66 protein-coding genes are annotated in these 47,455 nt (G+C 69.7%); 12 read left to right on the forward strand and 54 right to left on the reverse strand.

Going from position 1 to position 47,455, the window contains the following annotated elements; genetic code table 11:
• Window positions 1-290: 290 nt before the first annotated feature.
• Entirely contained in the window at window positions 291-527 is a 237-nt protein-coding gene (locus ACZ6KY_RS14280; RefSeq protein WP_469310562.1) for a helix-turn-helix domain-containing protein, read from the forward strand.
• A gap of 505 nt (window positions 528-1,032) precedes the next feature.
• Here ACZ6KY_RS14280 and ACZ6KY_RS14285 read toward each other — a convergent pair.
• The gene (locus tag ACZ6KY_RS14285) at window positions 1,033-1,200 is read right to left on the reverse strand and encodes a hypothetical protein (RefSeq protein ID WP_469310563.1); all 168 of its coding nucleotides are present in this window, start codon (window positions 1,198-1,200) and stop codon (window positions 1,033-1,035) included.
• A gap of 254 nt (window positions 1,201-1,454) precedes the next feature.
• Between ACZ6KY_RS14285 and ACZ6KY_RS14290 the strand changes: the two genes are divergently transcribed.
• From ACZ6KY_RS14290 to ACZ6KY_RS14300, 3 genes are read left to right on the forward strand one after another with little or no spacing between them, the layout of a single operon-like run.
• Complete coding sequence (locus ACZ6KY_RS14290) at window positions 1,455-1,712, forward strand: hypothetical protein (RefSeq protein ID WP_469310564.1); 258 nt, start codon at window positions 1,455-1,457, stop codon at window positions 1,710-1,712.
• The gene (locus tag ACZ6KY_RS14295) at window positions 1,687-2,220 is read left to right on the forward strand and encodes a DUF6879 family protein (protein WP_469310565.1); all 534 of its coding nucleotides are present in this window, start codon (window positions 1,687-1,689) and stop codon (window positions 2,218-2,220) included. The genes ACZ6KY_RS14290 and ACZ6KY_RS14295 overlap by 26 nt, the downstream gene beginning before the upstream one ends.
• A 24-nt stretch (window positions 2,221-2,244) precedes the next feature.
• Window positions 2,245-3,096: a helix-turn-helix domain-containing protein gene (locus ACZ6KY_RS14300; RefSeq protein WP_469310566.1), complete on the forward strand. Its 852-nt coding sequence runs from the start codon at window positions 2,245-2,247 to the stop codon at window positions 3,094-3,096.
• Between the two features lie 51 nt (window positions 3,097-3,147).
• On the opposite strand, the gene ACZ6KY_RS14305 is transcribed toward ACZ6KY_RS14300, so the two are convergent.
• From ACZ6KY_RS14305 to ACZ6KY_RS14430, 26 genes are all read right to left on the reverse strand, one after another.
• The gene (locus ACZ6KY_RS14305) at window positions 3,148-3,420 is read right to left on the reverse strand and encodes a hypothetical protein (protein WP_469310567.1); all 273 of its coding nucleotides are present in this window, start codon (window positions 3,418-3,420) and stop codon (window positions 3,148-3,150) included.
• The gene (locus ACZ6KY_RS14310) at window positions 3,421-3,855 is read right to left on the reverse strand and encodes a hypothetical protein (protein ID WP_469310568.1); all 435 of its coding nucleotides are present in this window, start codon (window positions 3,853-3,855) and stop codon (window positions 3,421-3,423) included. It abuts the gene before it with no gap.
• On the reverse strand, window positions 3,855-4,124 hold the full coding sequence (locus ACZ6KY_RS14315; RefSeq protein WP_469310569.1) for a hypothetical protein: 270 nt from the start codon (window positions 4,122-4,124) through the stop codon (window positions 3,855-3,857). Before ACZ6KY_RS14315 ends, ACZ6KY_RS14310 begins: the two co-directional genes overlap by 1 nt.
• Before the next feature lie 9 nt (window positions 4,125-4,133).
• Entirely contained in the window at window positions 4,134-4,910 is a 777-nt protein-coding gene (locus ACZ6KY_RS14320) for an N-acetylmuramoyl-L-alanine amidase (RefSeq protein WP_469310570.1), read from the reverse strand.
• 64 nt (window positions 4,911-4,974) lie between these two features.
• Complete coding sequence (locus tag ACZ6KY_RS14325; protein ID WP_469310571.1) at window positions 4,975-5,181, reverse strand: hypothetical protein; 207 nt, start codon at window positions 5,179-5,181, stop codon at window positions 4,975-4,977.
• Window positions 5,178-5,924: a hypothetical protein gene (locus tag ACZ6KY_RS14330; protein ID WP_469310572.1), complete on the reverse strand. Its 747-nt coding sequence runs from the start codon at window positions 5,922-5,924 to the stop codon at window positions 5,178-5,180. Before ACZ6KY_RS14330 ends, ACZ6KY_RS14325 begins: the two co-directional genes overlap by 4 nt.
• Window positions 5,924-7,000, reverse strand: a complete 1,077-nt coding sequence (locus tag ACZ6KY_RS14335) for a hypothetical protein (RefSeq protein WP_469310573.1) — start codon at window positions 6,998-7,000, stop codon at window positions 5,924-5,926. Before ACZ6KY_RS14335 ends, ACZ6KY_RS14330 begins: the two co-directional genes overlap by 1 nt.
• Window positions 6,997-8,019 carry a hypothetical protein gene (locus ACZ6KY_RS14340; protein WP_469310574.1) on the reverse strand — a complete coding sequence of 341 codons (1,023 nt, stop codon included), beginning with the start codon at window positions 8,017-8,019 and terminating at the stop codon, window positions 6,997-6,999. Before ACZ6KY_RS14340 ends, ACZ6KY_RS14335 begins: the two co-directional genes overlap by 4 nt.
• Window positions 8,020-8,029: 10 nt before the next feature.
• Window positions 8,030-8,914, reverse strand: a complete 885-nt coding sequence (locus ACZ6KY_RS14345) for a phage tail family protein (RefSeq protein ID WP_469310575.1) — start codon at window positions 8,912-8,914, stop codon at window positions 8,030-8,032.
• A gap of 12 nt (window positions 8,915-8,926) precedes the next feature.
• Window positions 8,927-13,006: a phage tail tape measure protein gene (locus ACZ6KY_RS14350; RefSeq protein ID WP_469310576.1), complete on the reverse strand. Its 4,080-nt coding sequence runs from the start codon at window positions 13,004-13,006 to the stop codon at window positions 8,927-8,929.
• A 316-nt stretch (window positions 13,007-13,322) separates the two neighbouring features.
• Complete coding sequence (locus ACZ6KY_RS14355) at window positions 13,323-13,844, reverse strand: hypothetical protein (protein WP_469310577.1); 522 nt, start codon at window positions 13,842-13,844, stop codon at window positions 13,323-13,325.
• On the reverse strand, window positions 13,844-14,323 hold the full coding sequence (locus tag ACZ6KY_RS14360) for a phage tail tube protein (RefSeq protein WP_469310578.1): 480 nt from the start codon (window positions 14,321-14,323) through the stop codon (window positions 13,844-13,846). Before ACZ6KY_RS14360 ends, ACZ6KY_RS14355 begins: the two co-directional genes overlap by 1 nt.
• A gap of 63 nt (window positions 14,324-14,386) precedes the next feature.
• Window positions 14,387-14,719, reverse strand: coding sequence for a hypothetical protein (locus ACZ6KY_RS14365; RefSeq protein ID WP_469310579.1), 333 nt, complete (start codon window positions 14,717-14,719; stop codon window positions 14,387-14,389).
• Between the two features lie 13 nt (window positions 14,720-14,732).
• Window positions 14,733-15,143: a hypothetical protein gene (locus tag ACZ6KY_RS14370; protein ID WP_469310580.1), complete on the reverse strand. Its 411-nt coding sequence runs from the start codon at window positions 15,141-15,143 to the stop codon at window positions 14,733-14,735.
• A gap of 4 nt (window positions 15,144-15,147) precedes the next feature.
• Window positions 15,148-15,549, reverse strand: a complete 402-nt coding sequence (locus ACZ6KY_RS14375) for a hypothetical protein (protein WP_469310581.1) — start codon at window positions 15,547-15,549, stop codon at window positions 15,148-15,150.
• Window positions 15,546-15,956, reverse strand: a complete 411-nt coding sequence (locus tag ACZ6KY_RS14380) for a DUF6093 family protein (protein ID WP_469310582.1) — start codon at window positions 15,954-15,956, stop codon at window positions 15,546-15,548. Before ACZ6KY_RS14380 ends, ACZ6KY_RS14375 begins: the two co-directional genes overlap by 4 nt.
• Window positions 15,953-16,312, reverse strand: a complete 360-nt coding sequence (locus ACZ6KY_RS14385; RefSeq protein ID WP_469310583.1) for a hypothetical protein — start codon at window positions 16,310-16,312, stop codon at window positions 15,953-15,955. The genes ACZ6KY_RS14380 and ACZ6KY_RS14385 overlap by 4 nt, the downstream gene beginning before the upstream one ends.
• A 13-nt stretch (window positions 16,313-16,325) precedes the next feature.
• Window positions 16,326-17,519: an SU10 major capsid protein gene (locus tag ACZ6KY_RS14390; protein ID WP_469310584.1), complete on the reverse strand. Its 1,194-nt coding sequence runs from the start codon at window positions 17,517-17,519 to the stop codon at window positions 16,326-16,328.
• Between the two features lie 46 nt (window positions 17,520-17,565).
• Window positions 17,566-18,231, reverse strand: a complete 666-nt coding sequence (locus ACZ6KY_RS14395; RefSeq protein WP_469310585.1) for a hypothetical protein — start codon at window positions 18,229-18,231, stop codon at window positions 17,566-17,568.
• Window positions 18,232-18,277: 46 nt separating this feature from the next.
• Window positions 18,278-19,315 (reverse strand): VG15 protein, encoded by a 1,038-nt coding sequence (locus tag ACZ6KY_RS14400; protein WP_469310586.1) that lies wholly within the window; start codon window positions 19,313-19,315, stop codon window positions 18,278-18,280.
• A gap of 3 nt (window positions 19,316-19,318) precedes the next feature.
• Window positions 19,319-20,743 (reverse strand): phage portal protein, encoded by a 1,425-nt coding sequence (locus ACZ6KY_RS14405; protein WP_469310587.1) that lies wholly within the window; start codon window positions 20,741-20,743, stop codon window positions 19,319-19,321.
• A 13-nt stretch (window positions 20,744-20,756) separates the two neighbouring features.
• A complete protein-coding gene (locus ACZ6KY_RS14410) occupies window positions 20,757-22,406 on the reverse strand; it encodes a terminase (RefSeq protein WP_469310588.1) in 1,650 nt (549 codons plus the stop codon).
• Between the two features lie 4 nt (window positions 22,407-22,410).
• On the reverse strand, window positions 22,411-23,004 hold the full coding sequence (locus tag ACZ6KY_RS14415; RefSeq protein ID WP_469310589.1) for a hypothetical protein: 594 nt from the start codon (window positions 23,002-23,004) through the stop codon (window positions 22,411-22,413).
• Window positions 23,005-23,237: 233 nt separating this feature from the next.
• The gene (locus ACZ6KY_RS14420) at window positions 23,238-23,474 is read right to left on the reverse strand and encodes a hypothetical protein (protein WP_469310590.1); all 237 of its coding nucleotides are present in this window, start codon (window positions 23,472-23,474) and stop codon (window positions 23,238-23,240) included.
• Complete coding sequence (locus ACZ6KY_RS14425) at window positions 23,471-23,737, reverse strand: hypothetical protein (protein ID WP_469310591.1); 267 nt, start codon at window positions 23,735-23,737, stop codon at window positions 23,471-23,473. The genes ACZ6KY_RS14420 and ACZ6KY_RS14425 overlap by 4 nt, the downstream gene beginning before the upstream one ends.
• Window positions 23,734-24,126 carry a holin gene (locus ACZ6KY_RS14430; protein ID WP_469310592.1) on the reverse strand — a complete coding sequence of 131 codons (393 nt, stop codon included), beginning with the start codon at window positions 24,124-24,126 and terminating at the stop codon, window positions 23,734-23,736. Before ACZ6KY_RS14430 ends, ACZ6KY_RS14425 begins: the two co-directional genes overlap by 4 nt.
• A 55-nt stretch (window positions 24,127-24,181) precedes the next feature.
• Here ACZ6KY_RS14430 and ACZ6KY_RS14435 point away from each other — a divergent pair, with 55 nt between their 5' ends.
• The gene (locus ACZ6KY_RS14435) at window positions 24,182-24,331 is read left to right on the forward strand and encodes a hypothetical protein (RefSeq protein ID WP_469310593.1); all 150 of its coding nucleotides are present in this window, start codon (window positions 24,182-24,184) and stop codon (window positions 24,329-24,331) included.
• Window positions 24,332-24,349: 18 nt separating this feature from the next.
• Here the strand turns inward: ACZ6KY_RS14435 and ACZ6KY_RS14440 are convergent, their stop codons facing one another.
• The 22 genes from ACZ6KY_RS14440 to ACZ6KY_RS14545 all read right to left on the reverse strand — a co-directional run bounded on the left by ACZ6KY_RS14440 (window position 24,350) and on the right by ACZ6KY_RS14545 (window position 38,439).
• Window positions 24,350-24,613, reverse strand: a complete 264-nt coding sequence (locus tag ACZ6KY_RS14440; RefSeq protein ID WP_469310594.1) for a hypothetical protein — start codon at window positions 24,611-24,613, stop codon at window positions 24,350-24,352.
• 82 nt (window positions 24,614-24,695) lie between these two features.
• On the reverse strand, window positions 24,696-24,905 hold the full coding sequence (locus ACZ6KY_RS14445) for a hypothetical protein (RefSeq protein ID WP_469310595.1): 210 nt from the start codon (window positions 24,903-24,905) through the stop codon (window positions 24,696-24,698).
• A 114-nt stretch (window positions 24,906-25,019) separates the two neighbouring features.
• On the reverse strand, window positions 25,020-25,220 hold the full coding sequence (locus ACZ6KY_RS14450) for a helix-turn-helix domain-containing protein (RefSeq protein ID WP_469310596.1): 201 nt from the start codon (window positions 25,218-25,220) through the stop codon (window positions 25,020-25,022).
• A gap of 178 nt (window positions 25,221-25,398) precedes the next feature.
• Window positions 25,399-27,522, reverse strand: coding sequence for an FtsK/SpoIIIE domain-containing protein (locus ACZ6KY_RS14455; RefSeq protein WP_469310597.1), 2,124 nt, complete (start codon window positions 27,520-27,522; stop codon window positions 25,399-25,401).
• A gap of 86 nt (window positions 27,523-27,608) precedes the next feature.
• Window positions 27,609-27,944: a hypothetical protein gene (locus ACZ6KY_RS14460; RefSeq protein ID WP_469310598.1), complete on the reverse strand. Its 336-nt coding sequence runs from the start codon at window positions 27,942-27,944 to the stop codon at window positions 27,609-27,611.
• A gap of 2 nt (window positions 27,945-27,946) precedes the next feature.
• Window positions 27,947-28,156 carry a hypothetical protein gene (locus ACZ6KY_RS14465; RefSeq protein WP_469310599.1) on the reverse strand — a complete coding sequence of 70 codons (210 nt, stop codon included), beginning with the start codon at window positions 28,154-28,156 and terminating at the stop codon, window positions 27,947-27,949.
• A gap of 13 nt (window positions 28,157-28,169) precedes the next feature.
• On the reverse strand, window positions 28,170-28,472 hold the full coding sequence (locus ACZ6KY_RS14470) for a hypothetical protein (protein ID WP_469310600.1): 303 nt from the start codon (window positions 28,470-28,472) through the stop codon (window positions 28,170-28,172).
• Window positions 28,469-28,633 carry a hypothetical protein gene (locus tag ACZ6KY_RS14475; protein ID WP_469310601.1) on the reverse strand — a complete coding sequence of 55 codons (165 nt, stop codon included), beginning with the start codon at window positions 28,631-28,633 and terminating at the stop codon, window positions 28,469-28,471. Before ACZ6KY_RS14475 ends, ACZ6KY_RS14470 begins: the two co-directional genes overlap by 4 nt.
• Window positions 28,630-29,472 (reverse strand): helix-turn-helix domain-containing protein, encoded by an 843-nt coding sequence (locus tag ACZ6KY_RS14480; protein WP_469310602.1) that lies wholly within the window; start codon window positions 29,470-29,472, stop codon window positions 28,630-28,632. Before ACZ6KY_RS14480 ends, ACZ6KY_RS14475 begins: the two co-directional genes overlap by 4 nt.
• Entirely contained in the window at window positions 29,469-29,774 is a 306-nt protein-coding gene (locus ACZ6KY_RS14485) for a hypothetical protein (protein WP_469310603.1), read from the reverse strand. Before ACZ6KY_RS14485 ends, ACZ6KY_RS14480 begins: the two co-directional genes overlap by 4 nt.
• Window positions 29,771-30,037 (reverse strand): hypothetical protein, encoded by a 267-nt coding sequence (locus ACZ6KY_RS14490; RefSeq protein WP_469310604.1) that lies wholly within the window; start codon window positions 30,035-30,037, stop codon window positions 29,771-29,773. Before ACZ6KY_RS14490 ends, ACZ6KY_RS14485 begins: the two co-directional genes overlap by 4 nt.
• Window positions 30,038-30,136: 99 nt before the next feature.
• Window positions 30,137-30,346 (reverse strand): hypothetical protein, encoded by a 210-nt coding sequence (locus tag ACZ6KY_RS14495; RefSeq protein ID WP_469310605.1) that lies wholly within the window; start codon window positions 30,344-30,346, stop codon window positions 30,137-30,139.
• Between the two features lie 80 nt (window positions 30,347-30,426).
• Complete coding sequence (locus ACZ6KY_RS14500; protein WP_469310606.1) at window positions 30,427-31,053, reverse strand: hypothetical protein; 627 nt, start codon at window positions 31,051-31,053, stop codon at window positions 30,427-30,429.
• Window positions 31,050-31,292: a hypothetical protein gene (locus tag ACZ6KY_RS14505; protein ID WP_469310607.1), complete on the reverse strand. Its 243-nt coding sequence runs from the start codon at window positions 31,290-31,292 to the stop codon at window positions 31,050-31,052. The genes ACZ6KY_RS14500 and ACZ6KY_RS14505 overlap by 4 nt, the downstream gene beginning before the upstream one ends.
• Window positions 31,289-31,663, reverse strand: a complete 375-nt coding sequence (locus tag ACZ6KY_RS14510; RefSeq protein ID WP_469310608.1) for a hypothetical protein — start codon at window positions 31,661-31,663, stop codon at window positions 31,289-31,291. The genes ACZ6KY_RS14505 and ACZ6KY_RS14510 overlap by 4 nt, the downstream gene beginning before the upstream one ends.
• A 4-nt stretch (window positions 31,664-31,667) precedes the next feature.
• Window positions 31,668-32,207, reverse strand: coding sequence for a hypothetical protein (locus ACZ6KY_RS14515; protein ID WP_469310609.1), 540 nt, complete (start codon window positions 32,205-32,207; stop codon window positions 31,668-31,670).
• Between the two features lie 58 nt (window positions 32,208-32,265).
• Window positions 32,266-33,876, reverse strand: a complete 1,611-nt coding sequence (locus ACZ6KY_RS14520) for a DEAD/DEAH box helicase (protein ID WP_469310610.1) — start codon at window positions 33,874-33,876, stop codon at window positions 32,266-32,268.
• A 326-nt stretch (window positions 33,877-34,202) separates the two neighbouring features.
• Complete coding sequence (locus ACZ6KY_RS14525) at window positions 34,203-37,100, reverse strand: DUF927 domain-containing protein (protein ID WP_469310611.1); 2,898 nt, start codon at window positions 37,098-37,100, stop codon at window positions 34,203-34,205.
• On the reverse strand, window positions 37,097-37,327 hold the full coding sequence (locus tag ACZ6KY_RS14530; RefSeq protein WP_469310612.1) for a hypothetical protein: 231 nt from the start codon (window positions 37,325-37,327) through the stop codon (window positions 37,097-37,099). The genes ACZ6KY_RS14525 and ACZ6KY_RS14530 overlap by 4 nt, the downstream gene beginning before the upstream one ends.
• Window positions 37,324-37,806 (reverse strand): hypothetical protein, encoded by a 483-nt coding sequence (locus ACZ6KY_RS14535; protein ID WP_469310613.1) that lies wholly within the window; start codon window positions 37,804-37,806, stop codon window positions 37,324-37,326. Before ACZ6KY_RS14535 ends, ACZ6KY_RS14530 begins: the two co-directional genes overlap by 4 nt.
• 19 nt (window positions 37,807-37,825) lie before the next feature.
• Window positions 37,826-38,155, reverse strand: coding sequence for a hypothetical protein (locus ACZ6KY_RS14540; protein WP_469310614.1), 330 nt, complete (start codon window positions 38,153-38,155; stop codon window positions 37,826-37,828).
• Entirely contained in the window at window positions 38,152-38,439 is a 288-nt protein-coding gene (locus ACZ6KY_RS14545) for a helix-turn-helix domain-containing protein (protein ID WP_469310615.1), read from the reverse strand. Before ACZ6KY_RS14545 ends, ACZ6KY_RS14540 begins: the two co-directional genes overlap by 4 nt.
• A 276-nt stretch (window positions 38,440-38,715) precedes the next feature.
• Here ACZ6KY_RS14545 and ACZ6KY_RS14550 point away from each other — a divergent pair, with 276 nt between their 5' ends.
• The 3 genes from ACZ6KY_RS14550 to ACZ6KY_RS14560 all read left to right on the forward strand — a co-directional run bounded on the left by ACZ6KY_RS14550 (window position 38,716) and on the right by ACZ6KY_RS14560 (window position 41,194).
• A complete protein-coding gene (locus tag ACZ6KY_RS14550; RefSeq protein WP_469310616.1) occupies window positions 38,716-39,141 on the forward strand; it encodes a hypothetical protein in 426 nt (141 codons plus the stop codon).
• Window positions 39,142-39,380: 239 nt separating this feature from the next.
• On the forward strand, window positions 39,381-39,530 hold the full coding sequence (locus ACZ6KY_RS14555; RefSeq protein WP_469310617.1) for a hypothetical protein: 150 nt from the start codon (window positions 39,381-39,383) through the stop codon (window positions 39,528-39,530).
• Window positions 39,531-39,535: 5 nt separating this feature from the next.
• Window positions 39,536-41,194, forward strand: coding sequence for a site-specific integrase (locus ACZ6KY_RS14560; protein WP_469310618.1), 1,659 nt, complete (start codon window positions 39,536-39,538; stop codon window positions 41,192-41,194).
• 344 nt (window positions 41,195-41,538) lie between these two features.
• On the opposite strand, the gene ACZ6KY_RS14565 is transcribed toward ACZ6KY_RS14560, so the two are convergent.
• Window positions 41,539-41,682: a hypothetical protein gene (locus ACZ6KY_RS14565; RefSeq protein ID WP_469310619.1), complete on the reverse strand. Its 144-nt coding sequence runs from the start codon at window positions 41,680-41,682 to the stop codon at window positions 41,539-41,541.
• 208 nt (window positions 41,683-41,890) lie between these two features.
• Entirely contained in the window at window positions 41,891-42,088 is a 198-nt protein-coding gene (locus ACZ6KY_RS14570) for a hypothetical protein (protein WP_469310620.1), read from the reverse strand.
• A 204-nt stretch (window positions 42,089-42,292) separates the two neighbouring features.
• Between ACZ6KY_RS14570 and ACZ6KY_RS14575 the strand changes: the two genes are divergently transcribed.
• From ACZ6KY_RS14575 to ACZ6KY_RS14585, 3 genes are read left to right on the forward strand one after another with little or no spacing between them, the layout of a single operon-like run.
• A complete protein-coding gene (locus tag ACZ6KY_RS14575; RefSeq protein ID WP_469310621.1) occupies window positions 42,293-42,553 on the forward strand; it encodes a hypothetical protein in 261 nt (86 codons plus the stop codon).
• The gene (locus tag ACZ6KY_RS14580; protein WP_469310622.1) at window positions 42,525-43,052 is read left to right on the forward strand and encodes a DUF6879 family protein; all 528 of its coding nucleotides are present in this window, start codon (window positions 42,525-42,527) and stop codon (window positions 43,050-43,052) included. Before ACZ6KY_RS14575 ends, ACZ6KY_RS14580 begins: the two co-directional genes overlap by 29 nt.
• Window positions 43,053-43,075: 23 nt before the next feature.
• Window positions 43,076-43,927, forward strand: a complete 852-nt coding sequence (locus ACZ6KY_RS14585) for a helix-turn-helix domain-containing protein (RefSeq protein WP_469310623.1) — start codon at window positions 43,076-43,078, stop codon at window positions 43,925-43,927.
• Between the two features lie 52 nt (window positions 43,928-43,979).
• Here ACZ6KY_RS14585 and ACZ6KY_RS14590 read toward each other — a convergent pair whose 3' ends face one another.
• Together ACZ6KY_RS14590 and ACZ6KY_RS14595 are read right to left on the reverse strand one after the other, a co-directional pair.
• A complete protein-coding gene (locus ACZ6KY_RS14590) occupies window positions 43,980-44,633 on the reverse strand; it encodes a GTP cyclohydrolase II (RefSeq protein WP_469310624.1) in 654 nt (217 codons plus the stop codon).
• 135 nt (window positions 44,634-44,768) lie between these two features.
• Window positions 44,769-45,278 carry a MarR family winged helix-turn-helix transcriptional regulator gene (locus tag ACZ6KY_RS14595; protein WP_469310625.1) on the reverse strand — a complete coding sequence of 170 codons (510 nt, stop codon included), beginning with the start codon at window positions 45,276-45,278 and terminating at the stop codon, window positions 44,769-44,771.
• Between the two features lie 78 nt (window positions 45,279-45,356).
• Between ACZ6KY_RS14595 and ACZ6KY_RS14600 the strand changes: the two genes are divergently transcribed.
• Window positions 45,357-46,496, forward strand: coding sequence for a dihydrofolate reductase family protein (locus ACZ6KY_RS14600; protein WP_469310626.1), 1,140 nt, complete (start codon window positions 45,357-45,359; stop codon window positions 46,494-46,496).
• A 257-nt stretch (window positions 46,497-46,753) separates the two neighbouring features.
• Here ACZ6KY_RS14600 and ACZ6KY_RS14605 read toward each other — a convergent pair.
• Window positions 46,754-47,455: IS701 family transposase (locus ACZ6KY_RS14605; RefSeq protein WP_469310627.1), on the reverse strand; the 702-nt coding region annotated here is incomplete at its 5' end.

The following is a 47,455-nucleotide window of genomic DNA, read 5'->3' on the forward strand; positions in this document are numbered from 1 at the left end:
GTTTCGATCCCAAGGGGTCCTACGGAGAAGCCCCCACTCAAGAGCGGTCGGAGCGGGGGCCTCGACTGTTTTCGTGGCGTCTCGTGCCGTCCTGCTGGCCCGCTGCTGGCCCGAAAGGCTGGCGGACATGAGCGAGGGCGGCCACCCAATGGGTGACCGCCCCGCCCTGCCTCGGCGTCCTCTCCGGGGCCTAAGCCCCAACGCCTCAGCAGGCCTATGCCCCCAGCATGATCACACAATGCCTCATCTGTTAGGCAGACTTTTTGATCTTGGCGGCTGACGGTGTCTCAGTGCGAGACCTATCCGACGACGACGATGACCGGCTTGCCGCCCGGCGCCGCGTCATCGGCGACCGCATCCGCGACGAGCGCTTACGGCAGAACCAGACCCAAGAGGCGCTCTACCTCGCGGCTGGGATCGCCCGGTACACGCTCCAACGCGCGGAGGCCGGCGCCGACGTTCAGGTCTCGACGCTGCAGCGCATCGCCGCCGCCCTCGACATTCAGCTCGTCGACCTCGTGGGCTGAGCGGCCGCCCCCGCGGGGAGCAGGGGCGGCCGCCACCAACCCGTGCCCGGCACCGCCGCGCCGGGACCGGGAGCTTGAGGAGGGCCAGCAGATGCGGTCGCCCTACCGCCGCTGCGCCGCATACCTGCTGATCCGGGCCGCGTCGGCTTGCATCTGCTCCTCGAACCGCTGGGAGCCGGTCAGCCTCGGCGCCGTCTGATGCACGGGCATCTCGCACAGGTCAGCGTGGACAGTGACATCGGCACCAGCGGCCGAGGCGGAATCCATGGGGTACGTCTGGCTTCTCTGGCCGGGCAGGATGGGTTCATCGCAGCGCGCGCAGATCATCGGCGTCGTTCCTTGTCGGCAGGTGATGGAGTGGCGCAGCCCCCATGGCAGCGGCACCCGCACTTGATCGTCATCAGCGGCGCCTCCCACCAGGGAGCCCCGCGGCGCCGGATGACGGCAGGGCCGTCGCACATGTCGTGCTCGCTGAGGCTGCACTCGGGGGTCGTCTCGACGGCACTCACGGCAGGTCGGCCAGCGGGATCAAGGCGCGCTGCTCACGGCACGGCGCGCACGCGTACAGGGCTATGGGTGGCGCGCTGTTCCGCTCAATCGCGTCCACCAGGACCGCGGTCTCCGAAGGGCCCTTGTGCCAGTGGCACCAGTTGTGGACCTGCGGACTGTCCATGGGACCTGCGGCTTGCGTAGGCTGCGGCATGTCGACTCCAACCAGTCGGCCATCCCCGGGACCGTTCGCGCGGTCGCCGGGATTTCCTCTGCCCCCGACGCTAGAAGCGCACTGTGCAGCACTGCCACCGTTGTGCACCGTTGTGCGCGCAGCTCTGCGGCGAGGGAGCGCGGCCGGTTCGCGACCTTGACCCAGCAGCTCGCGCGAGTGACGTTGGTGCACATCAGTGCACTCAGCATCAGGGGAGGAAAGCCATGGCCTTACTGTTCATCGGCATCGACCCGAACACGGGACAGAGCGGGTCACCCACAGCGTGGGTCGACACCGAGACCGCCGACATCGTGCTCCAGAGCTACACCGCCGACGCCCGGACCCGGGAACTGTGCCAGGAGAACACCGCGCCCGGACACGACTCGGGCATCCCCGACCACGAGACCGTCATCCGAGTCCCCGTCCACCTCGTCCCGCTGCTGAGGGAGGCATGCGATGCCGCAGAACGAGCTGCGCTTTAACGATCTCCTCGAAGCCGCCCAGCACTCGGCCGTCCACCTGGAGATGCGCGACGCCTACGGGGTCGGCGACGAGGCGGACGACTACCAGCAGTGGAAGGCCACAGGTCAGCGGGACGCCGATCCCGGGTCGGCCTACTGGGCTCCGTGGGTCGACCTGATCCGGCGGACCACTGCCCGCGGCGTCACCGTGCGCCGGGCCCGCATCGTCTCCGAGCCGGTCACCGACTACATCCGGTACGAGCACGCCGGTGCCGGCGTCAACGTCCTCGCCGGTGAACAGGTTCGGTGGCTGCCCCGGCGCCAGGCCGTCGACCTGCTACTCCCCGGCTGCGACCTGTGGATCTTCGACGGGGCCCGCGTGCTGTTCAACCACTTCAGCGGCGACGGCGACTGGGCTGATCCCCCGCTCGAACTCCGCACCGAGCCCGGCATCGTCAAGCAGTGCACGGACGCGTTCGAGGCCGTGTGGGAACGCGCCGTCCCGCACGACCAGTACGAGATCCACTGACAGAAGCAACGGACAGGCCAGCTCATGCCACTCTCCCCGTCGTCCTCGGCACAGGCCGCGCGCGAAAGCGTGGCCGCGCAACTGCGCGCCATCCGAAGGGACGCCGGCCTGACGGTCGCAGAGCTGGCCAGCCTGTGCGGCTGGCACCACGCGAAGACGTCCCGCATCGAGAACGCCAAGACTCCGCCGTCGCCCACCGACATCCGCCGCTGGTGCGCGAGCTGCCGGGCCGAGGCGCGCGCCGACGACCTGGTGGCCGCGTCCCTCAACGCGGAATCCCTGTACACGGAGTGGCGCCGGCGCACCCGCATGGGCCTGCGCCAACTCCAGGACAGTTACGTACAACTGTTCCGGTCCACCGGACTGTTCAGGATCTACTCGCCGACCCTCGTGCCCGGACTCCTTCAGACGGAGGGTTACAGCCGCGCCCTGCTCAGCAGCAACGCCCGCCTGCTCGACATCCCCGACGACGCCGAGAGCGCCGCGGCCGCGCGGGTCGAGCGGTCCAAGGTCATTCACGAGCCGGGGCACCGGTTCGTCCTCGTCATCGAGGAGGGAGTCCTGCGCTACCAGCTCGGCGACCAGGACACGATGGCGGCCCAGCTCGGCTACCTGCTCACGGCTGGCGCGCTCCCGGCGGTGTCCCTGGGCATCATCCCGGACGCCACCCCCGAGCGGGTCCTGTGGCCGCAGGAGCTGTTCCACGTCTACGACGACACCCTCGTCTCCGTCGAGCTGCTGTCCGCGCAGGTGAACATCACGCAGCCCGGCGAGATCGCCCTGTACCTGACCGCGTTCGAGGATCTGCGCAGCATGGCCGTGTACGGGGCGGACGCGCGAGCCCTGGTCGTCAAGGCCATCGAAGCCCTGCACTGACTTCTGGACGCACGAATGCGGCCCCGCCCTCCGAAGAGGGCGGGGCCGCGATCACAGGTGCCAGGGGGTCAAGTCGAGTTCGGCCGGCGGCTCGGGAGCCGGGCCGGCCGGAGTGTCCGAGCCCACGCGCCGGGCCCACTGCCACAGGTCGAGGTAGCCGCGCGTCAGCAGCTTGCGCTGTGTTCGCTCCTCGCGCAGTTCCTTGTCCAGCCGCTCGGTGATGGCCATGAAGTCGGAGCGCCGGTTGGTCGCCCTCGACTGCCCCCATGTCAGTAGGCCGACGATGAGGCCAACCCCACCGCCGACCATCGCGCCCACATCCATTCAGCGCCCCACCTTTCTCAGGTACGGCGGAGGCGGGTCGTCCATACCCGAGACCAGCACCACGCCGATCGTGAACGCCCCCCAGCCGCACGCCGACCCGACCGCCTCGGGGAACGTCGTCGCAGCGGCCGCCCCGAATGTCCCCGCCCACAGGCCGGCCGGTACCGCGAGCGCCGTATACCCGAGGGCCTGCACGCGCGGCCAGTTGACGAGCAGCCCGGCCAGGACTGCGGCGCCGCCGGCCACGACCCACATCCAGCCGAGGGTATTGAGACCTCCGGGTACGTGGCGGGTGATGTCGACGAGGCCTCGGGCGGTCCCGTAGCGGGGGTTGTCGACGATGCCGAGTCCTCCGTACAGCGCCCATCCGGTGCCGACGGTGATGAGGAAGGCGCGGCGGCGGGAGAAGGGCGGTCGCGCCGCCGCGCCCCACATCAGACGCCCTTGGCCAGCGACGCACTGTTCTTCGAGCCGAACGCTCGCGCGATCATCCCCTTCAGCAGGGTGCCCGCGGCGGCGATGCCCGCCGTGGCCACGGTCTGCCAGAACGAGGCGTGGAACATGTCGCCAGGGCCGGCCGCGATGGCGACGCCGGCCGCGGCGACGACGCCCGTGGCGAGGGTCCGCTCGGCGAGGTCCTTGGCGTAGGTGGTCGCCGTCTTGACGACGGTCTCGGCGTCGCCAGGCAGGGTGAACTCAGGCATGTCTGGTCCTCACTTCTTTTCGAGCGCGGTGACGCGCTTCTCCAGGGCGGAGAGGCGGTCTTCGGTGGTCGGCGGCTTCGCGGGAGCCGGGGTCGGCTTCGGGGCCGGGGCCGGGGCCGGGGCGGAGACTGGCGGCGTCCATGAGGCCGGGTGCTTGAGGCGTTCGGCGACGTCCGCCCGGAGTTGGTTCATGGTGAAGGTGAACCGGCCGCGGGTGCCGTAGCCCTCGACGGGGCCGGCCGGGTCGACCTTCCCCTCGACGCTGGTCTCCAGGTGCCCGGCGACCGAGCCCGAGCCCCAGGCGTGGTGGCGGCAGATCGCGGCGTTGTAGCGGACCCACGCGTCGTACTGCGCCCGCGTGTACGTGTCCTTGCCGTTGCCGAGGTTCTCCGTCTCGATGCCGTACAGGCAGTCGTTGCCGTCGACCGTGCCGCTGGACTTCAGCGGCTTGGGTATGGCGGTCTCGGCGACGATCGCGTTGTACGCGTTCACCGCGGCGAGCCCGGCATGGTTCGCGCGGTGGCAGGACACGAGCACGAGGACGCCGCTCTTGGGAAGGTAGGCGTGCGCGAGCGGCGGTGGCAGGTCCGGGCGGCCTGTGTCCGCGACCCCGGCGAGCGAGCTGGTGCCGGCGGTGTGGTGGTTGAGCGATCCGTGGACCGGGCCGAACGGCTTGCCGGTCGCGGCATCGCGGCCCTTGGTCGTCCAGCCCGGGTGCTCGGTGAAGCGGACGCCCTCGGTCTTCAGCGCAGTGCGCCACTCGGCTGCGGTCATGGGGTTGGCCATGCGTACTCCAGACATGAAGAAGGCCCCGGCCGAACGGCTCGGGGCTGAAGGGGGAGAGGGGTGGTCAGGGCATCTCGGGTTGGGGGTCGAGTAGCGTGGCGGAGACGAGCGTCATCGGTACACGGCACAGGCCGCACTCGACGACGACTCGGCCGCCGTTGCTGTAGCAGGGGTTCACCTCGAACTCCTGGTCCGCGTTCTCGCACTCGGCGTTGTCGTCCCGGGCGGTGACCGAGTACCAGAGCGCGGGTTGGAAGACGACAGGGCTCATCCGCCGATCACCAGCCAGTTCACCAAGGTCACGGTCGTGTTGGTGCGGGTGGCCCACACGGTCAGGCCGGATGAGGAGACCGAGGTGGCGCCGACTCCGGTCACCTGCGTGCCGGGCACGGTCGTGGCCGGCGCAGCGTAGCCAAGGAACGTGGATCCCTGGAGGCTCAAGCCGGTGACGTTGACGCTGGTGGGTGTGTTCGCAGCGCTCGGTGTGATGCTGACCTGCCCCCACGCCAGGCTCCCCGCAGTCAGAAGTCCGCTGACGTCCAGGTTGCACGGGGTGCCACCGTCGCCCTGGACATACACGTAGGGGGTCGCGCCGGCGTAGATGGACTCCAGGATCAGCAGCGCCCGGCGGTCCGACGCCGAGACGGCGCCGGAGGTGAGAGTGAAGTCGCTGTACTGGAACGCGTCGCTGTCGTAATAGACGCTCGCGGGGACCGCGACCAGGTTGTCTTCCACAGGCCGGAACGCCAGCTCGCCGCTGCCGAGGAACGCGCTCATGTTGTTCGGCTCCTGCAGGCCGCGCGTCCACAGGCCTCCGCCGCCGCCTGCTCCCGACTCACGGCCCAGCTCGGCCAGGAGCGTTGCCCCGTCCTCGGAGTACAGGCGCAGGTCGCCGACAGTCGCCGAACCCATCCGGCGCGCGGCCCGCAACTCGCGCACCTCGCGTTCGAGGGCTGCCAGGCGGCGGGCCAGCGAAGTGGTATCGGAGGGGAGTTGGTCGAGTTGCCGGGGCATCAGCTCTCCTCTACCAGGATGGGTCGGACACGGTCGGCGCCCGGGTCGAGCTCCCACGCCCAGCAGCGGGCCACTGCATCGGCGCCCTGCGGGTGCCGGGGCGATGTCTCGACGGCGAGGTGCACGGTGTCACCGAGGGACCAGTCGGAGCCCAGCCGAGGCGCCTGCGAGGCGACCGCCTCAAGGGTCCACACCTGGCCGCCCTGCGCCATCAGCGCGAGCGACTGTGCGGCGTGGGCATCGAGCTGATCCGGGTCCGTGACTCCGGTCGCCGGGGTGTAGCGGTATTCCCAGCGCGGCCAGCCGCCCGAGATCAAGGCGGTGGCTTCGTGCGGGCTGGAGGTCAGGCGCGAGGAGCCCTCGCCTTCGCCGCGGGCGAGGACGACAGTGGCGCCCTTCCCGTCCTCGTAGGACTCGGACAGGGTGTACGACGCCACACAGCCCGGGAAGTCAAACACGACGGGGATGCTGCTCTGGATGCCAATCTTCGGGCGGACGACCAGCGGGAACTCGAAGCCGTTGTGACTGGCGTTCCAGCGAACATCGATCGTCCACTCCGGTCCTCCGTCCAAGCCCATGAGTTCCTGAAGACAGGACAGGATCGCCTTGTCGTCGCCGTCCACGGTCAGGTAGTCCATGACGACGCCGGTGTTCGGGGCGTCGATGACGATGGGTGGTCCGGCCGTGAGGGCGGGCGTGACGAGGGCACTGACGACGGCGGCCTGGTCGGTCCCGATGAGTGTCTGCGTGCCCGGGAACCGGCTGCTCAGGTAGCGCTCCAGGGTGGCCGCGCCGAGCTGCACACTCTGTGCACTACCGGCATCCCGGGTCAGGACGGCACCGCCCCAGACGGGGGTGTCGGTGGCGGTGTCCACGGCAACCAGGAGACTGCTGCCCGGCACGGTCGCCTCATCCCAGCTCCCAGCTGCGCCGGGCAGGCTGAGCTCGAACTGCACCGTGGTCGCATCGCCCAGCTTCCGACCCAGGGCGCCCGTCGCCTTGAGCGAAGGGAGATCCTCGACGATGCCGCCGGTGCGCAGGTCGCAGCCGTACCAGGCGAGGGTGATGGGGGTCATGCGAGCGCGTACCGCAGGTTGTTGAGGCTGATCCAGGGCGGGCGGATGATCGGGGTGGCGTAGGTGTCGCTGGCCGCCGTGGTCGGTCCGACGATCTGGGTGGTGCCGTCCGGCTGGAAGTCCAGCTTGACCGACAGGGAGCTTGAGGAGGATGCCGAGCAGGCCACGGTGAGGCTGCGCCGGGACGGCGGCCTGAATCCTGCGGCAAGTGCCGCGTTCAGGAAGTTGCCGCTGTTCTGTAGGGCGTTGGAGGAGTAGGTGATGCCGAGGCCGCCGCGCCACTCCATGTACTGGGTGCCCTCGACGGTGACGAGCCGGTACTGGACGTTGCCGTTGCTGTTGCCGTCGTGGGCGTAGCCCGTGGCCAGTGCGGGCGTCGTCCAGGCCGTCGTGAGGACCTTCTGGTAGATGTCCCAGGTGGTTCCGTTCCAGCGCAGCAGGTTCGTGCCGTCGTCGTAGAACTGCCCGATGTACGGGGAGCCGGGCGCCGTCGACGAGGGCAGGATGCCGCCGGGAGCGACCGTGTATGGGCGCACGGACGTCGACACCGACGCGCCGCTGCCGTTGGACACCGACAGCACGGTGATCGTTGCGAGCGGCATGTAGATCTGCGTGCCCGCCGGCGTCGGCGCGACCGGGGAGGCGGACGGGGTACCGGCCAGGTAGACGACGTCGCCTTTGTTGAGGCCGGACGCGTCCACCGAGTTGTCCCAGATCCTCAGATAGACCAAGTCCACCCTGTTCAGGGTGGCGTGCGGCGCCGTGTACGTGCCCGGGGACCCTGCGGACGGGAACGCGGCCCGGTACACGCCCTGGCCCGGCCAGGCCACGGCAGCGACGCCAGCCGAGTAGTTGATGGTCGTGCCGGCGAGGGTCACGGTCAGGCCCGGGTCGCCCGGCCGGACGCCGGAGCGGGAACCGAGAGCGGTTCCATTTCCCATGACCTGGAACGCCTCGACGTTCCGGGCCTCCAAGCCCGTGAAGTTGAGGCCATCGATGCCCCACGGATCTACCGGCATGAATGCCTCCTCACAGCCAAGCCGAGCGCCAGGAGGCGGACAGCATCGCGAGCGCGTTGTAGGTGCCGGATTGGAACTGGTAACTGACGACCGTCGGCCCGTTTGGTGTGGCGGCCGGAATGGTGGGCCAGCCACCGGAGACGGTCAGGAACCGACGGCGGGACACGGCGCCGTTGAGCAGCACGGTGTGCGCGTCGGTGTCGATGGTGAGCACGTCTCCGGTGGCTAGGTCCAGGGAGTAGATGAGCTGACGTACCGTGCCGTCCGGGTAGAGCGCGGAGATCACGGGTGCCACGACTGGTCCGGCGATCGTCAGGACGGGCCGGGTGTCCATGGAGCCCGCGTTGGCGGCGCTGATCTGCCCTGACACGGTCGTCGCCGAGAACGTGACCGGGAACGTGACCGGGAACACCAGGCCACCGCTGGTGGTGGGCAGTCCGGTCGTTCCGGTCTGCAGGGTGGTGCTGTAGCGGCGCGGGTCGGCGGCCGTCATCAGGACCGACCAGGTCGCGGTGCGGTCGGTGACGTGCTGCGCCAACAGCTTCGCCGACCGGCGCACCGTGGCCTGCTTCGGTGTGCTCTCCCACACGGTCAGCGTTGTGTCCGTCAGAGCCGCCGCCGTGTACAGCTGCTCCAGTGCGTTGTCGAGGGAGACCTTGTCCGGCGCTTCCACCGTGCCCGCAAGGGTTACGGGCCGGGATCCGAGGTAGACCGGTGAGGCCCAGGAACCGTGGTCCGCCTCCCGCTCCTGTAGTTCGGACCGCACCTCCGCGCTGTCCCAGCCCTCCAGGGACTGGAGGAACCAGTTCACCCCTGCTGCGTCGACCGAGCCGAGGCGCAGGGTGCCGAGGGTGGCCTGTCTGCCGTCGTTGTCCGTTCCTGGGGTGTAGGCCACCCGTGCCTCCTCTCAGCCGACGAACGCCATGTGACGTGCGATGTCCGCTGCCTGTTCGGCGGTCGACTGCTTCGCCCCGTAGAGGTTGACCGTGATCTGCCGGGTGACCTCCCGCGCCATGGCCGCCGCGGACACGGCGCCGCCCCCGTACCGTCCGGCGGGCACCAGCTGGTAGCCCATACCGGCCGCGGTCTTGGCCAGGAGCGCTTTGGACCGGGCCGAGCCGTTCCACGGGATCCACGACTCGCGGTCGCCGGCCTCTCCGCCGAGGACCATCGTGGGCCTGTTGAGGATCCCGCCGAGCGCCATCGCCTTCCCGCCCTGCTGCACCCACTGCCGCACGAAGGTCGACTTGTTGGCCTCCGGCAGGCTGCCGATCTGCTTGGTCATCTTCGGCACCAGGGCCTTGATGGTCGCGGTGTCGAGGCCGGCCGCGATCAGGTCGGCGTATCCGCGGCCCGTGCCGCCGCGCAGAGTGGACAGGAGGATCAGCGAGTTCGACAGGTCCTCACCGGTGAGCGTGTCCTGGGCTTTGCCGACAGCCTTGTTGGCCGTGGCGGCGCTCTTGCTGTTGCCCGCCGCCTCGTGCGCCAGCGTCATGGCCGCCGGGTCGCCTTGCGCTGCGAGGGCCTGGGCGAGGTCGCCGAAGCCCTGCGCCGCCAGCTTTTGCAGGTCGGCGGCGAACTGTTGATTTTCTTTGGTGGACGCACCGAGCTGTTTATTGAAATCGGCCAAGGTGGCTTTCGCCAATTCCCCCGTTTTCTGGAGCTTTGTGACGATGGATTTGAATTGCTTATCTGACGCCCCGGCAAGGGAATTGACGAGGGCGTAGCCTTCCTGGCCCATGCCCTCCAGCATGTCTTGGAGTTCTTTGCCGCCCCGGCCGCCGATCTTCGCCAGGTTCTTGCGCCACTTCTCGGTGTCGTGGACGGACTCGTCCAACTGGGTCTCGTACGCCTTGAGGTTGAACGTCTTGGGTGCGTGGGCGCCCTTCTTCAGGCCCAGCTCCTTGTCCGCGGCGTTGACCGCCGACCGATCCTTCTTGACCGTCGCGTCGGCGCTCGCTTCCGCCTTCTTCGCCTTATCGACACGCTCCTCGGCGGCTCGAAGCTGCGCGGCCGTGTGATGGCCGTGCCTGACCTTGCTGAGATTCTTCTCGGCGGCCTTGAGGTCGTCGGCCTTCTTCTTGGCTTCCTTCATGGCCGCAGTCAGCTTGTTCCAGGCGTCCTTGAGGTCTTGAACCTCTTGGTCGTACCGGGACTTCGCGTCTGACGGGCCCCCAAGTACGGCTTTGCCCGTCGGCGAATAGGTGAAGCCCGGGATGCCACCTGATGCGAGGCCGCCGCCGGCGAAGCCTGGGATCTTCCCGCTGTTGATCGCAGTCAGCAGCGGCAGGTACCGCTTGGTCGACTTCGCGTTCACCACGAACTCGGTGGCGGAGGTCCGGCCGACCGCACCGCTCGCGAACAGCGTGAGGATGCTGTCGGACGTTCCCGTGCCAGGGCCGGCGAGGAGGCCGGACGGCCCCATCTGAACGCCTCCACCACTCGCGTAACCGCGCACCCGGCCGCCGCGTGCGTAGTTGCCGCCCTCGTGCGCAACGTTCCCGTGATCCGTGTGCGTTGTCACGATGTTGATCGCGACGTTCTTGCCCTGCAAGCTGTTGATCCTGGCCTGGATCGCGTCGGCCGACGCCTTGGGCGGACCGGTCGGCAGGGTGATGATGACAGCCTTGCCCTTGGTCCGCTTGATCTTGAAGCCGAGGTCTTCGAGGTTCTTCTGGCCCTGTTTGGTGAGGGTGTCGACCTTGATGGTCTTGCCCTTGGTGCTGCCGACCTTCTTCTTCACCGCTTCGAGGTCCGCCATGGCACCCGCGGTCTTGGCGTCGACCTTCGTGGCGACGGAGAGAGGCAGTTGCAGGTAGGCGGCTGCGAGCTTGTCGACCGCGTCCTTGGAGAAGCCCCTCGCGCGCATGTCCTTCTTCAGCAAGGAGATGTCCTTCTCCAGGACGGCCTGGCCCGCCTCCTGGCTGTTCTTCTGCTGGGCGACGGCCTGGGCGTGCTCCATCGCCCCCTGGGCGGCGTCGAGGAACGCCGACTTGACCTTGCGGCCCTTGTCGCTGGCGACGTCCAGTGAGTGGCCGCTCTCCTTCACGACCTTGTTCAGGTCGGCGAGGGACTGCCGGAAAGCGATCTCCTTCTCGCCCGCAGAGATGTTGACGCCGTTCAGGGAGTCCAGCGCGTCGGAGAGCTTCTGTGCCTCGGACCGCTGGTCCTGCATCTGGTCCGCAGTGATCCCGAGTTCCTTGGCGAGACCTGCCTGCGAGCCGGCACTCGTCTTACTCTGGACATCGACGTTCGCCAGGGCGTCGCCGTACTGCGGCAGCAAGGTGAGGAGCTTCTCCTTGCTGGTGCCGTCCGCCGCTGCCGCGCCCGCGAGCTGGTTGAAAGCATCGCTCGCGAGCTGCGCGTTCCCGGAACTGACGAGTTGCCCGAGGGCCTCGTCGACCGACTTGATCTTGTCGTGGGCCTCGTCCAAGGGGATCTGGGACTCCATCAGCCCCTTGGTGATGTTGAACGTGAGCGAGTTGGTGATGTCGGTGGTGCGGGCTTCCCAGTCGGGGTGCGCGACCCGGTTCACGGCCTCGCCGAACCCGTCGAGATGCGCACCCAGGGACTTCAGACCCTCGCCGGAGATCTTGCCGTTCTTGCCGAGGTCGACGAGGGAACTCGCCATCTTCGACACCGACGGCGGGGCGGCCTTGAACTGGTCACGGATCGTCTGGGAGGCGTAGGAGAGGAGCTCCAGACCTGCTACGACAGCGGTCACTTTGCCGAGCATGCCCAGAGCGATCCGTGTCCGCGCGGCGGTGACGCCCATGGAGGAGAGCGCGGCCCGGGTGGAGGCGATACGCGGCAGCAGGAGCAGAACCCCCGCACCTGCCAGCGTCGCGGCACCGCCGATGCCGGTGAACAGAGTGAGAGCCTTCTGGAGGCCGGGTGGCAGGCTGCTGTAGGCGTTGACGACCCTGGTGATCCACTGGGTCATGTCCCGGAGGGCTCCGTTGGCCGCAGAGCCGCCCTCGATCAGGGCGACCTCGATGGCACCGCGGAGCCGCTCCAGGTCGCCGATGAGGTTGTCCGTCTGGACCGAGGCCATCCGTCCGGCGGCGCCCTCGTCGTTCACCGACTTGACGTACTTGTCGATGCCCTTCGAACCAAGTTCGTACAGGATGGTCGCCGACCGGACGGCGTCCGCGCCGAAGATCGTGGCCATCGCCGAGTTGCGGGCCTCCGGCGTGAGCTTGGAGAACGACGTCTTCATCCGGCCCGCGAGCTCGGACAAGCCGACGAACTTGCCCGTGCTGTCGTAGGCCGAGAATCCGATCTTGTCCATGGCGGCCTTGGCCTCGTCGGACTGCGGGACCAGGCGCTGCAGCATCACCTTGAGCGAGGTACCGGCATCCGAGCCGATCAGCGCGTGGTCAGCGAACGCGCTCAGCGTGCCGATGGTGTCCTCGAAGGAGAGGCCTGTCTGGTGGGCGAGCAGACCGCCCATCCGCATCGCGACTCCCAGGCCCTTGACGTCGGCCGCGGACTTGTTCGCGCCGGCGGACAGAACGTCGGCGATGTGCGTGACGTCCTTGCCCTTCAAGCCGAACGTGTTCATTGCCTGTGCGGCAATCACGGCGCTGTCAGATAGGTCGATCTGACCAGACGCCGCGAGGGCCAGCGAGCCTTTCAACGCGCCGCCGGTGATGTTCGCGACGGAGACGCCTGCGCGCGCGAGCTCCGCCTCGGCGTCCGCCGCCTCCGTCGCCGTGTACGAGGTCGTCTTGCCCGCTTCCAAGGCCGCGGCACGCAACTTGGCCATGTCCTTGGAGGACGCCCCGGTGACAGCCCTCACGTTGCTGAGGGCCTTGTCGAACTTGGCGGCGCTCGCTGCCGCCACGGCGAAGCCGGTGAGCATCGCCGTACCGATCGCAGCGCCGGCGCCCGCGAGCTTGGAGGTGTCGCGCGCCGCGGTCCGCATGCCCCGCGTGTAGCTGCTGATGTCGGCCCGCAGCCTGACAGTGACGGTACGAGTGGCCACGGGTCACCTCACCTCCGGTCGCGTTCGACATGTACGTGCAGGCCGTCGGTGTTGCCCCTGCCGTCCTGGTGCGACCGGACGGCCTTCGCCGAGGTGCCGCAGGCGTGGCACTTGACCAGGTGCGCCGTGTAGGCGAACTCGGCGTCCGGGTCGGTGGCTTCGCCCCAGGGCTGTCCGCAGTCCGGGCAGGAGTCCGCCTCGATCTCGGCGAGGGCGAGCGCCCAGTAGCGGTCCTCGTCCAGCCACAGGGGTTCGCCCTCGGCGACGATGCGTCCGAGGAATACGGAGCGCGGTACGCCCCAGGAGCGGGCCGCCTCTACTTCTCGCCGATGAGGGAGGCCAGGAGCGCGGAGGCGGCCAACGAGAAAGGGACGATGTCCGAGGCGTTGTGGACGTCCCAGGCTGCGTCGAACAACTTCTTGATCTCGCCCTCGTTGACGACCTCGAACAGCTCGATGACCTGGTCTTCAGTCATCTTCGGCTGCACACATGAGGCCGCGACGAGCGCCCGCGGGAATGTGACGTTGTCGAAGACTTCCTGACTGTTCTCCGAGGGGTGCGCGGCCATCAGGTCCGAGTACGCTCGGTCGCCGATGTACCGGAAGACGAACGGCTCCTCGGCCGCTCGGACCTGGGCGTGCACCGCCTTGAGCTGCTCGGCGATCACGCGGCCCGGGTGCACGGCCGTGAGGTCTTCCGGCTCCCAGTCCTCGGAGACCCGGGACAGTTCGTCCTGGAGACGTTCTGCCTCGCCCGCGAGGTCGCCCGCAAGGCAGACCTGGACGGTCTTCTCACGCGGCTTCGCACGGGCGAGGATCTCCTCGATGCTGCTCGGCATCAGGCCACCGTCGCGGCGGTCGCCGGAGCGCTGGTGACCTTCATCGGCGACGTGAACTTCATGACCTCGTTGCTGGCAGGGGCATTGTTCTGAGGCTCGCCGCAGGTGATCGGGTACACCTCGCACTTCTGGGACGTGGCCCAGGCGGTGGCGTAGGCGATGCCGCGGCGGACGACCAGGAACCCGGAGACGCCGTACTTCAGCGTCGTGTACGGGAGGTCCTCGCCACCGGTCGTACCCCGCTTGAAGGTCAACTCCGCGTCGTAGCCGATCCTGCCCACCGTCTTGGTGTCGAACGTGCTCGCGAGCGAGCTGGTGTCGACGTCGGCCGTGCTCGGGTCGAGCTTGAGGCCGTCGGGGGTGATGCGTGGCGTGTAGTCGGCGCCTGCATTCAGCTCGGTCGTGGTGGGCGCGGAGATGTTGGCGATGCTGCTCGCCCACACGACTTTGGTCATTCCGTCGTTGATCAGGTCGGACATGGGACCCTCCTCGGGGCATGAAAAAAGCCCCGATCAACGGGGCGGAGCGGGACTGGGGGAGCGTCAGATGGTGAGGTTGGCGACGGTGACGCTGGTCGTCGACGAGTAGGTGATCGACGCGCTCACGCCGTCCGCGGCGGAGGCGAAGAGCTTGCTGGTGATCGGGCCGATCATCTTGTCGCCAGTGGTCGCCGGGACCGTGACGACGAGGTCGGAAACGGGCTGGCCGTCGACCTGGGCGGTTGCCGTGACGGTCACGGTCATCGAGCTGCCGTTCGTGTTCTTCACGTGCAGGAACGAGCGGTCGCCGCACGTCACTGTGGTGGACGCGGCAGCGGCCGAGTAGGTCGGGGTCAGGCCGGAACGCGCAATGGCCTGCTGCGCGAGAAGCGCCATGGGGGATCTCCTGTCAGGCGGGGGTGGACATCAGCCGGTACTGCACCGGCACGAACCAGGACGGCGGGTTGGTGTCGTCGTCGCGCTGGACCGGAGGGCCGCCCAGATCCTCCGGCCGCCACGTGGCCCGTCCCTCGACCGTCAGCGGCGACGACAGGGCGGTACGGACCTTGTCCGCGGCCCACAGGGCGCGCTCCATCGAGCCGCCGACACAGGTGATCTGAAAGGTCGTCGTGAAGTCCGTGCGAGCATCGGCGAGCGACTCCCTCACGGCGGACCCGGGCTCCGGGTACAGCACGACGTACACGTCGGGCGGGGACCAGCCGGCCACTGTGGGCGCGCCGCCGAGATACACGGTCAGGTCGGCGTCCTGGAGAGCGGCCTGCACCGCGTCCATGTGCGGCAGGACCGCAGGTGAGGTCATCCGTTCACCACCAGGCCAGGCCGCGCTCGGCGATCAGCGCCAGTTGCGCTTCGAACCGCGGCTGCTCGGTGTCCAGGGCCCGGCCGCCGTCGCGGTGCGGCGGGTTGTGCACCGAGCCGTATTCGAGGAGGTTGCCGAGGGCGCCCTGGGGGCCGCCCTTGTCCGGTCCGATGGTGGCGATGAAGATGTCGCGTCCGTAGGCGGAGACGTCGAAGCCGATCGTGCGCGGGTAGGCAGGAGCGTGCTTCGGTGCGGAGGATCTCGCGTTGGCCCGCCAGTCCTTCTTGATGTTCACCGCGCCCCGCACGATCACAGACCGGGTCTCCCGGCGGGCCCGGGGGATCGCGCGGGCCAGGTGCCGCTCCAGGCGCCGCACGTCCCCCATGTCGAATCGGGCACTGCTCATGACCGGTCCTCCGCTCTGATCCGCCACGCTGTGGACTGGTCGCTGAAGGCGGCCCCGGTGACCCACAGGATCAGCCCGGTCATCCGGGCGTCCGGTGAGGCCGTCACCTCGATACGGGTCCCGGGGAGCACCCGGGAGCCCGGAGCGAGCGGAGTGTCCCAGGGCAGGGACACCTCGTACTCGCGGAGCACGATTTCGTGCTCCGCTGCCACCGTGTCCTGGCCGGTCGCCTGGGCGATGGCCTTCACGCGGGCCTTGCCCGTGTACAGGACCGCCTGCGGGCCCGGGGCCGTGGTGCCGGCCGACCGGTCGAATACGTCGGGGCCTTGGGTGTACATGCGGATGGTGTCCCGCATGCGGGCCTCGGCCATGGTCCGGCCCCCGGCGAGGGCACCGTCGACGTTCACGGCGCCTCGCAAGGGGCGCCGGGAACGATACTGAACGCGCGCCGCGTCGGGGGCCGCAGCTCCTCGGCCTCGTCGTCGGAGAGGTACACCTCGCCGCGCGAGCGCGACGAGTCGACGGTGTACGAGTAGTCGTCGAGCGTCTCCTGGCGCTTCCCGTCCGGGTTGGTCAGGACCCGCAGCACCATCGAGCAGGCGACCTTGGTGGAGATGTCGGTGGGCGTCGTCTCGTACTGGGGGAACCGGTTGAGGATCAGCGCGGTCGCGTCGGCCAACCATGCGGTGGCCCTGCGCTGCTCCTCGTCGGTCAGGTCGCGGCCGAGCCGGTCGGCGAGGTTGTCCAGGGTTGCCAGTGCCACCGCCTCTCCTCCCTTACAGGCTGGCGACGAGGCCGGTCAGCAGGCCGTGCTTGCGCTCGTTGCCGTACTTCAGGCCGACCTCGCCGTACAGCTGGGTGCGCTCCTTGGCGCCCGTCTTGGCGAGCGGCTCGGCGAAGAAGTGGCCCTTGCCCGGGGTCTCCAGGTAGACGGGCATGCACTCTTCGAGCGACGCGACGGCGATCTTGTGACGCGGCATGTGACGGTCGAGCATGATGTTCAGCACGCCGAAGTCGGTCTGGATCGTGGACAGCGAGACGCCACCGACGTTGCGGCTGGTCTCCTGGTACTTGCCGTAGGCATTCGCGTAGGCGTCGGTAAGACCACGCTTCGACGTGGAGCCGCACACCAGGGTCGCGGTCTCCGACTCCATGATTCCGCCGTTGTCGAAGACGAGCTGCAGCAGGCCGTCGACGGCCGCCTTGCCGACGGCGGCCAGCTTGGTGACGTTGGCGGTGCCGTCGGCGCCCGTCAGGTCGATGGCCGTGCCGCCCTTGGTCGCCGCCAGCTTGAAGGTGTTCGTGGTCGGCGACACCACGTAGTACGGGGTGTCCGCGCTGAGGCCGGTCAGGCTGGCGATGGTGTCGAGGGTGACCTGGTCGTTGAGGACCAGGCCGTGTGCGCTCAGGGTGAAGGCGTCGGTGGAGATGGCGCCGGCCGCGGAGCCCAGCGCGGTGCCGGCGCTCGTCACGTTGGTCGTGATGGCCTGGACCAGGCCACGGGTGCGTCGGGCCGTCGTGTTGTCGGACGGCTTCTGGTAGACGCCGTTGATGAACGACCACTCGACGTCCCGGACCATCTGCTTGAGCATCTGCTCGACCTGCCAGTCGAGTTCGTTGCGGACCGGGTTGGTCGCTTCGATGTTCAGGCCGGAGTGCGCGCCGACCGCGGCGAGCTTGGTGTACGAGACGCCGACGGTCTCGTGGTGGATCTGCGTGATGTTGTCGACCGACCCGCGGACCCGCTCCTGGTCGGTGGGCGCGTCCTGGCCCTCAAGGGCGGTGTTCTGGCCCGCGTTGCGCAGGTCGAAGGTCTGCCACTCGAACTCCTTGGCGGAGGTCTGGCCGCCACCGGTCAGGCCTCCGATCGCGGAGAAGAACGGCGTGTCGTCCGGCGTGAGCTGGTGCAGGACACCGGTGTAGTTGGGCAGGTTGTACGTCGTGCCCAGGGCGGAGATGCTGCCGGCCATGGGAGCTCCTTAGGGTGCGGGGCACGGCGTGCGCCTGCCCAGGTGATCAGTTCTTGACGGTTCCGAGCTTGCTGTTCTCCAGGGACAACACCGTCCGCCAGTCGCCCTTGGCCTTGGCTTCGGCGATCTTGTCGTCGATGCCGCCGGGTAGGGCGCCGGGCCGCGGGCCCTGCGAGGGGTCCGGGCGCGGGGTGCGGGCACCGGTGATGCCTGCCCAGTGCGGCTTGCGGATCAGCAGCTCGTCCAGGGCTGCGGTGATGGCCGCCCGGTCGACGGTGCCGTCGGCGCCGAGGAAGCTGCCGCCCTGGAGGGCGCCGACGGCGTCCTGCGGGTCCTGGAAGCGGCCCGCGGCGAGAGCCTCGACCTGAGAACTCACCGCGAGTCGTGTGGCCTGCTCGGCGCGATCGGTGGCCGCCTTGAGGGCGTCCGCCTGCTTCTCTGCCTCGGTCTTGTCCCGGTCCCGGAACTGCTGGAGTTCCGTGGCCTGGGTCCTGGCGAGTGTCTCGGCGTCCTTGGCTCGCTTCTTCCACTCCGTCAGGGCCTTCTCGCCGGCCGGGCCGAGGGCCGGGTCGCTGTCGCCCGTGGGCGGTACGGCCGGGTCGGTGGTCGGTGCCGGAGGAACGGGCGGTGTCGGGGGCGTGGCCGGGTCCGTGCCGGGCGGCGGCGGGTTGCCCGCAGCCGGAGGGGCGGTCGGGTCCGGGGGTGTGCTCATGTGCTCTCCCGTTGCAGGAGTTGGGACCGTCGGCGTTGCGCCGGGGTCAGGTCAGATAGCCGAAGCGCCGCAGCATGGCCAGCGCCTCGTCCCGGCTCTCGGCGAGCCGGAAGATTTCCTCGGGCATCAGGCGCGGTGTCGTCAGCCGGTACTGGCGCCCGATGTTGGCGGGCACCCGGCCGCGGGCGATGTCCCGGGCCCGCTCCCGCCGGTAGAAGTGCCCGCGTGTCGTCCTGCCCTCGCGGGTCGCTGCAATCCGGCGCCCGAAGGCGTCGGCGGTGTACATGCCGCGGCGGGCGTTGACGATCTGGCCCATGTCGGCGCCCTCGCGGATCGCGCGGGCGCCGGCCGCGCCGAACACCCTGTCCTGCTCGGCTCGGGACAGGCTGCCGAAGTAGGCGCGCGGGTCGATGAATCCGCCCTGCCCGCGGCCGTCGCCGCCGAGCTGTCCACGGTGCTGGTTGCGGGCGATGAGGGTGGTCGGCAGGTGGATGCAGTCGCAGCGCGGGTGCCGCTGAAAGCCGCGGTTCCAGCCGTACTCCTTGCCCGCGAGGATCACGCACCGGGAGCATGCCGGGGGCTGCACGACACGGACATAGCCCTGGATCGTGCGGCGCCCGGCCATGGCCACCGACGTTGCCCCACGGCCCGCGTCCGCAACCTGCGTGGCCGTGATCCGCAGAGCGCTCGACAGCGAGCCGCGGGCCGCGTCCTCCATCGACTGCCCGGCCAGCATCCGCACTTTCCAGTCGACGATCGGCTGGTAGAGCAGCGAGACGAGCGGGCGGCCGTCAGAGGCGATGCCCGCGAGCGAGCTGGGGACGACGCGGCCGGCGGCGGCCGGGTCAGCGTCCTCGGCGGCCAGGACGTCGTCCAGGTACGGGTCGGCGAGCCGGGCAGCCTGGGTCTGCGCGTCGGTGACTGCGGCCACCAGCAGCGGCGACAACTGCTCCCACGAGCCGCTGATGTCGCCCCGGTCGATGCGCCTCCACAGCGCCTGTACGCGGTTGGCTGCCTGCCGCACGATGAGCTGCTGGCGCCGGTACTGGGCCAGTGCGATCGACCGCCCAAGCGTGTCGGTCACCGCCTACCCCACGGGCACCGGGTTGGCCGCCGGTACGGGCGGTGCGGGCGGCTCGGGCGCGGGCTTCGGTCCGTATCCGGCGGCGAGGTCGCCGCCCATGGCCCGGTCCAGGGCCCGTTGGTCCATCTCCCGCATCCGGGCCTGCTGCCCGGCCGTGTAGCCGAGGTCCTCGCGGGCCTGCTCGACCGGGATGATGTTCGAGGTGACCAGCTTCACCGTGGCGTCCGCCTTTTGAGCGAACGTCGGTGTGGCCGGGTCGCGCCACAGTGTCTCCAGACGCAGCAGCCGCGGGTCCCAGTCGCCGTCGATGATCCGCATGACGAGCCGGTTCATCCGCTCGTACCCGCCGCCCAAGGGCTTCTGACGGCGCTCACAGCGTTTGATCAGGCGGGTCTCGCGGGACCGGATCGCGTCGGCCGAGGCCGCGTCGTCGGCCACCAGGCCCATGTAGTTGGGCGGAAGCGCGGCCAGCGCGGACGTGATGCGAGCGAGCAGCTCGATGGTGTCGTGGAAGTTCTTCAGGTCCGCGGCAGGGAACTGCAGGACATCGGCGCCGTCTTCCTTGCGGGTCTTGGCCGTCGACCAGATCCGGCCGGTCAGCCGGGACCACACCGACAGCTGCTTGCCGTTGACGTCGACGAAGTCCTCTTCGTCGAACCCGAACGCGGCACGTCGCGGCAGCGCGTGGAACTCGGCGCCGACCATCATGTCCGTGGCGATCTTGCACGCCGCGTCCGAGATGGGCAGGACGTCCTTCAGTTCCGACGCTCCGCCCGGCATCAGCAGGCGGCCACGGTTCGGCAGCACGGCCACCAGGGGATCGCCGACCTTGTGGTCGTCGCGGTCGATGACCACCCACGTACCGGGGCCGGCCGACTTGAAGTGCACCGTCGCGTCAGGCCGGTACAGAGTGGCGTACCGGTCCCGGACCGCGGCGGTGAGCGGGTCGATCTCGTTGTACCGCTTCAGCGCCGCACGGATCTCCCGCGTTGCCGGGTCGAAGTCGGCGTACATCTGCAACGGCGACTCGGCTGTCACCAGCGGCGTGTCCGGCGTCTTCGAGTTCGACCCGACCACGAGGAAGGCACGCTTCATGGTCAGCGCGTCGGTGGTGGCCTGCTGGCTCTTCTCGTCCATGCAGTTGGCCTGCCAGATCCGCCACAGCTCGTCATCCGCCGCGTCCGAGTCCGGATACCGGAAGCCTTCGACGTCGAGGCGCTCCTCGATCGCGTCGACGACCAGGCGCGGCCAGTTGATGACGACCTGACGGATCTGCTCGCCGATCTCCTTGAGCAGCTCGGGGTGCATGTACGACAGGGGCTGTTCGCCCTCGTAGTAGTTGTTGAGCTGCTGGAGTTCGCCCAGCTCCAGGTCGTGGCTGCGTGAGAGGTAGGTCGCCCATTCCTCTTCGGTCAGGTTCAGGTCCACGGCCGCCTCCTCATCACATCACGACCATGGCGGCCTTCTTCTTCGGCTTGTTCAGACCAGCGGCAATCGCGTCGCGGTAGGCCTCCCAGGACAGGCAGCCGGCCATCGCGCCGTCCATGGACAGCGGCGACTGGTGCCGTTCTTTCTCGATGACCCACAGCGGCTGGCCCTGCTCGTCGAGCATCTTCAGCACCTTCTTGCGGGCGTTGCCGATGTGCCGGGCGTAGACCGGGTCACCGGAGTGCGTCAGCTCCCCGGACTGCATGGCGCCCTGGTAGGCCTTGAGCGAGTAGGCCATGGCCTTGAGGCGGTTCGTCCACCACTCGGTGATCCGCTTGTCGCCCCACCGGCCCTTCCAGCGGCTGAGCATGCCCTCCCAGTACGGAGGGTCGGCGTACATGCGGACCACGTCCCATGTGGCGAACGCCTCGACCAGCGCGGCGTCGACCTCGTCCTCGGGGCACTCCCAGCCCGGACCGCCCGGATCGTTGGCGCCGGGCGGGCACTCCCAGATGCCCAGGGACCACTGGAAACCGGTCGCCAGGTGCGTGGCGATCAGGGATGTGGCGTCCCGGAACTGCGCGCCGTCGAACCCGATGGTGATCCTGTCGCCCTTCGGCGGCAGTGGCTGGTCCGGCCGCGCGAGCTCGGTCCAGCGTTCGACGGAGAACGCCTGCCGGCCCGCCTGCACGCGGCGGTTGAGCCAGACGCGTTCCCAGTACGCCCGGTCGGTGTCCGGGGCGTTGTACAGCGAGACGATCGCGTCGACCTGGCCCTCGAAGTCCGGCCAGGCCGCGATCGAAGGTCCCGACGCTTCCCGGACGGCGGCCCGGATCTGCTGGTCGTCCGAGAGGTCCTCGTCCGGCCGCGGTGCGGCCTCGCGGTGGAAGAAGAACAGCGTCCGATCCTTCGACTTGCCCGCCGCGACCAGCTCGGCGAACTCGTGCGTGCCCTGCGCGACGCTGTCCTCGCCGGGCGTGTACGTGGTCGTCGTCTCCAGCGACCACGGGTCGAACAGCATGATCTTCGGGATGTTCGCCAGCATTGTCTGGTGCGCGTCCTTGTGCCGAGGCAGCGTGAAGCGGTGCGTCTCGTCGAAGTGCTGGAAAGTGGTGCGCGCGCCGTCGCGGGAGTCCGGGGAGGACGCCAGCGGCACGGCCTTGCCCGAGCCGCCCCACCGCATGATGCGGTCCAGGCCCGGATCGAACAGGTCTCCGTCCGGCCCCTCCGTGATCATCACGTACAGCGCCGCGTAGGCCAGTTCCTCGGTCTGCTCCTCGGTGTACGCGACCATCGGGATGTACGGGTCCGACACCGGGACGCCGACGGGCTCGCCGTCCGCGGCGAACCCGTCGCAGCGCACCGGTCCGTCCGGGTGCAGCTCGGCGAACGCGACCGCGGCGGCCAGCTCCGTCTTCGCCGTGCCCTTGCGGACCGACAGGCCAATCCGCTTGAACCTTCGCTTCCCGGCACGCGGGTGGCCCTGCGGGTACACCTCGTACCAGCGGTAGATCAGCGCGCGCTTCTCCGCATCCAGGACGTAGGGGCGACCGCGCAGTGCGCCCGGTCCGTGCACGGCCCGCTCCTCGATGAGGTCGCACACCTGCGGTCCCAGAGTCGGCCACGGCTCGTCGTCCGGGCCCGGGACCATCAGGACGCCCACGTACTCACTCCACTACGTGCAGGGCGGCCCGCGGATCGTCCGGACGGCGCCCCCCGCTCACCGGGCGCCGGCGCGGGCGAGCCGTAGCGGCCTCCTCGGAATCGGTGACCTTCCAGCGCAGACGCAGCAGTGCCAGCGGCGTCAGGCCCAACCGGTCGCCGAGCTGCCGGGCTTCCTTGGACGCGTCCAGGTCGCCCTGCTCCGCCTTGGCCTTCCACCGGACGTACTGGGCGACCTCCCGGGTCCAGCCGGCCCGGTACCACTCGACGGCCTGCGGCAGTGCCCACAGTTGGGTCCAGAGCTCGGCCTCGACGCGCTCCTGCGCTGCGAGCTGCGCGGACAGGATCGCTGCTTCCTCCCGGGCCGCGTCAGCCTTGCGCTGCGCGGTCGAGCGGGCCCGCCCCTTCAGGGTGGGTTCCTGGAGGGCCAGTTCGAGATCGTCGGCCATGCGCTGTACGGAATCGCGCTGCGTCGTCAGCATGATGTCGGCGAGCAGCGGCCACGCTGGCGGCGCGCCCTCGCGGCCGTCTGCGGGCAGTTCAACCATCGCCACGGTGGCGTTGCGCCGCCTGGCGTTGGGCTTCGGAGCAGGGCCCATTCCGGCCATGCCATCACCCCCACGGTGCCGTTGCGGCACGTCGGATGAGCCCGGCCGTTGCAGCCGAGCGCGGTTACGGTGCGTGGTGCTGGGGCCCTGACTGGGGGCCTCCCAGACCCGTACAGACAGGGAGCGCCCTCCCCGGCGGTCCTGGCCAAGATCGTTCTGGGGGTCCCCCCGCTACCCTCCGTGACAATCTGCCCATCGCTTTGAGCTGCGGCGATAGCGGAACGTCACTGCCAGGTGTAGAGGGCGTCGCCGTCCTGGTGCCGGTGCTCATGGCCGAGCCGGCCGGGCGGCAGGTCCGGGTCGTCGGGCGGCTCGGTGCATGTGACCCGGGCAGCCAGGGCGGGCAGGAAGTGAGGCCGGCCGCACACTGGCAGCGCCTCGCTCGTGCTGGTCAGCCGCGTCTGTGCTGCCGTCTCTGCCTGTGCTGCCGTCTCGTCGTCGGCCTTGGCCTTGGTGGTCACCGATCCTCCTCTGACTGTGGTGGTGTCCAGCCCAGCTTCTTCAGCGTCTCGGCGACGCCCTGTCCGAGCAGGACCTCGGCTTCGATCGAGCCGAGCTCGGTCACGTCGATCAGCTGCACGTTCAGGGTCAGCTTCGGGATCTCACCTGCCGTACCGATGTGCAGCGTCAGCCCGGTCAGACTGCGCGCGATGTCCGTGCCGTCGATCAGGACGCGGTGCGCGAGCGGTCCGTCGCTTCGGATCTCGACCTTGTGCCTGCTCACGCGTTCCAACCTCCTGGCTGGTGCTTGGCTGTCTCGCTGCTGTGGCACGGGCCGCAGAGGCCGCGGCCGTGCTGGGGGTCGTCGGGGTCCAGGCCGGCGTCGACGAGTGCTCTGCGGTCGAGTGGCCAGTGATCGGCGTGCACGCTCTCGCGAGTGCAGCGGCCGGTGCCGGCCTTCTCGCAGCTTCTGCAGCCGTGGCAGGTGCAGACGGGATCCCGCCGCAGGACGCCGGGGCGGAAGCGCTGCTCGTGCTGCTTGCCGTAGCCGCGCTGCCGTGCGCTGCCTCGCCGCTGGTCCGCCTCGCTGCGGCAGCCGTCGCACTGGCCGTGCTGCGTGTACTCAGGGCAGCCGGGGCGGGAGCACACCCGGTATGACGAACGCCTGGGCATGGTCGCCTCCTGGTCCGTAGCCTGTCCGCACTTGGGGGTGGTGAGCATGAAGCGGATGGACGTTCCGCTCGGAATCGTCGTGGCCGGTGTGGTCCTGATGATCGGTTGCCGACTGATCACGTGGTGGCCGGGCGTGATCGTGGGCGCGGCGGCGATCCTCGGCGTCTTGGCGTCGACGGCGGTGAAGCGACGGCCAAAGGAGTAGCGGCGAGGGCTAGACGACCTACACCCTCGGAGGCCACGCCCATGTGCCGGGCCCGTCGCCCTCGTGGCGTGAGGTGGCCCAGTGGCTGTCGGGTCCGTCGAGCAGGACCTGCAAGTTCAGCGCCTGGTCACCGAATGACGCGACGACGACGGCCGGGTACGACTGTCCGGCCCGCGGCATGTTGCCGTTGATGCTGTCGTGGCTGCGCTGCTGCTGGATGTGGCGGGCGTCGTCCTCGGTCAGTCGGTACAGGACGGTGCGCCCGATCGTGGGCAGTGGCATGGCTTCCTCCGGGGTGCGTGTCTTGCACGACGACGGCCCGGGGTTCAGGTCCGCCGGGCCGCCGCCGTGAGTCGGGGGCCGGTCAGAGCCGGTGGATCTGGAAGCTGAGGGAGATGCGAGCCAGGCGCGCCCGCTCCTGGACCGCGAGGGAGATCGGAATGGGAGTGGGGCCGCAGCAGCCCTTGAGGCAAGTCGGCTCCCCGTCGGAGACGAGGTGGACGTGCTTGCCTTGCGCGGCGAGCAGGTGGGCGGCCTCGGCGGCGCTCCGGGGCGCCTCGGTCGTGGCGGGCATGGGCGCCTCCGGGTACGACAAAGGCCCCGCCAGTGGCGGGGCCTCGGGTGTCTATGTGTGCCGGTTGAGGACACAGTTGTACACGCGGATCGTCACACAGTCTCTGACCTGCGGTCAAGCAGCAGCGCGTTCCCGGCGCTTGAGGACGAGGGCCTTGACGTCCTGGACGCGGAAGTACGGGTGGCGCTCGGTGCCGCTGGAGCGGGCGAGCTGGCCCCGGTAGACGAGGTTGCGGAGGGCTCCGGCGCTGATGCCGAGCATCTGACGCGTCTGCTCGGCTGTGAGCTGGCCGGGGCGGATGATCTGTGGCTCCATGCCTCCATGATGCGGCAGTGAGTGACCTTGTGGGGGACGCCAGGAAGGCCGTTTCCGGGGGCACTTACGAGTCCCTGGAAACGGCCTTCCTGCCTCACTTGGTCGCCGTTTGCACTGGTCAGTGCCAGTGGGGTGATCCAGTGACCTTGGAAGTGGAAAGTCACTGCCCACTGCCGGGTCACTGAGCCTCTGCGAGTTCCTCCGCTCGGCGTCCGAGGGCCCGCTCGACGCTCTCCAGCTTCACGACGGGGTAGCCGTCGAGCGTTCCCGGCTCCTCGTCGTACACGGCGAGCAGGGCCTTGAGGCGGGCGCCATTCCAGTGCTCGTAAGCGGCATGGTTGCGGGTCTTGAGGCGGTGGATCACCTCGGTGGTGCGGACTCGGGACTCACGGCCGACGACGGCCGCGAGGTCGGTGAGGTGGTCGACGGGCTGGACGATCTCCAACTGGTGGACAGTGGCGACTTCATCGCGGCGGGCCTTGGCCCGGTCGGTGAGCACGACGGCATCCTCGCCAGAGATGAAGTGCGTCCGGACGGTGACGGACGACTGTCCGGACTCCAGCGGGATGCCCTCGCCTGCGACGACGATCGTGCCCCGGTCCTTGCCGCGCCGGAGCTTGTGCGGGGCGGCGCCGGCGTCGACGGGGGCCTCGCCGAGCGCCATCTTGGCCTGGGACTCGGTGCCGAGGACGAGGGAGCCGCGGATGTGGTTGCCCTCGCGGGACCGCTTGGGCAGGTTCTCGTCCGTGGGGTCCTGGGTCCCTTCCCAGATGGTGACGTTCACGGCGCGGCCCTGGTCGTGGATCTTCTTGACGGCCTGGAAGTAGCGACTGGTGGCCTTACTGCCGCCGTAGGGCCGACCGTCGGGGCTTTTGGCGCCGCATCCGTAGGCGACCTGCGCCTCGTCGATGATCAGGACGATGGGGCGGAATCGGGGATCGGTGCGGGCCATTTCCCTGGTCACGCCGTCGGTGGCGCCGGACTCTTCGAGTAGGGCGATGCGCTTTTGCATCTCGTCGACGCCCCACTCGACCATGTCGGTGGCCTGGGCGACGTGGTCGTCGGTCGGGCCCTGGATGAGCACTTGGGCCAGGCCGTGGAAGGGCCGCCAGTCGCCGACGCCCTTGAGGTCGGCGATGTAGAAGTCGACGGTCAGGTCGAAGATGAGCCAGAGGGCGAGGGCGCGCAGGGATGCGGTCTTGCCCTGGTTGGATAGGCCGGTGAGCAGGATGTGCCGCTGGAAGACGCTCACGCCGGCGGCGTCGCCGCGGAGGTTCTGTCCCCATGGCGCCGAGCCGGTGTAGTAGTCGGCGGTCAGGTCCTCTTCGAGCATGAGCGGGGAGGCGCCGATGGGCTCGTCGAGGGCGCCGGAGTCGGCGATCCACAGCCGGACGGTGCGGGGCTGCGGCGGGATGCTGATGAACACCTCGTGCTCGTGCCGGTTGAGGTTCTCGGCGAGCTTGCGCCGCTTGTTCTGGACCTCTTCGGTTGAGACACCGGTGGGCAGGTGTACGTCGACCTCGACGCCGCACCCGGCGATCTTGATGCCGGAGAGCATGGCCGCGCCGACGTCGCCCATGCCGTCGATGGCCTTGCGCAGAGGTGAGATTCCCAGCTCACGGAAGGCGACGACGACGATGGACGGGGTGATGGCGGCGCCGAGGTCGCGGGCGGATACCGGCAGGGCCCACTGCGGGGCGGTGTGCTGGTGCTGGCCGATCGCCCAGACGGCGGCGAGGCCGAGCCACGGGGCGAGCGCTAGGCCGGGCCCCCAGATGACTCCGGCGATCAGGGCCACCCAGCGGACGAGGTCGGCGACGGTCTCGAACGGTGCGGCGACGTCGGTGATGTCGTGGTTGGCCCAGGCGAGCAGGATGCCGACCATGAGCAGCAGGCCGGCGGCGCCTCCGGTGGCGGCCGCGAGGGCCTTGGGCGCCTGGAGGGCAAACTGGAGCAGTTCGACGCGCCTCCGGTGGCGGGCGGCTCGGAAGTCCTGGCCGCGGGCTTCCCACTCCTTGACCTCGTCGAGCAGGCCGGCGGCTTCGGCGGCGCGGATCATCCGCTCGTACCGGGACGCGGTCCGGCCGTCCCAGATGCGGCGTCCTACGACGCGCGTCCCGCCGAGGACGTAGGCGCCGTGACGGACGGCGAGGCGTCCTGTGGTGCGGACGCGGTCGTCGGCGAGGGCGGCGCGGGTGATGCGCAGGTACCGGGCTCGGCGGCGCTCGGGACGCGTGGGGGACGCCGGGGCGGCGGGCGCGTCCTGGGCGTCCTCTGGCGGTTTGATCAGGGTGACGGTCATGCTGTTCGGGTCCTGCCTCTCGGTGAGGTGTGGGATGCCCGGGGACGGCGGCTGCTTGGCGGTAGGACGCCGTCCCCGGGGCGCGGCTACCGGTAGCGGCGGAGCTCGCCTTCGATGCGGCGGGCGGTCTGCTCCTGGTCGTTCATCTGGCGGCGGGCGTCCGCGCGTTCCTTGCCGCTGCTGGTGCGCATGGTCACCCGGGCACCCGCGGCGTCCCGTCGGGCCTGACTGAGGCGGCGTTCCAGCTCGGCGACTTCGGCTTTGCCGCGCTCCTCGGCGCGCTCCCCGATCCGTTCGGCCTCGCGCTTGAGCCGGTCGTCGATGGTGTCGGCGTTCCGGTCTCCGGCGAGGGACTGCTTGGCGGCCTTGAGGGTGAGCCAGGCCAGGCGGCGCTTCTCTGCGCCGGTGTACGAGGCGGGCATGGTCAGGCCTCCGGGGTGGTGTCGTCGGCGGGTGTGGCCTGGGCGATGAGCAGGTGGGTGCGGGCGATGGAGTCCCACAGGGTGCCGGCGGCGGCGTAGGGGGCGGCCTTGTGCGGGCCGTCGCCCCGGGCCGCGTTCTCGGCCCATCCGGCGAGCTTCTCCGCATTGGTGAGCGCGGCGTCCGCCAGCTTCAGGTGTGCGTCTCGGTGCATGGGTTCCTCCTGGTCAGCGGTGCTTCTGGATGTCGCTCCAGATGGAGCGGAGGACGAGGGCGAGGATGGCGACGGATACGGCGCCGATGGCGACGGCGACCGCGAACAGTGCGGCGACCAGGCCTCCGGCGATGCCGAGGCCGCCGATGGTCAGCCACTTCCGGGCGTCGAACTCCTGCCGGGTCGGCTGCTGGGCGGGCGGCTGCTGCTGGGTGGCCTGCTGGACGGCGAGGATCGCGGCGATCGTCCGCACCAGCTCGGTGTTGTCGGCGGCTGCGACGGCGTCCTGTGCCGCCTTCTCCAGCGGATTGGTCATGTGGCCCACCTGCGCAGGGTGCGGGCGATGCGCGGCCAGGCGAGGACGCCGACCAGGACGGCGAGGACGACCGGGTGCAGGACGACCGTGGCGACCAGGCCGAGGAGCGGCGGGAAGGCGACGAGGAGGCCGAGGAAGGCCCCGCAGATGAGGCGCATCATGCGAGGACTCCTTGCCGTTCGGGGAGGAACTGGGGGTGGAAGAGGTTGCGTCCTCGGGCGTCCTTGGTGAAGACGCCGAGGCGTCCTGCCGCCACCCAGTTGCGGACGGTGGACGGCTCGACGCCGTAATGCAGGGCAACGTCGTTGGTCGTCATGAGGGGCGGCTCGGGACGCGCTTCGTCCTCGCCCGTCCCGGCCTCCAGCACCAGCGTCCCGGCGGCGTCCTGCGCGTCCTCGCGCTCCAGGGTCACGGTGGGCACCGGGCGGCACCGCACGGGCAGGAGCCGGACACCGGGCGGCACGACCTCGGGGATGGGCCGGACGTTCAGGACGGTCGGGGACGCGGGTACGTCCTCGACGTCCTGTGCGTCCTGGTGTGCGTCCGGCGGGCTGGCCGCGAGGTGCAGGAGGTGGCCGACGACGGCGGGCGGGACGAGGCTGGTGACCGCGATCAGGACGGGCTGGTCGGCGATGACGTGCCCGGTGGTGATGAGGTGGCTGACGACCTGGGCGGCCATGGCGAGGCCGAGGGCGAGGCAGGCGCCGATGATGGCGGACCAGCGGCCCCGGTCCCCGCGGCGGCGGGTTGAGGCGACGGCGGCGGCGATGCCCGCGTAGGCGGACAGGACGACCGGCATGCCGTAGGTGAAGGGGTCGTTCCATCCGGCGGTCTCGGCGAGGTGGTACTCGCCGGGCGCGCACATGAGGAGGGCGACGCCGAGGACGATGGGGCGTCCGCCGGCGGTGAGGCCGCGCACCCACAGCGGGGCGGACGAGCGGGGGCCGGTGTGCGGGGCGGTCCGCTTGAACGGGCGGGCCAGCCAGGTGAGGACGTTCACTGGCCTTCACCGCCGCTGGCGAGCGCACGGAGGTGGGCCATGTACTGCTCGTGAGTGCGGTAGCGGGGCGGTTGAGCCTCGGTCTTCTTGCGCAGGTAGTCGGCCTCCCACTGCACGCCGTTCGTGGCCTTGCCGCCGAGGACGTCTCGGATGGCGAGCTGGACCAGGTGGACGCGGTCGGAGACGCAGGACTCGTAGGTGACCAGGTCCGCGCGGTCGCTGCCCGGGTCGGGCAGAGTCAAGGCTTCGCCGATCGCGGCGAGCAGCTGGCGGACGGGCTCGGGGATGTTGGTGTCCGTCATCGTCCGGCCACCGCCTCGGAGGCGGACGCGATCAGGTGGGCGTCGTCGCGGTGGTCCTGCGTGCGGCGTGCGGCGTTCCTGGCGTAGTCCTCGTCGCACAGGCGGTGCAGCTCGGCGACGACGGTCTTGGCGATGCTGCCGGTGACGCCGGCCTGCGTGGCGCGCACGGTGATGACGCGGCCGGGCAGGCGGCGGATGAGGCCCGCAGCGACGAGGCGGCGCCCCGTTTCGGGCACGGGGGTGGGCATGGAAAGATCGGCCATAGCCGGACTTCCTCCTGGTGTAGTCAGGTAGGTGTTCGGTCAGGCCCTCGGCTGGGACTGCAATCCCGGCCTTGGGCCGTCTTCAGTTGTGGGGTGTGGCTACGCCTGCTTGTTCTTCAGGGCGTTGATGGCCCGGCTGATGCCGGCCCGGGTGACGCCGAGGTCTCGGGCAACTGCTGCCTGGCTTCCCAGCTCTGCTTCACCATCGATGAGGGCCTGGGCCCGTTCGTCGGTGGCTTCTTGGTAGGCCTGCTGCGCTGCTGCTTGCTTCCGGACTGCGGCGTCGTGGCGTTCTCTCCAGGTAGTCACGTCCCTCCTAGTACCGGATGCGGTGGCTGCCCGACAAATGTAACCAGGGGTGGCGACGTGCGTCAACACCCCTGGCAACGTCATGCGGACTCCTTGGGCTGGAAGTGGTGCAGCATCAGGAACTCGTCCGCCTCGTAGACGTACTCGCACCACGGGCACACCAGGCTCGTCTCCCCGGACCGGTGCCGCAACGGCGCCCCGCACACCGCGCCGTCCGCGCCGACCACGGCGACGCACTGCCCAATCCGCCGGCCCCGGTCGTCGCCCTCGCCGAGGACCGACAGCGCCTCGCCCTCCAGTGCGCGGACCGCCCTGGCCAGGTCCCCGGCCGACGGATACTCGGCGGCGATCCACTCCACGTTCATCCAGAGCCAGCGGGCCGCGACCAGGATGCGACGGTCCACGCCCCGCTCGATGACGGGCTCGCCCCAGCCGCGCCACGCCTGTACGTCCGAGCGCCAGCGCTCCAGGACGCTGGCCATGCCGCCGTACCAGAGGTCGAGCGCGCTCTCGTTGAGCGGCGTCGAGGGCCCGGGGTGCCCCGCAGAGACGCGCTCCATCGCGCCGCGGGTCACCGGGGCGAGCGCCCCGCTCAGCCGCCCGGCCAGGGCGGGCAGCCGCTGGAGCCGTTCGACGAGCGCGAGCGTGTCGCCGGGGCACAGGTGGCCGTACTCCAGCGGCCGCTCACACAATCCGCAGTCGTTCACGGGGCGGTGCTCTCCTTGGGCTCGGCCAGGGCGGCGCGCAGTTCGACGGCGGCGCCGCCGTACGCGCGGAGGATGGCCCACCTGCGGGCGAGCCGACTGGCGCGCTCGACAGCGGCCTCGGCCGCCAACGCGCGCTCCTTCCACTCGTCGCCGCGCCGCCAGCCTCTGGCCGCGTTGTCGTACAGCTCGTCGAGTTCGTCGTCCGTGATGGTGCTCGCGGTCTTCCGGGGCTTGCTCATGCGGTGCTGTCCTTCCTGGTGCAGGTGGCCGGGTCGTGCTGGGTGCCAGCGGTCGCCCACCATGCGTCGCAGCAGGCGGCGGCCATGGCGTCGGCGACGACGAGCTCGGCGCCCGGGGTCCGGCGGGGGAGCGGCGGGCGTCCCGTGCGGTCGCGGCGGGCGTTCACGGGCCCGAAGAGGGACCGGGCGGTCGCCTCGTTGTCGGAGTGCTCGGTCTCGCGAAGGAGCGCGATGAGCGGGACGACGGAGCAGGCGGCGAGGGCAGCGACCGCCCACACCTCGCCGTAGAGGGCCTGTTGGACGGTGGCGTAGGCGAGAAACAGGGCAGTGGCGCCGTAGATGCTGCACACGACGCGGGCGAATCGGGTCATGGGGTCAGGCCTCCTCGGCGGTGGTGAACGGGTTCCGCTCCGGCGGGCCACCGGCGCGGCGTCGCGCGAGGTACGCCTTGAACTCCTCGACCGCCTGCAGTTCGCCGGGGGTGAGGCGGGCGTTCGGGTTGTTGCCGCACCGCGGGCCGACCGACGGCGCCTCGTCGGCCGTATGGCCCGGACCGAAGGCAGCCGCACGCCGCAGCTCGGCCGTGGCCCACGTGATCCCGTTCTGCACGGCGATGGGGAACGGCGCGCGGGTGGCGTCGATGCGGTCGGCCTCCTCGCGGAGGATGGCGGCCCTGCCGGCGGGCGCTGCCAGCTCGGCGGCTGGCTGCTGCTCGGCCGGGTGAGCAGCGACCCAAGCGCGGACGGCCTGCTCGATGACGAGCAGCGCGGTGTTCCCGCGGGTCTGCGCAGCGTCGTTCTCGGGACTGTCCGTCGCGGTCTGGGCTGCCCTGCGGACGGCGCGCTGGTAGACGGCGGCCGGCCTCTCGATGTCGCGCATGAGGGCCATGAGGGCGAGGCAGCGGTCGGTGGTCATGATTCCTCCGTGGTGTGATGGGTGGAGGGCCGGGCCTGATAGCGACAGGCCCGGCCTGCTACGCGGCGGCGGAGAGGGCGAGCTGACCGAGGACGCGGCCGACGCGGTCCTGGTCGATGAGGTCGGCGACGTCGCCCTGTGTGCTGCCGCGCGGTACCTTGATGCCGAGGCGGCGGCACAGGCCGAACTGCTTGTCGCTGGGCTGGCCGTGACGCCACCGGGCCTCCCGCGCGACGAACGCTCCGGGCGCCAGGACCTTGGCCTGCTGCTCCAGCCACGCCAGGGCCTCGGGGAGCGGCCGCGCGACGTCGTCCTTCGGCGGGTGCACGCCATCCGCCTGCGTCCAGCGGCGCATCCGGTACAGCCGGGTCCCGGAGTCGCGGACGAGGAACAGGAACATGGCGCCCGTCAGACGGATGAACCACGTACCGTCCTCGGTCCGCAGCCACCGGATCGCGGACTCGCCGAACAGATTGATCTCCTCGGCGGTCACCTGCGCGGCGAGGGCGCGCCGCTTCTCGCTGGCGACGTGCTCCTCGGCGACCTGACGGAGGCTCTTTCCCTCCTCGGCCTCGCCGACCTCCCGCTCAGTGAGGTCGACCATCGAGGCCAACTTGTGCCGGGTCGCGGCGCCCATGACGTCGAGCAGCAAGGCGTCCCGTTTCCCGGGCGAAGGGCGCAGGCCGCGGCCGACCATCTGCACGTAGAGGCCGGGGCTCTTGGTCGGGCGGGCGACGACGATGCACGAGGTGTGCGGCGCGTCGAACCCCTCGGTCAGGACCATGCAGTTGGTGAGTACCTGCACGTCGCCTGCCGCGTACTGGGCGAGGGTCGCGCGGCGCTCGTCTCGGCCCATGTCGCCCCACACCGGGGCGGCCTTGATGCCGACTGCGGTGAGCGCGGCGGCGGCGGCCTGGGCGGTCGCCACGGTCGGTGTGAAGACGACACCGGCCCGGTCGCTGGCGTGGTCGACGTACGCCTTGGCGATGGCGTCGATGGCGCCGGACTCTTCGAGTGCCTTGCCGAGCTGGCCGTCGACCAGGTCGCCGCCGCGGGTCTTCACCTTGTTGAGGTCGAGGGTGTCGACCGTGATGCTCTTCCCGCGGACGTCGCACAGGTAGTTGTCGCTGATCATGTCGAGGATGTCGAGGCGGAAAACGACGTCCTGCCAGACCTCGGCCAGCCCGCCGTCGGTGCGCGTCATGGTCGCTGTGAAGCCAGCCACCGGGACCCCGTCGTACGCCCCGAAGTGCCTGAGCACCTCCATATAGGTGCGGGCGGCGGCGTGGTGGCACTCGTCGACGATGATCAGCCCGATGTCGCGGATGGCCTCGCGGCGCCGCGATACGGCCAGGGTCTGGACGCTGGCCACGATCACGTCGGCGTCCTGGTGGTCGTCGCGCTGCGCCTTGACGATGCCGACCCGCAGCATCGGGTCGACCGCGAGCAGCTTGGAAGCGGCCTGCTCGATCAGCTCCTCTCGGTGGGCGATGACGAGGACTCGTCGTCCGCCGAGGGCGTCGAGCATCTGGTGCGCCAAGTGGGAGAACAAGACGGTCTTTCCGGCGCCGGTGGGCAGTACGACGGCCAGACGGTTCTGGCCGTCGGCCCATCCCTTGCGCAGGGCCTCGATGGCGTCGAGCTGGTAGGGGCGGGGGGTGAAGGACATGGGGCACCTCGATCCGTTGGAGAGGGGAGAGGGGCGGTACGCGCTGCGTACCGGCTGCGTACCGGCTGCGTACCGGGGAAAAAGCAGGGTTGACCTGCTGTTATGTCTCTCTAGAGAGCTAGTGGTACGCAGGTACGCAGAAACACACAGGGGTCTATGTGTGCGCGCTCGCACGCACACGCCCGCACACACGCACACGCCTGAGGGGTGCCATTTCCGGGCGAGTGCGTACCGCCCCGAAAGCGGCATCCGGATTGCCTCTGACCTGCGGAGACTCGGGCGGCGGGGTGGTACGCACTCGGTGCGTACCACCACCGTGGCGGCCGTCATGCCGCCTCGTCCTCGTCGCCGAAGCTGAGGCCCTTGGGCGTGAAGGCGAGGCACTTCGCGCGGACGCCATCGAAGCGTCGGGGCACGAGGTGCGCCGGCCGCTGGCTCTTCAAGGTCTTCAGGTACTCGGCGTCGACCCAGCTACCGACCACGGCATCGAGGGAGTACTCGGCGTCGGCGAGGATCTTCCGGACCCGCTCAGGCAGGAGCGCGACCTCGGTGACGCCGTCCTTGGTGGACAGGACGCCGAGCCAACCGGAGTACGGGGGTTTCTCGTTCATGGCCGCGCGAGTGGCGCTGAACAGCTCGTGCGCGTGGCCCGCCACGTACTCCCGCAGGACGTCGAGCGCCATGTCGGGCCGGTTGTCGGTCGGATTGTGGGCGGTGAACAGGCCGCGCCACACGTCGTGTGTGAGCGGCTCGTACGGCAGGAGACCGGTTCGGCAGGCGAGCGTCTCGGCGAGGACCAGGGCGGCGACCATGGGTGCACGCCGGTTGGTCATGTCCCCGTTGCCGCGGAACTCGTCGACCAGCGTGCGGTGGTGCTCCTTGAGCTTCTCCCTGCCGTTCGGCTGGGCGAGGCCGCTGAGGATGTACCGGATGAACTCCGGTCCAGCGTGACCGTGGTTGGCGAGGACGCCCTCGCGGGCGGCTGCCGCCGTCGGCCCGCCACCCTCGCCGAACGGAGCGATCGTCGTCCCGAGGATGCGCGCCGCCGCGCCCTGGCTCGTCGTGAAGGACAGCGCGGGCCGCTCGCCGGACGACAGGAGGATGGTCTCCCAGGGCAGCATGTTGCCGAACGCCCCGCCCGACCTGGCCTTGCCATGGTTCATCGGGAGTTGGTAGAGCACCTCGTCGATGAGCGTGTCGTCGGTGACGGCCATCGTCTCGTCGAAGACCGTGAGCAGGCCGCGGACGAGGTTGAGCCGCTTCTCGATCGCGTACAGCGTCGTGCGCCAGTTGGACATGGCGGAGGCGTGCTCGGACGGGTCGGCCCACACGCTGAGCGCGACCTGAAGCGCGGTCGTCTTGCCCTTGGTGGAACGGCTGGAGATGTCCAGCGTGAAGGAGTTCAAGCCGAGCGGCTTGAGCAGCGGCGCGGCGAGCGCCGCAGCGACGGCGACACGCGGCACCGGGAAGCCTGCCAGCGGGGCGACGGTCGCCTGCCAGTCCTCCAGCGTCCCTTTCCTGGCGTGCGCTCGGGCCGGGCCGCGCTGCTCCTCGAACGCGGTGTCGACCTTGATGCCGTCCTCGGGGGAGCTGACGAACGTGCCGTCGTCCTGCCAGCCCAGCCAGCGGGCCAACTGCTCGGACGGGATGCGGTGGACGTTCTCCGCCTCGAACTCTGCGAGCCACTTCTCGACGGCCCGAGCGTCACCCTCGACTGCGGGGAGTCCGGCTGAGCCGAGGGTCTCGATCAGCTTCCGCCCGCGCTTGGCTGTCTCGCGGCTGACGATGCGGGAGATGCGGCGCGGCCGGCCGAGGCTGCGGTCGATCCAGGACAGCTCTACGTATTGGTCGCCCTCGGGGTCCTCGAACGTGGCTGTCACGACCAGCGGGGCGAAGGTGACGCGGGTCCAGCTCTCGCCGCTCTGGCTGAGCACCTCGACGCCCCGGCCCGTGAGCCTGTAGTCGTATGGCGTACGGACCGCCGGTGGCAGGCCGAACGTGTCCGCGTAGTCGAAGCCCTCCGAGTCCCGAGCGGTGTCGCCCTGGGGGGCCTGCTCCTCGTCGGCCCTGGCGTGCTCGTCCTCGTCGGGTGCCGCAGCAGGGGCAGGGGCCGACGGCGCGGGTGCCGGTGCCGGTGCCGGGCCGAGGGCGCGAGCGGCGCTGGGCGCGCCGACGGTGGCCAGGTGCCGACTGCCGTAGCCCTGACGGGCCAGCTCCCGAGCGGCGGCCTTGTGGTCGCCGCCGTGCTGCAACAGGGCGTAGGCGCCGAACTTCGAGTACGGCACCTCGCTCTGGAACTCGGAGCCGGTGGCGAAGACGAACAGCCGGTCGTGCTCGTCCTTGCCGGTCGTCGCCTTCACACCGCCGACGCCGTCCGCCCAGCCCCAGTACGTCTCGCTGCCGCGGGTGTGCATCGGCCGGAAGACGCCACGGAGGATGTCCTCCCAGGACCCGCGGACCTCGAAGTCGTCGCCGGGGCGCAGGCTTCCGTCGGGCCGGGGCGGCGCGGGGCGCGGCGCCGTCTTCGCCACCTCGGGCTGGGGGAGCTGGTCGACCATCCGGCACACGTCCCGGATCGCGCCCACGGTCTCGGCGTCGAGGGTTGGGATGCAGTCAGGCCCGCCGGCGAGACGGACGTACGGGCGCCCGGAAGCGTGGACCGTTCCGCCGGACGGTTCGACCAGGCCGTATCCGCCCTCGCCGCGCGTCTCGATCAGGACGCGGACGATGCGCGCGTTCGGCTTCTCGCGGAGCCGCTGCCTCTCCTCGTCGGTGTACTCGGGCTCTTCGGCGAGGCGAGAGGCCAGCTTGGTGTTGCCGGGGACGTCGCCGCCCTCGACGCGGACACGGAAGTGCCGGCCGCCGGACGGTGATTCGGTGACCCAGCCGTCGAGGATCGCCGCCCATGCCTCACTGAGTCGGGGCCCGGACGCTTCCATGATCTCGGTTACGTCGTTGAGCAGGCCCTCGCGGATGGCGATGCCCTCGAACTCGATCAGTTCGACGTTGCCGGACACGGCGCCGTAGACGACGGCGATGCCGCGGGGTCGGTCGCCGCCGAACCATCCGTCGTGCTGCTCGGGCGTGGTCCTGGTGACCTTGTGTTCGAGCCAGGAGACGGCCGGCTTCTTGGTGCCGTCCGCTTTGATGGGCAGGACGCACAGGCCTGCGTCGTGCAGGCCGCGGGCAGCCGCCCGGAGTTCGGTGATCGGCGAGTCGGTCAAGGCTGCTCCCCCTGGTGGTACCGGGCGAGGTGCTCGGCCTTGACGGTCTTGGACCATTCCGGAATGGCGACCCCGTACACGGGTCCCTCACGGCGCTGGGGGCAGTTGGGCCGGTGGCAGTCGTAGCGGGCGCGGCCGTTGTCCGCGTCGATGACGAGCAGGCCAGCGATCTCGGGGGCGGCCGTGCGGCCCGGGGTGTCCCGGGCCTGCACGGCGGAGGTGGTCAACGCGCCGCCCGGGAGGTACGTGCGTGCCAGACATCGACGGTCTCGACGTGGCCCGCCTTGACGGATGCCTGGAAGCTGACGGCGAGCTGCTTCTCTTCCGCGCGCCGCTCGACCTCTTCACGCATCTGAAGGAGGGAGACCGCAGGGTGCTGGCCCTCGGGGATGATCGCCATGGCGTCGCCGTCGGTGGTCCAGATGACGAAGGTCTTCGGCGGCTGGTCCTCTTCCGTGGCGCGCGAGGTGTGCAGTCGGATGTGCTGGTGCGCGGCGTACTGCCGCAGGGTCTCGCCAGCCAGGAAGTGTCGGACCCAGTCGAAGATGGACTCGGGTGCGCCGGTGATCCTGATCAGGTCGCCGATGGCGTCGAGACACTCGGCGACGTCCTGCTCGGCGAGCAGCTTGCTCGCCTCGATGGCGGCCAGGGCGCGGACGACTTCGGGCGTGGTGGACGGCGTGACAGCCGTGGGAAGCTCAGCCATGAGCGGACCCCTCTGTTCTCTACTTGCTGGCGCTTGTGGGTGCGGGTGCGGGCTGCTCTGACGGCGCCTCCGGCTGGACCCCGGGGGCGTCGTCGTTTCCTGCGGTGGCTGATGCCGACTGGACCTCGGCGTCAGCGGACTCGGCCAGGCCGAGGAAGCGGACGAGGTCGCTGCGGCGCACGCGGAGCGCGCGGCCGAAAGGGATGACCTCGATGGGGAACTGGCCTTCGCGGACGAGCGCGTAGCCGTTCGTCAGCCCGATGTTCATGGCGGCGAACGCGTCCTTCACGGACGGCATCGCGGGCAGGGCGAGGACCTGCTCGGGGGAGAGACCGGTTGCGGTCGTCATGCCGTCGCCCGGGTCTGGGCCGGAATGAACGTTCTGCCGGCGCGCTCCATCTCGACCCACAGGACGAGGAGTTCGACGCCGAGGGCGGCGGCGATGGCTTTGGCCTTGGCCTCGGGAACGACGCGCTGCGTCCCGGCCATCAGGGCGCCGATCGTGCCGTGTGCCACGCCAGCCTTCGCGGCGAGCTCGCGGCTGGTGATGGCCTCGCCGGTGTCGATCCGCTCCATGAGCATCTTGAGTCGGTCACTGCTGACGACCGCGTACATCGTGGGTTCTGTGCTCACGTTCACTCCACGGGATGCTTCGTTCAGTTTTCTGAACGACGTGAACGTGAGCATTCCATTACCTGAACGGTTTGTCCAGATCCCTGAAGGTGCGGCGCGGAATCGTAATCAGCCAATGACCAGCGGCCGTATGGCGCCCGCGTGCAGATTGCTGAACACTTCAGTCAGCGCTCGTGATGAACGGCATCGGTGACCTGCTCGTACGTCTCTGTGAACCGTGCAAGCCCTGAACGACGCACCCCCACCTCAGTGCACAGGAGTGGCAGGATGACCCCCATGGCAGACCGGGACGATACGACCCAGACCCCTGAACGGCGGACCGCTTTCGCGGATCTGATCCGGCGGCGTCGCAGCGAGCTGAATCTCGGACTGGACGCGTTCGCGGCGAGAGCTGTGGATCCCGTGACGGGAACCGTCGTGAAGCGTGGATGGATCTTCCGGCTGGAGACGGGGGAGCCGGTCAAGTCGCCTTCGTATGAAGAGCTTTGCGCCCTCGCCGCTGCGGCCGAGCTGCCGGTCGAGGCGCTCCAGGATGCGGCCGGAAGCCAGTTCCACGGCAGGGATCCCCTGCGCTCCGGAGTCGGGTCGGCGGTGAGCGTCGCCTACGTGCGCAAGCTCGACAGGCTCCCGGAGGAGCAGCGCGCCAAACTCTTGGCCTTCATCGACAGCATCGTTCCGCCTGAGAGCGATCAGTCAGGTTGAATCGGGCATTCCTCTTGAAATCACTATGAGTAGTGAACGCGAGCAGGGAGTATCCATTTGGGGCGGGTGATGCGATCATGTCGGCACCCCTTCCGCCAAAGGGGTGCAGGTCTCGAAGGAAAAGCGAACACGCTTGCGAGAGATAGGGGAGGCGTATGACGTCACCCAAGCGCCACGCAGCGCGAGCCTGGTACGTCTTTAGTGACGCTCTGCCGGACGGAGAGATCTTGATGCCCATCATGACGCCACACGGAACCGCGATGGCCGTCCGGCCCGGCCATATGACGGACGAGTTGATGGCCGAACTCAACGCGTCCGCACGGCACCTCATTGACATCGGACTCTGGCAGCCTGGGGAAGAGGGCGACCAGCAGCCGCGAGAGGAGTAACCACCATGCCGTCTGCGCGCAGGGCCGGAAGCATCTACAAGCGGTGCGAATGCCGCGGGGCAGACGGAAAGCTGCTGAGCAAATCGTGCCCCCAGCTCAGCAAAAAATCGCACGGAACCCTAGCCCTGCGTCAGGAGCTGCCGCCCGACGCCGAAGGGAAGCGCCGCACCTTCAGGCGTACTGGATACGGCAGCGTGAAGGACGCCTCGGCCGACCTCTCCCGGCTACAGGCGGTCCTCGACCTCCCAGGCGATGACCTGGACGAACAGCGCCGCGTCGGCGACCTGTTGGCCGACGTCATGGCCCGCCGTGCAGCCATCCCCCCGGCTGCTGACGTACAGCGCAAGCTCGGCGTGGGTATCCCGCTCGACGGGAAGATGACCGTGTCCGAGTGGCTCGACCGCTGGATGGCGAACAAGAAGACGCGCCCCACCACAAACAACGGCTACCAGAGCCACCTCCGTGTGCACCTCAAGCCCGGCATCGGGCACTACCGTCTCGACCGACTGAGCGTGGGCCACGTACAGGACATGTTCAACGCCATCGACGACCGCAACGACGTCGTCCGCGCAGAGAACGCGGCTCGTCACGAGCAGGTCGCCCGGTGTACCCGCGGGAAGCCGGGAGCGCCGAAGGCTGCGGAGCGCGAGCAACTCGCCCGCGAGCGCGAGAAGCTGGCGGCCATGCCGCCGTTCCGGCGCATCACGGGGCCGGCCACCAAGCAGGCCATCCGGCGCACGCTCCGGACCGCGCTCAACAAGGCGATCGGCGAGCAGCTCATCACCTTCAATCCCGCGTCGCACGTCGAGCTGACGCCGGCCGCGCGCCCCAAGGGCCTGCTATGGACGGACGAGCGGGTCGTCCGCTGGCGCGAGACGGGCGAGAAGCCGAGCCCAGTCATGGTGTGGACGCCCGCCCAGCTCGGCGAGTTCCTCGACGCGGCGGAGACCGATCGGCTCTACGCGTTCTTCCACCTGATCGCTCATCACGGCCTGCGCCGGGGCGAGGGAGTCGGCCAGAGCTGGCAGCACTTCAGCGCCGCCTCGCGCACGATCGAGGTGGCCACCGAGATCGTGGTCGACGGCTGGACCCCCATCGAGACCGTCCCCAAGACCGACGGCTCGGCCGCCTCCGTGAAACTCGACCTGGGCACGGTTCGCGTCCTCGAAGAGCACCGCGCGCGCCAGTTGCTGGAGCGGGACGCCTGGAACACGCGGGCCGCCGAGGAGCGGGCCACGGGCAAGGACACGGCGAACTGGTCGGACACCGGGAAGATGTTCACCGCGGCCGATGGTTCCTGGCTTCATCCTGACGTCGTCAGCACGGTATTCCGGCGGATCGCGGACGGGGCCGGCCTGCCGCCCATCAACCTGAGGGACCTGCGCCACGGGGCCGCCGCACTCGTGAAGGCTGGCGGCGGTGAACTGCACGACGCCAAGGTGAAGTTGCGGCACTCGACGATCGTCCTCACCAGCGATACGTACATGGCGCTGTTCGAGGAGTACGAAGACGAGCTGACGGAGAAGGCGGCGGCGGCCGTGCCGCGCGCTCGGCGGGGACAGAGCGAGGCCCCGCCCTCGGTCGCTGTACCGGTGGCGGGGCCTGCCGCGTCGCAGCCAGCGAGCGCGGATGTGGATGCCTCCGACAGTACGGGCCAGCACTGACAACGGGACTGCTGCGGCGTAGACTTGGGCACCAGATAAAGGGCTTCTGACCTGCGGGTCGGGGGCCCTTACTGCTGGCCCCGTGCTGGCCCGAAGGCCACGCAACGGCGCGATACGAGGCGACACGAGACGGTGTGAAGCGTCGTCGATGAACGAACGCTAAACGCCTCTGACCAGCACAGAGCGGCACGGCGCGTGCCTGGACGGTGCAGCGCGATACGGGACGCGATGGGCGGGCCGCAGACTTTTAATCCATTGGTTGTGGGTTCGAGTCCCACAGGGTCTACGGAAGAGCCCCCAGCTCAGAGCGATCTGAGCTGGGGGCTCGATTCGTTTCCGGGGACCTAGAAGTTGGTCTTGCTGTACGGGTGGTAGTGCAGCCCTGCGTGCCCCCGGGGGAGACAGCAGCGTCGGTCGCCGTCGGGGTGCTCCTGCCAGCAGTAGCCGGACATGGGGCCGCTGTAGCGGGGCAGGGTCGTCCTGCTCACGAGATGTCTCCCATCCGAGAGGCCCGGGCAGGGCGGGACGCCTGGGGAGCATGGCCGGCCCGGGAGCTCTTTCCATGACACGGGCATCCGCACCGGATCGTCAGCAGTGGCGCTTCCCATGAGGGCGCCCCGCGCCGCCGGACCTCCCCGGGGCCGCCGCACATCGTGTGCTCACCGAGGCTGCACTCGGGAGTCTCCTCCGTGTCCTTCATGGCCGGTCGCCAAGCGGAGTGAGACCGCGCTGCTCGCGGCAGGGCGCGCATGCGTACAGCGGGGCGGGCGGGGCGCTGTTGCGTTCGAGTGCGTCCACCAGGACCGCGGTCTCGGACGATCCCTTGTGCCAGTCGCACCAGCCGTGCGCGTGCGGCTTGGTGCCAGTACTCGTGGCCTGCGCAGGCTCTGCCATGTCGACTCCAACCGGTCGGCCATCCCCGGGGCCGTTGACGCGGTCGCCGGGTCTTGTCGTGCGTCACGACGCTAGGAGCGGGCACGGCACCCAAGCCAGCAATGTGCACGGATGTACACGTGACTTGTTTGGGGTCTTGACCTGTAAGGACCCTCCCAGGACCGTGATGTACATAGCTGAACACGAGACGCGTGGGAGACGGTCATGCCTCTACAGTTCATCGGAATCGACCCGAACGCCGGGGACGGCGAGAGCCCTACGGTGTGGGTTGACCAGGAGTCGAAGGAACTTGTGCTCCAGGGGTGGAAGCCCAGCACCGAACTCGAAGCGGAGTGCGCGGCGTTCGAGGTACCGGGCCACGCCACCGGCATCCCGGACCACGAAGCAGTGATCCGCATCCCCGCCAGGATGGCGTCGATGATCAGGGAGGCGTGCGATGCCGTCGACGGTCCCGACGTGGCCTGAGCTTCTCGGGTCAGCCACGCGTTCCGCCGTCCATCTGGAGACGCGTGACTCCTACGCGGTCGACTACGAGAAGGGTCCGTTCGCCGAGTGGAGGGCCGGATTCCGCCACGACCCGGCGGATCGGGCGTCCTGGTGGAGGCCATGGCTCGACTTGATCCGAGAGACCATAGGCCGCGGCGTCGTGGTCCGTCGGGCCCGCATAGTGTCCGAGCCCGTCAGCGAGTACACCCGGTTCCTGTACGACGGCACGTTCACCAACATCGCCGCGGGTGAGCAGGTGCGGTGGCTGCCGCGCCGTCAGGCCTCGGACATTGCGCTGCCGGGCAACGACTTCTGGCTGATCGACGGCCGCTTGGTCCGGTGGAACCACTTCACTGGTGAGGGGGCGTCCGCGGGCGGAGAGATCAGCGAGGACCCGGCTGCTGCGAAGCTGTGTGCCGACGCCTTCGAAACGGTGTGGGATCGCGGTATCCCGCACGGCAACTACAAGATCAGCTAGCGCGGAAGTGACCAGGCCGGCTCATGTCCATCTCTCCGTCCTCCTCGGCTCAGGCCGCCCGCGAAGCAGTTGCTGGCCGCCTGAGAGAACTTCGCGCCGACGCTGGGATCACCGGGCCTGAGCTGGCCTCGCGCTGCGGCTGGAGCCATCCCAAGACCTACCGGATCGAGGGCGCGCGCACGCCGCCCTCGGCCGACGACATCCGCCGCTGGTGCGAGGCGTGCGGTGTCCCCGGGCTGGGCGACGACATCATCGCCCAGTCCCGCACCGCCGAATCCATGTACGTGGAGTGGCAGCGCAAGGTGCGTACCGGGCTGAAGCAGCTACAGAACAGCTACGTCCCGTTGTTCAGGTCGACGCAGTTGTTCCGGGTCTACTCGCCGACCATGGTTCCTGGCCTGCTCCAGACCGAGGGTTACGCGCGTGGGCTGATGACCTCGATTGCGAGGTTCCGAGGTATCCCCGACGATGTCGCGGACGCGGTGGCGGCGCGGCTTGAACGATCTCGCATCATCCACGAGCCGGGGCGCCGGTTCGTGATGGTCGTCGAGGAGCCGGTGCTCTACTACCAGTTGGGCGACCAGGACGCGATGGCCGCGCAGCTGGGCTATCTACTCACGGCCGGTGCCCTTCCGTCGGTGTCTCTGGGTATCATCCCCAGCGCGACACCGGAGCGGTTCATGTGGCCGCAGGAGGTGTTCCACGTATACGACGAGACCCTCGTCTCCGTCGAGTTGCTCGCGGCGCGTGTCCAGGTCACGCAGCCGTCAGAGATCGCCCTGTACGTGAAGGCCTTCGAGCGTTTGCGCGGTATGGCGGTGTACGGCGCGGACGCGCGCGCGCTGATCGTGCAGGCGCTGGATGCCCTGCGCTGACCCTGGACGAGCGAAAGCGGCGCCGGCAACCGAGTTGGGGCGGGGCGGGGTGTCAGCCCGCCGAGAGGCCCGTGAGCTCCGTGATGTCCGGGAGTTCCGGCAGTGGGAGTGTGTGCTGGGTCTGGAGGACCTTGGCTCGCAGGTAGCGGACGTTGTGGGCGGTGGTGAAGACGCCCGTCGGGACCCGGTGGGAGACCGTGATGCCGAGTTCGCGGAGCTGTTCGGCCTTGTCCGGGTTGTTGGAGAGCAGGTCGAGGGAGTCGATGCCGAGGGCCCGGAGCATCTGGGCGGCGGCCGTGTAGTCACGGTCGTCCTCGGGCAGGCCGAGGGCCGCGTTGGCCGCGTAGGTGTCGAGACCCTGGTCCTGGAGGGCGTACGCGTCGAGCTTGTTGTAGAGGCCGATGCCGCGGCCCTCCTGGCGCAGGTACAGCAGGACACCGCCCCGGTCCGCGATCCGCTCCACCGCCTCGCGCAGCTGGGGTCCGCAGTCGCAGCGGGCCGAGCCGAACACATCGCCGGTCAGGCACTCGGAGTGCAGCCGCACCAGCGGGTCCGTGCCGGGCTCGCCCAGGACGACGGCCAGGTGCTCCTTGCCGTCCTGAAGTCCGTGGAAGGTGACGAGTTCCGCGTCGACGGAGTAGCCGTCGCCGAAGTGCAGGGGTACGCGGACGCGGGTGCGCACGGTGGCGGTGGGGTGGTCGCGCATGGTGTCTCTCCGTCCAGCGGGTTCGTACGAGATCGCGCTTCTGCTTCTGCTTCAGATTTGAAGCACTGTCTCGGAAGGGACACTATATCTGCTTCAAACTTCAAGCAATGGGTTTCGCGTCCCCCTCGCGACCCCTCACGAGGAGCAGGAACGCCGCCGCCACGGCAGATCTTCCCCGGACGCCCCGGAATTCCCGCCCTGGATCGCCCGCGTGATGGTCCCGCAGATCTCCTCCAGCTGTTCCACCTGCTCTGGGGTCAGATGGTCGAAGACCGCCGCCCGTACCGTCTCGACGTGTCCCGGGGCGGCCCGCTCCAGGAGCGCCGTGCCCTCGTCGGTGAGGACGGCCATGTGCCCGCGCTTGTCGGTGGGGCAGCCCTCGCGGCGTACGGTGCCGTCCTTCTCCAGCCGGGTCACCGCGTACGTCAGACGGCTGCGGGTGATCTTCAGGGCCTCGGCGAGATCGGTCATCCGCAGCCGCCGGTCCGGTGCCTCGGACAACTTGGCCAGGATGGAGTAGTAAAGGTGGGGCATCCCCGCCTCCGCCTGTAGCCGGCGGTCGATGGTGTCCTCCAGGAGGGAGGTCGCGGAGACGTACGAGCGCCAGGCGCGCTGTTCGGCGGCGGAGAGCCAGCGGGTCGTCATGAGACCAGTCTAGTTATTGTTTAAAATTTGAACCACTGTGCGCGAACCAGTGCGCGTGTGACCGGAGGATGCGTCCCGATGCCCCGTCCCTACGTCCTGCTGTCCGCCGCCGTCTCCCTCGACGGCTTCCTGGACGACACCGGCCCCGACCGGCTGCTGCTCTCGGGCCCGGCCGACTTCGACCGGGTCGACGAGGTGCGGGCGTCGAGCGACGCGATCCTGGTGGGCGCCGGCACGCTGCGCACGGACAATCCGCGGCTCCTGGTCAACTCCGCCGAACGACGTGCGGCCCGTGTCGCCGGCGGCCGTCCCGAGTACCCGCTGAAGGTCACCGTCAGCGGGTCCGGCGACCTCGACCCGCGGGCACAGTTCTGGCACACGGGCGGCGAGAAGGTCGTCTATACGACGGACCAGGGCGCGCCGCGGGCAGCCGCCCTGCTGCACGGCCTCGTCGGTGTCGACGTCGTCCCGACCGGGCCCGACCTCGACTGGCGTGTGCTGCTGGAACACCTTCACGACATACGGGGTGTGCGCCGCCTCATGGTCGAAGGGGGCGGCAAGGTCCACACCCAGCTCGTGCGCGAGGGACTCGCCGACGAACTCCAGCTCGCCGTCGCCCCCCTCTTCGTCGGGCAGCCGGACGCGCCGCGGCTGTTCGGGCCCGGCGCGTATCCCCTGGGCCGGCTGCGACTGACGGAGACCCGGCCCGTCGGGGACGTCGTGCTCATCAGGTACGTCCCCACCGCGCCCGGTACCGGACCGCTCGCCGCCGCGGCGGACCGGCGCTGGCTGGAGCTCGCCTGCGAGCTGGCGGCGCTGTGCCCGCCCTCGAAGACCGCGTTCAGCGTGGGTGCCGTGGTGGTCGCGGCCGACGGGACCGAGCTGGCCCGGGGCCACTCCCGCGAGGGCGACGACCCCGTCGCGCACGCCGAGGAGGCCGCCCTCGCCAAGATCGACCCGGCCGATCCGCGGCTGGCCGGCGCCACCGTCTACAGCAGCCTGGAGCCGTGCGCCCACCGCGCCTCCCGGCCCCTGCCGTGCGCCCGGCTCATCCTCGACGCCGGAGTGCGGCGGGTGGTCACGGCCTGGCGCGAGCCCGACACCTTCGTCACGGACGCCGACGGGAACGGGCTGCTCGCCGCCGCGGGCGCCGAGGTCGTCGTCCTCCCCGAGTGCGCCGACCAGGCCAAGGCCCCGAACCGGCATCTGGCGGGCTAAGGACTGTCCCGTAATCCCCGGCGGGCGCACGACGACAGCTACGGCACCTCGCCGCGTTGTCGGATCGCCCGAATACGCCCAGTATGAGGACGACCCTCCGCCTTGCGATGCACCGCATCTGACGCCGCGCGCGGATCCACCGGGGATTACGGGACAGCCCTTAGTAGGACTCCGTTAGGTCTGGCTCGGTCTTGGCCTTGAGCGTGACCCGCTGGGCAGGGGTTGGTGGCAGGTGGTGCAGACGCCGGTCCAGCACCTCAGGACGTCCTGGAGGGCGTCGAGGATCTGGTAGAGAGTGAGGCCGGTCCGGGCGCTTTTGGGGCCAGGCGCTGTTCGGTCAGGAAGGCGTGGGCGGCGGTCACGAGGGTGACGTGGTGGTGCCAGCCCGGCCAGGAACGCCCCTCGAAGTGGTCCAGGCCCAGGCCGTGCTTGAGTTCGCGGTAGTCGTGCTCGATGCGCCAGCGGACCTTGGCCAGACGGACAAGGTCGGCGATCGGGGTATCGGCCGGCAGGTTGGACAGCCAGTACTCGGTCGGCACCTCGGCGCCGACGGGCCATTCGGTCAGCAGCCAGCAGTCGGGCAGGATCCCGTCCCACCAGCCCTGTTCTGCCGAGGCCGCGGCCTTGATCGGACGCTCAACTGCTTTGCCTGCCGGGCGCACACGCACGGCGGCGAAGCGGGAGCGCAACTCCCCTCTCGAGCCGTGCCGCCAGGTGAGCGGGGTGAATGCCTCCTGCCCGAGGCCGGCGGCCAGGGTTGCCACAGACGGTGCCTTCTGTCGGTAGCGGGGCTGGGGCCAGCAGCCGACGGCCCCGTTGCGGGCCGGAGCGACGGGCTTGGTCTCGAAGGAGTGGGCGCTCATGTCCGAGCGGATGGCCAGGACGTAGGAAAGTCCGCGCTCGGACAGCGCGGACCGCAGGTGAGCGTTGGTGCCGTAGGCGGCGTCGGCCACCACGAC

It is taken from the genome of Streptomyces sp. NPDC042002, assembly GCF_055588305.1.

Coding starts and splice junctions, on each gene's coding strand:
- ACZ6KY_RS14475 (WP_469310601.1), bottom strand. CDS start 28,633: ATGATGCGCCTCATCTGCGGGGCCTTCCTCGGCCTCCTCGTCGCCTTC.
- ACZ6KY_RS14325 (WP_469310571.1), bottom strand. CDS start 5,181: ATGAGCCCTGTCGTCTTCCAACCCGCGCTCTGGTACTCGGTCACCGCC.
- ACZ6KY_RS14595 (WP_469310625.1), bottom strand. CDS start 45,278: ATGACGACCCGCTGGCTCTCCGCCGCCGAACAGCGCGCCTGGCGCTCG.
- ACZ6KY_RS14520 (WP_469310610.1), bottom strand. CDS start 33,876: ATGTCCTTCACCCCCCGCCCCTACCAGCTCGACGCCATCGAGGCCCTG.
- ACZ6KY_RS14415 (WP_469310589.1), bottom strand. CDS start 23,004: ATGGGCCCTGCTCCGAAGCCCAACGCCAGGCGGCGCAACGCCACCGTG.
- ACZ6KY_RS14560 (WP_469310618.1), top strand. CDS start 39,536: ATGCCGTCTGCGCGCAGGGCCGGAAGCATCTACAAGCGGTGCGAATGC.
- ACZ6KY_RS14575 (WP_469310621.1), top strand. CDS start 42,293: ATGCCTCTACAGTTCATCGGAATCGACCCGAACGCCGGGGACGGCGAG.
- ACZ6KY_RS14330 (WP_469310572.1), bottom strand. CDS start 5,924: ATGCCCCGGCAACTCGACCAACTCCCCTCCGATACCACTTCGCTGGCC.
- ACZ6KY_RS14445 (WP_469310595.1), bottom strand. CDS start 24,905: ATGCCCGCCACGACCGAGGCGCCCCGGAGCGCCGCCGAGGCCGCCCAC.
- ACZ6KY_RS14290 (WP_469310564.1), top strand. CDS start 1,455: ATGGCCTTACTGTTCATCGGCATCGACCCGAACACGGGACAGAGCGGG.
- ACZ6KY_RS14555 (WP_469310617.1), top strand. CDS start 39,381: ATGACGCCACACGGAACCGCGATGGCCGTCCGGCCCGGCCATATGACG.
- ACZ6KY_RS14430 (WP_469310592.1), bottom strand. CDS start 24,126: ATGCCCAGGCGTTCGTCATACCGGGTGTGCTCCCGCCCCGGCTGCCCT.
- ACZ6KY_RS14540 (WP_469310614.1), bottom strand. CDS start 38,155: ATGACGACCGCAACCGGTCTCTCCCCCGAGCAGGTCCTCGCCCTGCCC.
- ACZ6KY_RS14320 (WP_469310570.1), bottom strand. CDS start 4,910: ATGGCCAACCCCATGACCGCAGCCGAGTGGCGCACTGCGCTGAAGACC.
- ACZ6KY_RS14360 (WP_469310578.1), bottom strand. CDS start 14,323: ATGTCCGACCTGATCAACGACGGAATGACCAAAGTCGTGTGGGCGAGC.
- ACZ6KY_RS14485 (WP_469310603.1), bottom strand. CDS start 29,774: ATGACGGACACCAACATCCCCGAGCCCGTCCGCCAGCTGCTCGCCGCG.
- ACZ6KY_RS14365 (WP_469310579.1), bottom strand. CDS start 14,719: ATGGCGCTTCTCGCGCAGCAGGCCATTGCGCGTTCCGGCCTGACCCCG.
- ACZ6KY_RS14580 (WP_469310622.1), top strand. CDS start 42,525: ATGCCGTCGACGGTCCCGACGTGGCCTGAGCTTCTCGGGTCAGCCACG.
- ACZ6KY_RS14390 (WP_469310584.1), bottom strand. CDS start 17,519: ATGGCCGGCAGCATCTCCGCCCTGGGCACGACGTACAACCTGCCCAAC.
- ACZ6KY_RS14515 (WP_469310609.1), bottom strand. CDS start 32,207: ATGACCACCGACCGCTGCCTCGCCCTCATGGCCCTCATGCGCGACATC.
- ACZ6KY_RS14315 (WP_469310569.1), bottom strand. CDS start 4,124: ATGCCTGAGTTCACCCTGCCTGGCGACGCCGAGACCGTCGTCAAGACG.
- ACZ6KY_RS14285 (WP_469310563.1), bottom strand. CDS start 1,200: ATGGACAGTCCGCAGGTCCACAACTGGTGCCACTGGCACAAGGGCCCT.
- ACZ6KY_RS14440 (WP_469310594.1), bottom strand. CDS start 24,613: ATGCCACTGCCCACGATCGGGCGCACCGTCCTGTACCGACTGACCGAG.
- ACZ6KY_RS14340 (WP_469310574.1), bottom strand. CDS start 8,019: ATGCCGGTAGATCCGTGGGGCATCGATGGCCTCAACTTCACGGGCTTG.
- ACZ6KY_RS14455 (WP_469310597.1), bottom strand. CDS start 27,522: ATGACCGTCACCCTGATCAAACCGCCAGAGGACGCCCAGGACGCGCCC.
- ACZ6KY_RS14305 (WP_469310567.1), bottom strand. CDS start 3,420: ATGGATGTGGGCGCGATGGTCGGCGGTGGGGTTGGCCTCATCGTCGGC.
- ACZ6KY_RS14510 (WP_469310608.1), bottom strand. CDS start 31,663: ATGACCCGATTCGCCCGCGTCGTGTGCAGCATCTACGGCGCCACTGCC.
- ACZ6KY_RS14435 (WP_469310593.1), top strand. CDS start 24,182: ATGGACGTTCCGCTCGGAATCGTCGTGGCCGGTGTGGTCCTGATGATC.
- ACZ6KY_RS14460 (WP_469310598.1), bottom strand. CDS start 27,944: ATGCCCGCCTCGTACACCGGCGCAGAGAAGCGCCGCCTGGCCTGGCTC.
- ACZ6KY_RS14300 (WP_469310566.1), top strand. CDS start 2,245: ATGCCACTCTCCCCGTCGTCCTCGGCACAGGCCGCGCGCGAAAGCGTG.
- ACZ6KY_RS14505 (WP_469310607.1), bottom strand. CDS start 31,292: ATGAGCAAGCCCCGGAAGACCGCGAGCACCATCACGGACGACGAACTC.
- ACZ6KY_RS14535 (WP_469310613.1), bottom strand. CDS start 37,806: ATGGCTGAGCTTCCCACGGCTGTCACGCCGTCCACCACGCCCGAAGTC.
- ACZ6KY_RS14550 (WP_469310616.1), top strand. CDS start 38,716: ATGGCAGACCGGGACGATACGACCCAGACCCCTGAACGGCGGACCGCT.
- ACZ6KY_RS14590 (WP_469310624.1), bottom strand. CDS start 44,633: ATGCGCGACCACCCCACCGCCACCGTGCGCACCCGCGTCCGCGTACCC.
- ACZ6KY_RS14370 (WP_469310580.1), bottom strand. CDS start 15,143: ATGACCTCACCTGCGGTCCTGCCGCACATGGACGCGGTGCAGGCCGCT.
- ACZ6KY_RS14470 (WP_469310600.1), bottom strand. CDS start 28,472: ATGACCAATCCGCTGGAGAAGGCGGCACAGGACGCCGTCGCAGCCGCC.
- ACZ6KY_RS14585 (WP_469310623.1), top strand. CDS start 43,076: ATGTCCATCTCTCCGTCCTCCTCGGCTCAGGCCGCCCGCGAAGCAGTT.
- ACZ6KY_RS14465 (WP_469310599.1), bottom strand. CDS start 28,156: ATGCACCGAGACGCACACCTGAAGCTGGCGGACGCCGCGCTCACCAAT.
- ACZ6KY_RS14295 (WP_469310565.1), top strand. CDS start 1,687: ATGCCGCAGAACGAGCTGCGCTTTAACGATCTCCTCGAAGCCGCCCAG.
- ACZ6KY_RS14450 (WP_469310596.1), bottom strand. CDS start 25,220: ATGGAGCCACAGATCATCCGCCCCGGCCAGCTCACAGCCGAGCAGACG.
- ACZ6KY_RS14310 (WP_469310568.1), bottom strand. CDS start 3,855: ATGTGGGGCGCGGCGGCGCGACCGCCCTTCTCCCGCCGCCGCGCCTTC.
- ACZ6KY_RS14355 (WP_469310577.1), bottom strand. CDS start 13,844: ATGCCGAGCAGCATCGAGGAGATCCTCGCCCGTGCGAAGCCGCGTGAG.
- ACZ6KY_RS14490 (WP_469310604.1), bottom strand. CDS start 30,037: ATGGCCGATCTTTCCATGCCCACCCCCGTGCCCGAAACGGGGCGCCGC.
- ACZ6KY_RS14375 (WP_469310581.1), bottom strand. CDS start 15,549: ATGAGCAGTGCCCGATTCGACATGGGGGACGTGCGGCGCCTGGAGCGG.
- ACZ6KY_RS14395 (WP_469310585.1), bottom strand. CDS start 18,231: ATGAGCACACCCCCGGACCCGACCGCCCCTCCGGCTGCGGGCAACCCG.
- ACZ6KY_RS14600 (WP_469310626.1), top strand. CDS start 45,357: ATGCCCCGTCCCTACGTCCTGCTGTCCGCCGCCGTCTCCCTCGACGGC.
- ACZ6KY_RS14570 (WP_469310620.1), bottom strand. CDS start 42,088: ATGGCAGAGCCTGCGCAGGCCACGAGTACTGGCACCAAGCCGCACGCG.
- ACZ6KY_RS14335 (WP_469310573.1), bottom strand. CDS start 7,000: ATGACCCCCATCACCCTCGCCTGGTACGGCTGCGACCTGCGCACCGGC.